At 39.8% G+C, this 57671-nt stretch carries 46 protein-coding genes and 2 pseudogenes; 25 read left to right on the forward strand and 23 right to left on the reverse strand.

From position 1 onward, the window contains the following. The 3 genes and pseudogenes from ACFE93_RS06585 to ACFE93_RS06595 form a co-directional block, all read right to left on the reverse strand. Positions 1–609: pseudogene (locus ACFE93_RS06585) on the reverse strand (hypothetical protein); the annotation flags it as partial. Between the two features lie 32 nt (positions 610–641). Next, the gene (locus ACFE93_RS06590; RefSeq protein ID WP_375472560.1) at positions 642–1865 is read right to left on the reverse strand and encodes a hypothetical protein; all 1224 of its coding nucleotides are present in this window, start codon (positions 1863–1865) and stop codon (positions 642–644) included. Between the two features lie 319 nt (positions 1866–2184). Beyond that, the gene (locus ACFE93_RS06595; RefSeq protein ID WP_375472561.1) at positions 2185–2745 is read right to left on the reverse strand and encodes a HEAT repeat domain-containing protein; all 561 of its coding nucleotides are present in this window, start codon (positions 2743–2745) and stop codon (positions 2185–2187) included. Between the two features lie 295 nt (positions 2746–3040). Between ACFE93_RS06595 and ACFE93_RS06600 the strand changes: the two genes are divergently transcribed. From ACFE93_RS06600 to ACFE93_RS06620, 5 genes are all read left to right on the forward strand, one after another. Beyond that, positions 3041–3253, forward strand: coding sequence for a DUF2997 domain-containing protein (locus ACFE93_RS06600; protein ID WP_375472562.1), 213 nt, complete (start codon positions 3041–3043; stop codon positions 3251–3253). Positions 3254–3264: 11 nt separating this feature from the next. Beyond that, entirely contained in the window at positions 3265–3921 is a 657-nt protein-coding gene (locus ACFE93_RS06605) for a hypothetical protein (protein ID WP_375472563.1), read from the forward strand. A gap of 77 nt (positions 3922–3998) precedes the next feature. Continuing rightward, positions 3999–5558 carry an Hsp70 family protein gene (locus ACFE93_RS06610; RefSeq protein ID WP_375472564.1) on the forward strand — a complete coding sequence of 520 codons (1560 nt, stop codon included), beginning with the start codon at positions 3999–4001 and terminating at the stop codon, positions 5556–5558. 96 nt (positions 5559–5654) lie between these two features. After that, entirely contained in the window at positions 5655–5963 is a 309-nt protein-coding gene (locus tag ACFE93_RS06615; protein ID WP_375472565.1) for a hypothetical protein, read from the forward strand. 84 nt (positions 5964–6047) lie between these two features. After that, positions 6048–6836, forward strand: coding sequence for a GUN4 domain-containing protein (locus tag ACFE93_RS06620; protein ID WP_375472566.1), 789 nt, complete (start codon positions 6048–6050; stop codon positions 6834–6836). Positions 6837–6903: 67 nt separating this feature from the next. Here the strand turns inward: ACFE93_RS06620 and ACFE93_RS06625 are convergent, their stop codons facing one another. From ACFE93_RS06625 to ACFE93_RS06635, 3 genes are all read right to left on the reverse strand, one after another. Further along, positions 6904–7278 (reverse strand): DUF1257 domain-containing protein, encoded by a 375-nt coding sequence (locus ACFE93_RS06625; protein ID WP_375472567.1) that lies wholly within the window; start codon positions 7276–7278, stop codon positions 6904–6906. 75 nt (positions 7279–7353) lie between these two features. Further along, positions 7354–8991: an AAA family ATPase gene (locus ACFE93_RS06630; RefSeq protein ID WP_375472568.1), complete on the reverse strand. Its 1638-nt coding sequence runs from the start codon at positions 8989–8991 to the stop codon at positions 7354–7356. A gap of 850 nt (positions 8992–9841) precedes the next feature. Next, on the reverse strand, positions 9842–9973 hold the full coding sequence (locus ACFE93_RS06635) for a hypothetical protein (RefSeq protein WP_375472569.1): 132 nt from the start codon (positions 9971–9973) through the stop codon (positions 9842–9844). A gap of 272 nt (positions 9974–10245) precedes the next feature. Between ACFE93_RS06635 and ACFE93_RS06640 the strand changes: the two genes are divergently transcribed. Both ACFE93_RS06640 and ACFE93_RS06645 read left to right on the forward strand, forming a co-directional pair. Continuing rightward, positions 10246–11694 carry an MFS transporter gene (locus ACFE93_RS06640; protein WP_375472570.1) on the forward strand — a complete coding sequence of 483 codons (1449 nt, stop codon included), beginning with the start codon at positions 10246–10248 and terminating at the stop codon, positions 11692–11694. Between the two features lie 245 nt (positions 11695–11939). Next, on the forward strand, positions 11940–12743 hold the full coding sequence (locus ACFE93_RS06645; protein ID WP_375472571.1) for a phytanoyl-CoA dioxygenase family protein: 804 nt from the start codon (positions 11940–11942) through the stop codon (positions 12741–12743). Positions 12744–12880: 137 nt separating this feature from the next. Here ACFE93_RS06645 and ACFE93_RS06650 read toward each other — a convergent pair whose 3' ends face one another. Continuing rightward, positions 12881–13792 (reverse strand): beta-1,6-N-acetylglucosaminyltransferase, encoded by a 912-nt coding sequence (locus ACFE93_RS06650; RefSeq protein WP_375472572.1) that lies wholly within the window; start codon positions 13790–13792, stop codon positions 12881–12883. Between the two features lie 162 nt (positions 13793–13954). On the opposite strand from ACFE93_RS06650, the gene ACFE93_RS06655 reads away from it, so the two are divergent. Next, positions 13955–15220: a glycosyltransferase family 4 protein gene (locus ACFE93_RS06655; protein WP_375472573.1), complete on the forward strand. Its 1266-nt coding sequence runs from the start codon at positions 13955–13957 to the stop codon at positions 15218–15220. Positions 15221–15324: 104 nt separating this feature from the next. Here the strand turns inward: ACFE93_RS06655 and ACFE93_RS06660 are convergent, their stop codons facing one another. The 4 genes from ACFE93_RS06660 to ACFE93_RS06675 all read right to left on the reverse strand — a co-directional run bounded on the left by ACFE93_RS06660 (position 15325) and on the right by ACFE93_RS06675 (position 20058). After that, on the reverse strand, positions 15325–16371 hold the full coding sequence (locus ACFE93_RS06660; RefSeq protein WP_375472574.1) for a D-alanine--D-alanine ligase: 1047 nt from the start codon (positions 16369–16371) through the stop codon (positions 15325–15327). A 164-nt stretch (positions 16372–16535) separates the two neighbouring features. Next, positions 16536–17930 carry an ATP-grasp domain-containing protein gene (locus tag ACFE93_RS06665; protein ID WP_375472575.1) on the reverse strand — a complete coding sequence of 465 codons (1395 nt, stop codon included), beginning with the start codon at positions 17928–17930 and terminating at the stop codon, positions 16536–16538. Positions 17931–17990: 60 nt separating this feature from the next. Continuing rightward, entirely contained in the window at positions 17991–18824 is an 834-nt protein-coding gene (locus ACFE93_RS06670; RefSeq protein WP_375472576.1) for an O-methyltransferase, read from the reverse strand. Between the two features lie 4 nt (positions 18825–18828). Continuing rightward, positions 18829–20058 carry a sedoheptulose 7-phosphate cyclase gene (locus ACFE93_RS06675; protein WP_375472577.1) on the reverse strand — a complete coding sequence of 410 codons (1230 nt, stop codon included), beginning with the start codon at positions 20056–20058 and terminating at the stop codon, positions 18829–18831. A 1889-nt stretch (positions 20059–21947) separates the two neighbouring features. On the opposite strand from ACFE93_RS06675, the gene ACFE93_RS06680 reads away from it, so the two are divergent. The 3 genes from ACFE93_RS06680 to ACFE93_RS06690 all read left to right on the forward strand — a co-directional run bounded on the left by ACFE93_RS06680 (position 21948) and on the right by ACFE93_RS06690 (position 25570). Further along, positions 21948–22205: a pentapeptide repeat-containing protein gene (locus ACFE93_RS06680; RefSeq protein ID WP_375472578.1), complete on the forward strand. Its 258-nt coding sequence runs from the start codon at positions 21948–21950 to the stop codon at positions 22203–22205. A gap of 342 nt (positions 22206–22547) precedes the next feature. Then, positions 22548–23039 (forward strand): hypothetical protein, encoded by a 492-nt coding sequence (locus tag ACFE93_RS06685; RefSeq protein ID WP_375472579.1) that lies wholly within the window; start codon positions 22548–22550, stop codon positions 23037–23039. 1403 nt (positions 23040–24442) lie between these two features. Continuing rightward, entirely contained in the window at positions 24443–25570 is a 1128-nt protein-coding gene (locus ACFE93_RS06690) for a response regulator (RefSeq protein WP_375472580.1), read from the forward strand. A gap of 203 nt (positions 25571–25773) precedes the next feature. Here the strand turns inward: ACFE93_RS06690 and ACFE93_RS06695 are convergent, their stop codons facing one another. Beyond that, positions 25774–28359 carry a GAF domain-containing protein gene (locus ACFE93_RS06695; RefSeq protein ID WP_375472581.1) on the reverse strand — a complete coding sequence of 862 codons (2586 nt, stop codon included), beginning with the start codon at positions 28357–28359 and terminating at the stop codon, positions 25774–25776. An 81-nt stretch (positions 28360–28440) separates the two neighbouring features. On the opposite strand from ACFE93_RS06695, the gene ACFE93_RS06700 reads away from it, so the two are divergent. From ACFE93_RS06700 to ACFE93_RS06715, 4 genes are all read left to right on the forward strand, one after another. After that, positions 28441–28572 carry a hypothetical protein gene (locus ACFE93_RS06700; RefSeq protein ID WP_292873282.1) on the forward strand — a complete coding sequence of 44 codons (132 nt, stop codon included), beginning with the start codon at positions 28441–28443 and terminating at the stop codon, positions 28570–28572. A 500-nt stretch (positions 28573–29072) separates the two neighbouring features. After that, a complete protein-coding gene (locus tag ACFE93_RS06705; RefSeq protein WP_375472582.1) occupies positions 29073–29981 on the forward strand; it encodes a hypothetical protein in 909 nt (302 codons plus the stop codon). Further along, a complete protein-coding gene (locus tag ACFE93_RS06710) occupies positions 29978–30955 on the forward strand; it encodes an SDR family NAD(P)-dependent oxidoreductase (RefSeq protein ID WP_375472583.1) in 978 nt (325 codons plus the stop codon). Before ACFE93_RS06705 ends, ACFE93_RS06710 begins: the two co-directional genes overlap by 4 nt. Before the next feature lie 316 nt (positions 30956–31271). After that, positions 31272–33611: a cation:proton antiporter gene (locus ACFE93_RS06715; protein WP_375472584.1), complete on the forward strand. Its 2340-nt coding sequence runs from the start codon at positions 31272–31274 to the stop codon at positions 33609–33611. 3 nt (positions 33612–33614) lie between these two features. Here the strand turns inward: ACFE93_RS06715 and ACFE93_RS06720 are convergent, their stop codons facing one another. Then, a complete protein-coding gene (locus ACFE93_RS06720; RefSeq protein WP_375472585.1) occupies positions 33615–33761 on the reverse strand; it encodes a hypothetical protein in 147 nt (48 codons plus the stop codon). 578 nt (positions 33762–34339) lie between these two features. Between ACFE93_RS06720 and ACFE93_RS06725 the strand changes: the two are divergent. Both ACFE93_RS06725 and ACFE93_RS06730 read left to right on the forward strand, forming a co-directional pair. Beyond that, positions 34340–35500 (forward strand): annotated as a pseudogene (locus ACFE93_RS06725) (GAF domain-containing protein); the annotation flags it as partial. Continuing rightward, on the forward strand, positions 35477–35878 hold the full coding sequence (locus ACFE93_RS06730) for a diguanylate cyclase domain-containing protein (protein WP_375472618.1): 402 nt from the start codon (positions 35477–35479) through the stop codon (positions 35876–35878). The pseudogene ACFE93_RS06725 and the gene ACFE93_RS06730, both read left to right, overlap by 24 nt. A gap of 185 nt (positions 35879–36063) precedes the next feature. On the opposite strand, the gene ACFE93_RS06735 is transcribed toward ACFE93_RS06730, so the two are convergent. Beyond that, positions 36064–36282 (reverse strand): RNA-binding protein hfq, encoded by a 219-nt coding sequence (locus ACFE93_RS06735; protein WP_375472586.1) that lies wholly within the window; start codon positions 36280–36282, stop codon positions 36064–36066. Positions 36283–36351: 69 nt separating this feature from the next. Between ACFE93_RS06735 and dapF the strand changes: the two genes are divergently transcribed. Continuing rightward, positions 36352–37191, forward strand: a complete 840-nt coding sequence (gene dapF, locus ACFE93_RS06740; RefSeq protein ID WP_375472587.1) for a diaminopimelate epimerase — start codon at positions 36352–36354, stop codon at positions 37189–37191. A 123-nt stretch (positions 37192–37314) separates the two neighbouring features. On the opposite strand, the gene ACFE93_RS06745 is transcribed toward dapF, so the two are convergent. The 4 genes from ACFE93_RS06745 to ACFE93_RS06760 all read right to left on the reverse strand — a co-directional run bounded on the left by ACFE93_RS06745 (position 37315) and on the right by ACFE93_RS06760 (position 41193). After that, positions 37315–38313, reverse strand: coding sequence for a DMT family transporter (locus ACFE93_RS06745; protein ID WP_375472588.1), 999 nt, complete (start codon positions 38311–38313; stop codon positions 37315–37317). A 104-nt stretch (positions 38314–38417) separates the two neighbouring features. After that, positions 38418–39053, reverse strand: coding sequence for a DNA-3-methyladenine glycosylase family protein (locus ACFE93_RS06750; RefSeq protein ID WP_375472589.1), 636 nt, complete (start codon positions 39051–39053; stop codon positions 38418–38420). Between the two features lie 34 nt (positions 39054–39087). Beyond that, a complete protein-coding gene (gene ada, locus ACFE93_RS06755) occupies positions 39088–40158 on the reverse strand; it encodes a bifunctional DNA-binding transcriptional regulator/O6-methylguanine-DNA methyltransferase Ada (RefSeq protein ID WP_375472590.1) in 1071 nt (356 codons plus the stop codon). 447 nt (positions 40159–40605) lie between these two features. Further along, a complete protein-coding gene (locus ACFE93_RS06760) occupies positions 40606–41193 on the reverse strand; it encodes a Uma2 family endonuclease (RefSeq protein WP_375472591.1) in 588 nt (195 codons plus the stop codon). Positions 41194–41446: 253 nt separating this feature from the next. Here ACFE93_RS06760 and ACFE93_RS06765 point away from each other — a divergent pair, with 253 nt between their 5' ends. Together ACFE93_RS06765 and ACFE93_RS06770 are read left to right on the forward strand one after the other, a co-directional pair. Next, positions 41447–44074: a PAS domain S-box protein gene (locus tag ACFE93_RS06765; RefSeq protein WP_375472592.1), complete on the forward strand. Its 2628-nt coding sequence runs from the start codon at positions 41447–41449 to the stop codon at positions 44072–44074. Positions 44075–44161: 87 nt separating this feature from the next. Further along, positions 44162–45916 (forward strand): ATP-binding protein, encoded by a 1755-nt coding sequence (locus tag ACFE93_RS06770; RefSeq protein ID WP_375472593.1) that lies wholly within the window; start codon positions 44162–44164, stop codon positions 45914–45916. 129 nt (positions 45917–46045) lie between these two features. Here ACFE93_RS06770 and ACFE93_RS06775 read toward each other — a convergent pair whose 3' ends face one another. Continuing rightward, positions 46046–46615, reverse strand: coding sequence for a Uma2 family endonuclease (locus tag ACFE93_RS06775; protein ID WP_375472594.1), 570 nt, complete (start codon positions 46613–46615; stop codon positions 46046–46048). 117 nt (positions 46616–46732) lie between these two features. Between ACFE93_RS06775 and ureE the strand changes: the two genes are divergently transcribed. The 3 genes from ureE to ureG all read left to right on the forward strand — a co-directional run bounded on the left by ureE (position 46733) and on the right by ureG (position 48550). Then, positions 46733–47179, forward strand: coding sequence for an urease accessory protein UreE (gene ureE, locus ACFE93_RS06780; RefSeq protein ID WP_375472595.1), 447 nt, complete (start codon positions 46733–46735; stop codon positions 47177–47179). Further along, positions 47154–47846: an urease accessory protein UreF gene (locus ACFE93_RS06785; RefSeq protein WP_375472596.1), complete on the forward strand. Its 693-nt coding sequence runs from the start codon at positions 47154–47156 to the stop codon at positions 47844–47846. Before ureE ends, ACFE93_RS06785 begins: the two co-directional genes overlap by 26 nt. A gap of 107 nt (positions 47847–47953) precedes the next feature. Beyond that, a complete protein-coding gene (gene ureG / locus ACFE93_RS06790) occupies positions 47954–48550 on the forward strand; it encodes an urease accessory protein UreG (RefSeq protein ID WP_334826728.1) in 597 nt (198 codons plus the stop codon). 72 nt (positions 48551–48622) lie between these two features. Here ureG and ACFE93_RS06795 read toward each other — a convergent pair whose 3' ends face one another. From ACFE93_RS06795 to ACFE93_RS06810, 4 genes are all read right to left on the reverse strand, one after another. Beyond that, positions 48623–50506 (reverse strand): ABC transporter ATP-binding protein, encoded by a 1884-nt coding sequence (locus tag ACFE93_RS06795; protein WP_375472597.1) that lies wholly within the window; start codon positions 50504–50506, stop codon positions 48623–48625. 362 nt (positions 50507–50868) lie between these two features. Beyond that, complete coding sequence (locus tag ACFE93_RS06800) at positions 50869–51960, reverse strand: hypothetical protein (protein WP_375472598.1); 1092 nt, start codon at positions 51958–51960, stop codon at positions 50869–50871. A 328-nt stretch (positions 51961–52288) separates the two neighbouring features. Then, positions 52289–52864 carry a single-stranded DNA-binding protein gene (locus ACFE93_RS06805; RefSeq protein ID WP_375472599.1) on the reverse strand — a complete coding sequence of 192 codons (576 nt, stop codon included), beginning with the start codon at positions 52862–52864 and terminating at the stop codon, positions 52289–52291. 296 nt (positions 52865–53160) lie between these two features. Further along, a complete protein-coding gene (locus ACFE93_RS06810) occupies positions 53161–54417 on the reverse strand; it encodes an FAD-dependent oxidoreductase (protein ID WP_375472600.1) in 1257 nt (418 codons plus the stop codon). Positions 54418–54656: 239 nt separating this feature from the next. Here ACFE93_RS06810 and ACFE93_RS06815 point away from each other — a divergent pair, with 239 nt between their 5' ends. Both ACFE93_RS06815 and ACFE93_RS06820 read left to right on the forward strand, forming a co-directional pair. Next, entirely contained in the window at positions 54657–55967 is a 1311-nt protein-coding gene (locus tag ACFE93_RS06815; RefSeq protein ID WP_375472601.1) for an ABC transporter ATP-binding protein, read from the forward strand. A gap of 269 nt (positions 55968–56236) precedes the next feature. Next, a complete protein-coding gene (locus ACFE93_RS06820; protein ID WP_375472602.1) occupies positions 56237–57541 on the forward strand; it encodes a hypothetical protein in 1305 nt (434 codons plus the stop codon). Positions 57542–57671: the final 130 nt, after the last annotated feature.

Below are 57671 nucleotides of genomic sequence, written 5' to 3' on the forward strand. Positions count from 1 at the left end.
CATTTTACCAGTTTTAACCTCCGCTTTTTTCTGAGTTTGTGAGAAATTCGGGTCTTCGTGATATATTTGTAACCATCTTTCATCAGGCATCCAACAAGCTAAAGCTTCAACTTCACTGACTTGGATATCATTGAGGAATAATTGAAGAGCATCTAGATTAAAATCTTCAACTACACGAAATCCTCCACGAGGATTTGGCTCCTCACGATAGAGGTTAACATTGTAAGCTGTACTAATTGCAGAAGTGATTCCAATATTTGGATAAAAAGTTTCAAATTGCCAATCTTCTAGCATCGTAAAACATTGCTGAGGATTATGTCTCAATAAAACCTGTTTACCCTTTTGTCCACCTTTATCCCGGAGAAGACGAGCAGCAAACATCTGCACTTTATCTGAAGGGTCTTTCAAGGCTTCAATTACCAATTGAAAACCTTGTTCTTGATAGCGCAAAGCATCAATCAATGCAAATGCTCTTTCTCTAGCTTCAGGGCTTTTAAACCGATTTTTAACTCCTTCAATTCCTCCTAAAACCACACCACTAGCAGGAGGTGCTGATTGTCCCCCAAGTACTGCATCAAATTCTCTCGGTTTATCTGGATCGTTGTTCATTTTGGCTAATCCTAATTGATAGGTAAAAATTTTCATTCGTATAACGTAGAGTAGCGAGAAGCACTACACCCGTCATATATCTTTTCTTGAGAATGAGCAATCAATAAACAATCAATAAGCGATGATTGTTTAATCTCCTGAATAAATTTTTCTGATACGTAATTGTGAGCAATATTGATGGTATGTAAATCAATAATTGCTTGAGATTCAATTAAAGCGTTCAAACCTGTGTCAGTCAAGTTTCCCATTGATAAATTAAGTACTTCAAGAGTCGCAATAATGGGAGATTCAGCCATGAAAGAAGATTGTGCGATCGCATCAGCAATTGCATCAGCATAATCGCTATGCAAACCTAAATAGCTTAAGTTCGGGAATGATTCACTAAAAAGAATTCGTTTTATGCTGTCAATAGTCTCATTACAACTATGTTCAGAAGGTCTACTCATCCATAATTCAAAATAGTCTAACGCTGGTAAATAAAGTGAGCAAAGGCGATAAATGGGTACATCACTAATATTTGCTGTCTCAATAATTAGAGTTTTCAAATTGTTATGTTGTAGTTTTTCACATTCCAGTTCATTGCAGCAACCACGAATATGTAGCACTTCTAGATTAGGATAAGCTTTTAATATTAAAGTTATATCCCCCACACCTATATAATATTTTTTGTAGTAATTATCTCGACAATCACCTATAAACAAAGCTTTAAGATTAGTTAATTGCTGACGCGCTTCAAAGAGAATATCAACATAACTATAAAAATCTTGGCTAACTTCGTAATAACAGTCGTACCCAGATAAATGATAAATTAAAGCTTCAATTTGGCTAACTTGTGAGTCTTGCAATAGTAACTTTAATTGCTCAATATTTACTCTATAGGCTGTCTCAGATGGATTAGTGATACCAGCTTTCGGATTAAAATTTTCCGATGTCCAATCTTTTAAAGTTGCAAAAAATAACCAAGGTTCACAGCTTAAAAGTGCTTGCTTACCTTTCCCTTCTGTTTCTTGCAATAGTTCAACTGCAATTTGGTGAATCTTATGTGAATAATCTTGCAAGGCATCAATCATCAAATTTAAACCTGCATCTCCATAATTTAATGCATCAGCAAGTGCAGCAACCTGTACTTCAAAAATTCCACTTTTTAAGCGATTCTTAACTCCTGCAATTCCTCCTAATACCACACGACTAGCAGGAGGTGTTTCTCCACCAAGCACTGCATCATATTCTCTTGGTTGATTTGGATTGTTGTTCATCTTAGATAATATTGTATTATTTTATGAATTTATTCCCAGAGTGAGTAATAGCGATCGCTAAACTGAGAATCTGCAATTACTCGACATTTCAAATTTGAAAATTGCTCAATTATATTTTTGTGTAAACGATTTCCAGAAACATCGAGAGTATGCAGTTGATTAACTACTGGAGACTTTAAAATTAGACATGATGCCCTTAGTGATAAATTACTCAGAAACAGAACAATAGCGACTGTGAATATAGCTATCGTCTTCTTCCTTTTTCTGATGATTAGCCAAAACTCGCACATCCAAACTAGACAATTTATCAATCATTTCCTCAGACAAAAAGCTTTCTGACACATTGAGAAGGCCATAAACCAAACACTAAAGCTTCTAATTTGTCGGCGTTGGGTTGTTGCACAAGTCTACTAAGTTGATTCGAGAAATTCTCCTCATTATCATCATATTCACATCTAAGAGCGTAAGCATTGTTAATAGGTTCGGCAATACCTACATTTGGATCGAAATCCACAATTTGCCGATTTAAAAATGCGCTAGCATCCATTGGATACTTGTTAAATCTCTCTTCCAAGTTCCAAGATTTATATATCTGCAACGCTTGTAAAACTTGCGGTTCTGTTCTTTGCTTCAATACTCGATAAGCAAAACGCTGCACTAACCTCGATTTATCTTGCAACGCTTGAATCAAAACATCCAACCCTGCATCACCATATTTCAAAGCTTCGCCAAGTGCAGCAATTCGGACATTTGCCACAGGATTTGATAAACAACGTTTAATACCCTCAATTCCTCCGAGAACAAGTCCATCTATAGGAGGTGGCGATTGTCCTCCTAAAACTGCATCATAATCTCTGGGTTGATTTTGATTGTTAGTCATGTTGATTTACCTTTCAAGTCTTAGTTAGGGTTCCCAAAAACTCTGTTCTAATTTAATTACCAGCTTGCTAAAATAACGCCATTTTTACGTAACTATAGTATTATTTTATACACTTATAGCTTTTTTCCGGTTTCTTTCGTGCTTGTGCAATCTTATTCGATATAGTACATTTGTTTTGGTATATTAGCAAAAGCTCTAACGCGCTTATTTGGTAATTGCGGATCGCTGGCAAAAGTGATACAACAGAATAACTGCGTATTGCTTTAAAAACCTTGAAAATATAGAATTTTTACTTATGGCAGAGTATCAAAAAGTTGAGTATCGCATTGGTAAAGATGGAAAAATTACGGAAACGGTAATTGGTGCTTCTGGCGCAAGTTGTACCAGCACAACATCTGGAATTGAAGATGCTTTAGGAGACATAGAAACTCAAGAACTGCTTCCTGATTATTACGAGGGGCAAGAAAACGTGACAGGAACAGAACAACAGTCTCTCAAACAACAATAAGAGAGATATAGATGCTCGCAGACATCATATCAGACATCCAGGGAACCAGTATGTTTTCTGTGGAAAGTATTTTAGCGATCGCAATCGGATTTTTGGCGTTACTTTTGATTATTCCAGCAATTAACGCAGCGATCGCTTCTCAAGCAAACAAGCGAACTGACAAGTTAGGGTTGGCGCAATCTCAAATTAAATTACTAGAAGATGAACTCGAAGTATCTCATCAAAAATACTTAGAATTAGAGCAAAAAATACAGCAACTTATTTCTGAAAAAGCAGCACTGCATCAAGAAGGCGTGCGACTCTATGAAGAGTTGCAACAGCAACGTCTAGAACTAACAGAAGAATTTCGTACTTCCACATTTGAGCAATTGCAGACATTGTTGACAAACTATCCCAGCATCCACCAAATGGTGAGTGTTAAACCAGAATTGCCCGTGAAAAATCTGCTTTCGATGTTTACTTCTCTAGATAATCTCATTAGTAAATGGGGTTACGAACAGATAGGCAAACCTTGGGAACAAGTGCCTTACAATTCCCAATTTTATCAACCAGACAATGCCGATATTACTGAAGGTGAATTAGTTTACATTCGCTTTGTTGGTTATCAGCATCAAGGAAGAATTCTTTGCCCTGCCAAGGTTAGCCGTAGTTTACCGGGGGGGAGATGAGGAGATGCGGGGACACGGGAAATAACCAATGCCCAATGCCCAATGCCCAATGCTCAATGACAAATGACAAATAACTAATGACTACAGTAATAATTGATTTTGGTACGAGCAATACTGTTGTTTGCACTACAGATTTGATTACGCAAAAACCACGGACGTTGCGATTTGATTTGATGTCGCGGCGGTTTGAGGTTGGGGCGGAACAAGTTAGCGTCGTGCCGAGTTTGGTGTTTGTGGAAGGGCAAAATAGCATTTTGTTTGGTGAATCTGTACGCGCCAAACGCTTGGGGTTTGCCCAGCCGGAACGCTGTTTTCGAGCTTTCAAACGCGATTTAGCGGCAGATTTTGTGCCGCCTCCCCGACTGTTGGATGGTAATAGTTACAGTGCTGAGATTGTTTCAGAACTGTTTCTGTTGGAAATTTGGCAACAGGTTGAACAGCAATTACAACCAAGCCACGTTATTTTTACAGTTCCTGTAGGTGCATTTGAGCGGTATCTTGATTGGTTCCGCAACTTGGGGGACAAACTCAATATTCCCGCAGTGCAAATTGTCGATGAATCAACAGCAGCAGCGCTTGGTTATGCTATCAAGCGTCCTGGTACTGTGGTTTTGGTAGTCGATTTTGGTGGCGGAACGTTGGATTTAAGTTTAGTGCGGACTGTCAGCGTTGTTTCCGAACAGCAAGCAGTACGCGCTGAAGTTCTGGCTAAATCTGATGCTTTTATTGGCGGTGTAGATATCGATACTTGGATTGTCGAATATTATCTGCAAAAAATCGGTTTCTCCCGCACTGAAGTAGGAGAAATCGGTTTTATGAATTTATTGGAAGTAGCAGAAAGAGTAAAAATTCAACTTTCGACAACAGATGACGCCAAAGAAGCTTGGTTTGATGACGAAAGTTTTATGTCCCATGAATTGCAGTTACATCTGGACGAGTTAGGCGAAATTTTAGAAAATCAACAACTATTAGAACAATTAAGACAAGCAATAGATGAAGTATTAGCGATCGCACTTTCCAAAGGCATAGCTAAATCTGCCATTGAACAGGTTTTATTAGTCGGCGGTTCTTGTCAAATTCCCGCTATCCAACAACTAGTAATTTCCTATTTTGGCAAACAAAAAGTTAAATTAGATAAACCCTTTGAAGCTGTTGCACATGGCGCATTAGCATTAAGCGAAATGGCAGCAGTTGATGATTACCTACGCCACAGTTATGCTATCCGTCTTTGGGAACCCCACAGCAAAACTTATTCTTATTTTACTTTGATTGCCAAAGGAGCAAAGTATCCAGGGGCGCGTTCTGAACTTTTAACTTTGCAAGTAGCCACCGAAGGACAGCGAGAAATTCGCCTTGATATTGGGGAAGTTGCAGAATTTTCCCAAGCGGAAGTTTCTTACGATGCTCAAGGAAGAATGACTAGTAGTCAATTAGTAAAACAAGATAGCTATCGTTCTTTAGAAACTCATCATCAACAAGTATGTGTCGCTCATCTCGAACCCCCTGGACAAACAGGAATAGACCGAATACAAGCACAATTTGAAGTCAACAAACAACGGGTATTAGTAGTAACAGTAAAAGACTTATTGACGGGAAATATATTAGTGGAGAAGGGAGCGATCGCTAAACTAAAATAATTTTATCTTCGCGTTCTTTGCGCCTTTGCGGTTCGTTTAAAAAAAAACCATAATCACAAATGGGAATACTACTAATAGTAGATTGGTAAAAATGCAATGGCAGAGAATCAGAATCAACCTAAAGAATATGATGCCGTTTTAGGTACTCAAAATTCTGCCCCAATTGGCAGTGTTATTTTAGGCGGACTCGAAGGTGTTAAAAGCCGATTGAGAAGTGTAGATATAGAAGCGCGAATTGCCGCATTAAAAGAGGCACTCAATTACGGAGAAGCAGGTTTAGACTTAGTAATTCAGGCTTGGCAAGATGAATCAGGAAAGTTCAAGTGGGCTATCAGTCCAGATGGGAACACTCTTGTTAGTGGCAGTAGAGATAAAACTATTAAAATATGGGGTGTGAAGTCCTAGAAAAAGTTGCGATCGCACACTTAAATAACAACTGCGATCGCATTTCCTTAATTGGGAATACTGGTATTAGAGTCGAGGAAGAGAATGATGCCAAATAATCCCAATCAACCGCGAGAATATGATGCTGTACTTGGTGGACAAGCACCACCTCCTGTAGATGGGTTAGTTTTAGGCAAAATCGAAGGCGTTAAGCGTCGTCTTGATAGCGCTCATTCGCAGGAAATTAGAATCGCTGCTTTATTAGATGCTCTCAAATATGGTAAAGCAGGTCAAGAGCTTTTGAACCAGATTGTTTTAACTGAAACTGGAGTATTACAGTCGGTGGCTTACGATTTACTATTTGAGTCTTTCAGACAAAATGAAAAACAAAATTTATTACAACATGTTCCTTTAAAGTCAAAAGTAGGGGTAGACTATAGGAGTTTGCGTCATTTATTAGCATCTGGAGAATGGCTGCAAGCTAACTTAGAAACTGGTGAAAAAATTCAGGAAGCTGTAGGGAAGAAATCTCAATCTTATTACGACATAAATGACCTTCATAATCTATCACAAACTGATCTGCGGACAATTGATCAACTCTGGGTGAAATTTAGCAATAATCATTTTGGCTTTAGTGTACAAAAACGTATATTGCTGGAAGAAGGTTGTAAGTTTTATCAAGATAGGGATAATCTTCCCTGTTTTTACAAGTCTAACTCTAGTGATAGTGTTTTTAATATTTACAAGAATTTAGGATGGCTTTCATCAGCATTTGAAACATCTAGATTTACTTTTAAGACAGCGCCTATAGGTTCTCTACCCTGGATTACTGGCAAAGAAATAAGAGGTGGATGGTATTATCAAATTCCGCTAATTTACCGTTCAGACTTGTAAGAATTGTCAGCAGGTTCAAATCCCCGACTTCTTGAAGAAGTCGGGGATCTTGTTTCTCACGATATAATTACACCCAACGCCCTACTAATACCCGCACAGTTCCATCTTCTAAAACTTCTTCTGCCTCCACATTAAAGCCTTGTTCTTGCACCGTTGCCATCAAGGTTTTATGAGCATATTTTTGGCTGATGGAATTAGCAAACTGCTGTTGATTAATTTTTGCTCCCCAAAAGTCTGCAACTATTTCGTAATTTTCACCACTGCGGCGAAAACCTAAATCATAACCATTTTTCTGGCGAATTACATACTCGGCTTGAGTCGTATCGCCTCGATATCCGCGTACATTCGTGTTGCATTCAACTTGATAGTTTAATTCTTGCAAAACTTGATGCAGAATTTCACCGCGTTTGATTTGGACTTTGATCGTTGTGAAATGAGACATAATAACAATTTTTGATTTGAGATTTGGGATTTGGGATTAAAAAATGAGACGCAGGAAACACATAGTTTTTCTATTTTAATCGACTTCTAAAGGGCCTATTCCTTGTTCGGTTGAGTATTGTTTTAATTCCTCTACCAACAACACATCATTGGAGGCAGTTCTTGCACCAGCTTGTGCTGCCCATTGCTTTAATGCTTCAATTTGTTCATGTGCGATCGCAGCTAATGGTACTGTCTGCGCTACAGCCTGCAAAATATCCTCTGTATTAAAGTCTCGGCGCTGTCCCTCAACTCTTGTAGAAAATGCTTGGTGCATCGCATCAACGACTACCTGCTCAATTTCCGCACCGCTAAAATTGAGACTCTGTTTGGCTAACAAAGTTAAGTTAAATTCTCGCAGCCGATTGGGGCGTAACCGTTGCAAATGAACTTTAAAAATCTCTTGGCGTTCGGCTTCTGTAGGTAGATTCAAAAAGAAAATTTCATCAAATCTCCCTTTCCGCAACAACTCGGCTGGTAATATTTTGACGTTATTAGCTGTAGCCACAATAAACACACTCGCGGTTTTCTCTTGCATCCAGGTAATCAAACTGCCAAACACGCGGCGGGATGTCCCGGAATCCCCATCAATGCTACTGGTAATATTGCCAAAGGCTTTATCAATTTCATCAATCCACAAAACGCACGGTGCCATTGCTTCAGTTAACTGAATCATTTGGCGCACGCGGCTTTCGCTTTCGCCGACAATCCCACCAAATAAACGCCCAGAATCTAATCTTAATAAAGGTAAGCGCCATTCATGGGCAATTGTCTTGGCAGAGAGAGATTTACCTGTTCCCTGAATGCCCACAAGTAACATCCCTTTGGGGTTAGGAATACCGTAGCGTCTAGCTTCTTCAGTAAAAGCATCTTGGCGCATTAGTACCCATTGTTTGAGTTGATCTAATCCACCAACTCGTTTAAGTGATTCTTGTGGTGTGAAAAATTCTAGAATTCCAGTTTGGCGGATTGCTTGCTTTTTTTCTTCCAATACGCCGTCAATGTCAGACTCATTTACTTGCTGTTTGGCAGCTAAAGCTTTTGCCAACACTCTCGAAATCCGGGTGCGACTTAAACCTTGGCAGGCTTTCACTAACTGTTCCCGTGCCAAGCCGGAAACATTTAACTTATCTGGTACTACTAACTGTTGAATTAAATTATCTATTTCGCCAACGCTAGGTAAGGGAAAATCCACTACAGTCACTTCTTGCAGTAACTCGTCGGGAAGTTCTAAAGTGTGGCTAGTGGTAACGATCATTTTACGCGATCGCTTTAACTCCCGTGTCAAGTTTCGCAACTCCCGCACAATTGGGGCATTCTTCTCCGTAGTCGGATTTTTCACAAATGGATGCAAATCCCGCAGTACAAACATTGCAGGTGTTTGGGCATCAGCTTTGCCAATTCGCCCTAACGCCGCCATCACCGAACCTTTATCTGCACCATTATCACTCCAACCCCGAACAATATCCCAAAATAAAAGCTGTCGTTTGGGCAGAGAACGCAATGCAACTTGCTGCAACACTTCTTCAACAGGTTCTTCTTCAACGGAAATCACATATAGTAAAGGATACCGCGCCCGAATCATTAAATCAAGTTGTTCTACTAAGCAGGCATATTGCTGATTCTCGCTGCTATGAGTTGCATCTCCTTTTCCGTATTGATGAAAATTGCTCATTTCTCTTGAAAATGGGTATAAGGGTAAAGGAAAAAGAGTTTTTATCATTGCTGATTTGAAGTATGAAATTCCAAAATCAAGTGTTTAAAACTCTTATCTTTGCGGTTTTGCACGAAATAAAATTTATACTTTTAATCAACAACGCCGAATGTTTTATTTTTTTGTAATTAATACACACTCATAAACGTCTTGGCTCTACTCTTGATTAGGCGTTGCTCCCGATTCGTGCTTGGCTGATGCCAAAGTCAACACTAAAGCTAAATACACCTAAAATCAACCATTTTTTAGCCATTTATTTCTAAAAAGTGCGCCTGCCATCATAAATCGGCTGTTACAAACTAGTAATTATTTAGTCTTAGTTAATACTATAATACTTCAATAAATATACTAGTATAAATTTATCAAAAAAATATAAAAATTAAGGGCTTCCAGTAATTAACAGTCTGTACCAGCTTAAAAGAGTTGGCGATCGCTCCTAGAGAAATTCCAGCTATCTACATTTTTCATCTTCTGAGGTTTTATTTGGTTTTGTTTATTTCTAGCCAGTTGTAGAGCGGGAACTGAACTCTGTTGAGCGCTGTATCAATCATGTAGAGCCGTTCTACAGCGCTCATTTGACAACTGGCATAGCACGGGACACCAGAAGCGGAAAGTTTTGCTACATCCCTCGTACAACTTCTTCACTGTCCCGTTGTGTTGATATCTCTATTGAAACTCCAACCCAAAGACATTGGATGCCAAATTGCCAAAATTTTTAAGGGTGTTATCTCTCCTCCATGTTCAGACTCCAAAACACTCAACAATTTCTCTTCCACTGCCCCAAATGCTTCAATACAGCACGAGACTTTGTTTAGTAGCCTTCATACCCATCCATTAGAGGCATTCCTATATCCATGAAAATCCGGTGTGGTTCCCAAGTTTGCCAAAGAGCGATCGCGATCGTCTGACTAACTAACATCCCAATGTTCTGCGATCTTTCCATTTTCCAGGCGGAAGGTATTTATGATTGCACGCCCACGGTTGGATGCGTCGCACTTGGATTCAACATGAAGACAGACATAAGGGATAATATTAGGACTTACGAATTTTACAAAGTTCCCATAATATACATTGACTACTAATGTATACATTTCAGATGCTGACTACAACTCTTATTTAGTCTTTTGGGTGTTAGACACAGCTTAAAAGCCCAAAGTTAGTATAGTACATATGTATGATGCGTAAATCCTAATTACTTTCTTAAATACTAGATTTATGGACTCATCTCAAATTGAAACAGGTGTGCCTCTTTCTATAGAAATTGCTCAAGTTGCCTCACCATCAACAATACTCTCTCCTACTACCTCAACACTCAGCCCTCGTATTTCTAAAGATGGTATTCGCACCAGTTTGAGGGCTTCCACTGTCGATGGTGTTTTCGCAGCAGTTTTCTCTATTGGTACTGGCGGAGTTTTGCTAGCTAATTTCTTGGTGGAGTTGGATGCTAGCCCGATAGTGTTTGGTATGCTGGCTTCTATCCCGATGTTGGCGAATCTTTTTCAGCCAATAGGTGCTTACTTGTCTGAACGCAGCACTAGCCGCTTTCAGTATTCCCTTGGCATTTATGGGATTGCTCGGCTACTGTGGCTGATTTTAGTAATTGGCATTGTTAGCTTTAGTTGGGGAGGACTTAATTCCAACCAATTAGTGATATTGTCGCTTTCGATTCTCGTATGCAGCCATCTTTTAGGAGGACTAGGAACTGCATCGTGGTTCAGTTGGATAGCAATGTTAGTCCCACGGCGATTGCGAGGTAGATATTTCGGGCTACGTAATAGTGTTGCCAACTTAACCGAGTTGGTCGGCTTGCTAATAGCCGGTCTAGCTGTATCACATTGGTACGGAGGGTCTATCCAAGGTTATGGGGTGATTTTGCTCTTAAGCATTATCTTTGGAATTGTCAGCTTGGGATGTCAGTATTTCCAAGTAGATATAAATCCTCAATTACAAAATACTTATTATGCTAACTCATCTCAAACTAGTGAGATTCAGTCAAACTCGGCATCAAATGAACCTGGTGAGATATCTGAACCAATCTCTCTATCTCAAATGCCAGCTACCCAAAACCAGATAGATAGCAGCATTTGGAAAAACTCTAATTTTTTGGTGTTTCTGCTTTATTTCGGCTCATGGACGTTTGCTGTTAATCTTAGTGCCCCGTTTTTTAACCTCTACTTGCTAGATACGCTGAACTTAGATGTGAGTTGGGTCACTTTCTATAACAGTCTGCGAGCAGGAGCACACATGCTAATGCTCATAGTGTGGGGTAGATTAGCAGATAAAATAGGTAATCGTCCGATTCTAATTTCTACTGGAATTCTAATTGCAGTTATACCTTTGCTGTGGCTAAAGATAGGTTCTAGTCCTCTCGATCTTTGGCTATGGTTGCCGCTGTTACACATTTTTATTGGAGCTAATTGGGGAGGAGTTGACTTGTGTAACAACAATCTTCAGATAGAGATTGCACCAGTAAAAAATCAGTCTATTTATTTTGCAACAGCAGCAGCTGTTGCTGGAGCAAGTGGTGCTTTAGGAGCAACTATCGGTGGCTTCATCGCTCAATTTGCTGGTTCTTTTGGCATAGCAGAAGTATTTATTGTATCTGGTATATTACGACTAGCATCGCTTGTGCCACTTATTGTTAAAAAAGATTTGGGTAGTTAGGGTGAAATTTGTTTGTTAAGGATGTGGACAAAGAATATTGCACTCAAACTGGAGATTTCTACACCTACAGGAAGACCTGCTAACATACATACTTACTCTATAGTGAAAAAGATTTGTGACATAATACCAAAGTTGATATCAGTTAGTTGATAGCTGGTCATAATTTCGGTTGAAATATGCTATTTGAATGTCAATTAGCTGATATGACTCAAATTAGTTAAGTTTCAAAATTCGAAAAAGTTACGATGCTCAAGGTAGACACATCAAAAATCACCATCCAACAAGTTGAAGCTTTCGAACGAGACGGTGTTATCTGCGTCAAAAATGTTTTGGATGACATCTGGGTAGAACGGATGCGAACAGCCATTGAAAAGAATTTATTAATCCCAGGTCCTCTGGAGGTGAAGGACACCGACAAAGCAGAAGGTAATGTAGAGCATAGCAATAGCTTATGGCTAGTTGATAGTGATTTCCGTGCTTTGGCTTTTGAATCTCCGCTGGCGACGCTCGCTGCTCAAGTCTTGAAATCGAAAAAGCTTAACTTTTTGGGTGACGGTTTCTTTGTTAAAAAGCCGAAAGCAGACAGCCATGTCGGCTGGCATAACGACAAATCTTACTGGCCCATACAAGGCGAACAGTGTTGTAAAATTTGGCTGGCTTTAGATAGTGTCAACCAAGAGAATGGTAAATTAGAGTACATCAAAACCTCTCATCTATGGGGCAAGGAGTTACGTGAAGGATCTGACCCTTCATGGTTTGTAGAGCCAGAGCCTCATGAAATTTTATCTTGGGATATGGAACCTGGAGATTGCTTAGTTCATCATTTTATGACAATTCATCATTCAGCAAAAAATACATCCTCCACACGACGACGCGCAGTGGTGATTAATTGGACTGGCGATGATGTTACTTACGATCGCCGCCCCAATGCTTGGCCTTTCAGACCTGTTGAAGAAATTGATATCCCAGAATTTGAGTCACTCAAAGCCAAAAAATCTGGGGAGCCAATAGACTGCGATATTTTTCCGAGAGTTGAAGTGCATCGCTAGTCCGAAATTTATAGGCAGGTTGCTGCTATTGTTAAGGATGCGATCGCTATACAAAATCTTATGGAGATTGTCCTCAACTCAGTAGCAACCATAGCTGGAATTTATTTAGCTAAGTTTATCAAAATGTTAAGTGACTACTAGGATGTAATTTTGTCAAGTTCGTCAAGAATATTGCTATCTATATTGATGTCAAATTTTCGAGCAAAATGAGCAGATGATGCAAGCAGATTAGGCAAATCTTCTCTTAGCAATATTTTGGGATGAGGGCCTCCAGTTGACCAATCAATATATCGCCGACAGTCGTTTTTTAGCCGAAGGTGAGGTGCATTAGCAAGTATACTTTGAAAATACGCCTCATCTGTATACTTAAGCTTACTGTAGTACAAAGTTAACACATTTCTCTGCCCGTGGAAATCGATAATGTACTCAGCAGCTTTGCGATTAGCACAAAACCATTGACTTCCGCTGAAACAAGCAAGTTTCTTTGAAAAAGGAAGAAAAGCTTTTGTTAATAAGGGATGTTCCAAACGTATTTCTATATTCAGTTGAGCAAAGTATTTTTTTAAGTAATGAAAAGAAAATGTCTTTGTACAGTATCGTTGATACGAATTTTTCAGCCATAACATATCAGGTATTAAATCTTGTTTATAAGTCTTATATGTGATTTGCTCATACTCAATATAAGCATCATATGGACTTGAAGCAAGATCATCCAATATATGCCTTGCAGTTTTAATGGGATAGTCTGCTCCACTGAGTAATACAAACCAATCCGGTGTATCTGGAACTTCGTACATCAGTCGAAGTGCTTGTACTGTTGCTTCTACTAAAGTAAAGCCTGCCCATTCCGTTTGGATGTGAGGGCGTACTAGTAAAACATTTTTTGACAGAGTATCTACAGATAAATCACATTTTGAAAAATCATGATGACACACAATTACAGGATAATTGAACATCGTGTTTAACTGATTTATCAACCTGTAAATTTGTAAAGGTTTTGAATGTGTTAATAAAATAAAACCTATTGATTGGTTGGTGCGCTCGTGCATTTGTTCAAGTTGTAAATATATTGATATTATGTTGCATTTTCCGAGATTACTTTTAAGATAACTGTAAAATCTGGTAATAAATTTTCTTAGCTCTACTACAATATTATGCTAAAATCTGGCAAAAGGAAACTTTATATTAATGAATAAACAGTTAAATCAACAATGATTAAGCCTCTATTAGTTAACGCTTACGATCCCAAGGGAGGAGCGGGAGCTGCTCGTGCTGCTTATCGGCTACATCAGGAATTACTGAGGTTAGAAATTGATTCTCGGATGCTAATTCAAGATAAAAGAATAGTTGACTCTACAGTGGTCAGTTATCCTAATAAAGTAGCTCAACTAATCTGGAAAGCTCGTCCGATTTTAAATGATTTACCACTAAAACTTTATAGAAATAGACAACGTAAGCCTACATTTTTCCGGCTACAATGGCTTCCTAATACAGTTGCATCGCAAATTGCTGGACTTGAACCAGATATTATTAACCTGCATTGGATATGTGACGGATTTATACCAATTGAAGCACTGGCAAAATTCAATAAGCCTATTGTTTGGACATTTCATGATACGTGGGCATTCACAGGTGGATGCTGCTATTCTTTAGGGTGCGATCGCTATACAAAATCTTGTGGAAATTGCCCTCAACTCGGTAGCAAGCGTAGCTGGGATTTATCTCGCTGGGTTTGGCAGCGTAAAATTAAAGCCTGGCAAAATCTCAAGCTTACTATTGTCAGTCCTAGTAATTGGCTTGCTGAATGTGCTAAATCCAGTTCACTATTTTCAAATAGCGACATCAGAGTTATTCCTAACGGGTTAAATCTCAGCATCTATAAACCAACTGAGCGTCAAATAGCCAGAAACTTACTGAACCTCCCACAAAATAAGCAACTACTTCTATTCGGAGCAATCAACGGAACTAGCAACCCCAGAAAAGGATTTCATCTATTGCAATCAGCGTTGCAAAAATTGAGCCAGTCGGAGTGGAAAGATAAAATTGAACTGATTGTTTTTGGTTCATCTCAACCTCAAGATTCAGTTGATTTAGGTTTTAAGGTACACTACTTAGGCAAAGTTGATGATGAGAATAAACTGGCGCTTCTCTACTCATCTGCGGATGTGATGATTGTGCCATCGACTGAAGATAATTTGCCACTGACTGCTTGTGAATCCCTGTCCTGCGGCACACCTGTGGTTTCTTTTGATTCAACGGGACTCAAAGATATAGTTGAACATCAAAAAAATGGATATCGAGCGCAATGTTTCAGTTATGATGACTTAGCAAATGGTATTATTTGGGTAATAGAGAACAAAGAGCGGCATCAAAAACTTTGCGATCGCGCTCGTGAAAAAGCAGAACAGGAATTTGCGATCGAGCTACAAGCACATCGTTACTTATCCCTCTTTGAGGAAATGAGTAAGCCCTCGTAGAAAAGCTTCTCGTAAACAAGCGATCGCAGTCTCAACCGACTCTTAATTAGCGATCGCTCACCCATACACTACAAGCAGAAAAACCTATACTAAGAAATTCACTATCAATTTTGCAACGCTTTTTTATTACTGCCTAACGTTTCATTAATAGCCATGATTAATAACTCATTTAGAGGGATTCCCACTGCTTTAGCCATAGAAGAAATCACGCTTTTTGGGGCAAAAGAACAATATAAGCCGGCTTCCAAGAACCAAGGTTCTCCCTTTGGGTCGATCCGAAAGTCAAATAAACTGTAGTGGCGACAGCCTAAAGCCTGATGACACTTCTTAGCCACTTGCTGAACTTTCTGAGTGATTGGGTCGTTCGGGTCTACAATCCAAGACTTCTTATTATCTTTAGCAGCGAAACCCAAGTTACCATCGTCTGTTTGTTGGAGTTTATCAGCATGCCTGCGGATGGGTTTGGAGTGGGGGTCTAACAGATACTCTTCAAGGGGTAAACCCACTAGCTCTCCGTCTTTGACAATGATGCCGCATCTGACTTCTCGACCGAGTTCGATAAATTCTTCTACAATCACCTCATCTGAATATTCAAAGGCTTTCTTCAGAGCAGCGTCATAGTCAGTAGCATCTTTGACTAAGGCCATCCCTAAAGAGTTATCGGAACTTACGGGTTTGACGATCGCTGGAGGTGTAATTGTTGGCGTATCTCCTTGACGAAGCAGTTCTCCACGAGGCACTTTCACCCCTGCTGCTTCGACAATTGCTTTGGTTCTGGCTTTGTGCGCCGTTATTGCCATGATATCTGGAGTATTGCCGATGTAAGGGATTTTCAGCAAGTCGAATAAAGCGCGGTATTCAGTCATTCCAGGGATACAAAACATTTGTGGTAACATGATGTCAATGTTTTGTGCTGCTAGAAACTGTATGGCATCAGACAGAGTCATCGGTTTGGTGTCAGCAATATCTTCAGGGCTGAGGGAAGCAGGAAATCGCCACTGGCGATCGGGTGTGATGTATGCAATCTGAAAGTCATAGTGCGATCGATCTACTGTTGCTGCTAGACAGTCTTGGGCGTAAAGCCGTGACAAATCACAGTAAAAATCATTGTATGCAGACCCAACTAAATGAAGGATACGAAGTACTGGCATGATTCATCTTCCTTATGTATTGTTAGAATTTATACAGCTTTTTTCGTCCTTTGTGAGGTACAAGAACTAAACCCCCAAGCCCCTCCCCGCAAGCGAAGGAGGGGACTATGATGTACTGAATTCTTCTTTAATTACGAATTACGAATTACGAATTACGAATTATTTTAATCGCCACCTAATTCCACTAGTTTGCCAATGTTAAAGTCTATTTTTACCCATCCTTTAAGTTGTTGGAGATTTTTCAGCAAAAGTAAGGGAATCTGCCAATGATGCAAAGTCAAAAATGGTATTGGGTCATCAAGACTATAAATGGCATCAGTTCCTCGCATTAAAGTGTTAACTGATGTTTGCAATTGTTTCCAGGAACGGATACCACTTAGTCGCCAGATTTCGTGATATATGAAGTAAGTGGGCTTGCTACTTGCTAGAGGTTCCAGAGGTGCAGCTAGGGGAGTTTTACCAAGATAGGCGTCTGCAACACCGGGGTGATTGTAGAACATTGTAATTGCCGAATGGGTACGGGGATTGCATTCAATGGCGTAAACTGTACCGTCTTCGGCTTGGATAAAGTCGAAAGAAACTTGCCCAGTCAGTGCCAAACTCTTGACGAAGTGTTGCACCCATTCACGGATTTGGGGATTTTCGACGTTTTCATAGTTGATTTGAAAAGCAGAAGAGTCTGAACAGCAATGCAATCTTAATTCTCCATCCCGCACTGTACTATGTGTGCATAATTCCTTACCAGGAATAAACTCTTGCATAATCCAAGGTCTTTCTGGACTGATGGGTAAACTATTGACAAAGGCTGCTGTCTCTTCTGGAGTGTCGCAGGGAAGTTTGGTTAAATTTAAGCGACGAACGGAGTCGTAATCAATACTTTTAAGAATATATTTGCGAGTTTCTTGACTAAAATCGAAATTGATAACTTGTTGAGGATCCGTGATTTTAAAAGATTTGGGGACAGATAAACCAACCGATCGCGCCCGATCGGTAAGGGCAAATTTATCATCCAACATCTTGGTTATATCTGGATCAAAGTGGAAAACTTCGCAGTATTCTGATAATGCAGCCTTTGCTAAAGATTCATAGTAGCTAGATACAGGACTGGATACAGGTACAAAAACGTCAACCTTTTCCTTTTTAACGATTTCTACTAGCGCCTGGATATAGCTTTCTGGGTCTGATTGCGGAGCCGGAACTGTATAAAAACGACTCACCGCTTTTGAAAATCTATGACCAGACAACCAGTATTTGTGACCTTCAATCAAAATAACTCTGTGCCCTGCAGCATGGAAAGAGCGGGCAAGTTGCAATGCTTTAGTCATCTTGGCTCCACTCACCAAGATCGTTTGAGGATGAGCAGCTACGACATTTTTCGTAAACGGCGAACGCACAATGCCCCACAACAGAGATATCAACACTATCAAAGCATTGAACGGCAAGGCTATTAGTAATAATGTCAGAGTACCGAGAGTCTTGAATAAAGCTATTACCTTTATCTTAATACCCGTTGATGACGTTGGGGATTGAGGCAGAGATAAAGAAATTGATTGTCCCATAATGTCTTTCCTTTACATTTATTGTAGAGACGTTACATTGCAACGTCTCTACAAACTTCATTACACCACGCGTCTAATTAGAGTTATACCATCTCGGATGGGTAACAGAACTTGCTCGACACGAGGATCGGCAGCGACAACACGATTGAACTGAGCGATCGCTTCACCGTTGGCAGTGCGGTGTTCGGGTGGTAGGTAAACTTGTCCTTGTAACAAAGTGTTATCCACACAAATTAAACCGTCGGGAGTCAGTAAGTTACTATCTAAAATCGTTTGGAAGTACTCTACATACTCTTTTTTATCTGCATCAATGAAGATCAGATCGAATACTTCTTTTCTGCCAGCTAGTTTGTGGAGTGTCTCTAGGGCAGGTGCTACTTCTACAACGATTTTCTTGCCGTGGGGAGACTCACTAAAGCAAGCTTGAGCAAATTCAGCAACATAAGGATCTACTTCGCAACCTATAAGTTGCCCATCACTTGGTAATGCTTCTGCCATTGCTAAGGCTGAATACCCTGTGAACATTCCTACTTCTAGAATGCGCTTTGCCTTGGTGATATGAACAAACATTTTCAATGTCTGTCCTTCCAGATGTCCTGAGAGCATTTCCTGCTCTAGTTGACGCACTGTTTCGCCATCGCTGAAGCGTTTGCTCCAGTCTTCAATACTAGTTTTTTGCGCTAATGCCGTCAATGCGCTCGATTCGGGGGTGGTGTAATCATCTAAGTAGGGATCTAAACCCGCTGCTAATTGAACTCCCTGCCGCAAAGAATCTAATATCTCTACAGGAATGTTGTTCTCTTCTGCCAATTTGAGGGTTTGCTGTAGCTGGGCTACTAAGATGCTATGTGGCGTTATCGGTCTAGCTGTTTCTCGTCCTACAACAGTGGTCATATCTTCAGACCCCTACTAGCTTGGCTTCTTGACTTTCAATGTATGCATCAACCCCTTCTCCGCCACGAGGATATTTAGCACAAAGACGTTTGTGTTCAGCTAAGGCAGCATCAAGTTCTTCACGAGTCAGATCGTTGACAAAGAAGCACTCACCAATTGGACGAGGCATAGCTGCGCGTTGTTTGCCATCTCGTGTCAAGCTTATAGATCGGGTAGCATACCAGAGTAAATCCCCATCTAATAGAGGATGATCGAGTGATAAACCTATACGACTCATCAAGTCTAGGATGCGATCGCGCTCTCCTGTGGAAATATAACCCCGTTGTGCTGCAATGGTTGCAGACAAAGCCATATCTATATTGACTGCATGACCGTGATATAGGGGTATCTGAGGTGCTAATTCTAGGGTAGGACTCCAAGTGTGACCGTAGGCAATGACGCGATCAAGGTCTATTTCATGCAAGTTAGGAGTCTCTAACTCCAACATGGTTTTGATTGCCTCGTAGTTGACTTTATGGGCAATCTCTTTAATTTCTGGTGTTGCATTCACATATCCAAAGTGAGTGGAAAGCAGTTCTTCACCATATTCATATAGCAGTTCAAAGACTTCAGAGTTAGAAACTACCGCAATCTTCACTAACTCTGCCATCCCATTGCGAACTTGAGCGGTTGGCAAGGTTTTCAAGAATGAGAAATCTAAGATTACTTTCAAAGGTGCATGATATGCTCCCAAGCGATTTTTTTCCTTACGATGATTAACTGCAACCTTAATTGCTACACCTGCATCAATTAAACCAATCAACGTGGTAGGAATGCGAATGTAGTTACTCTTGCGACGGTAAGAAGCGCAAGCAAACCCAGCCACATCAGTAATTAGACCACCACCGACGACTAAGACTGGTTCCTTACGAACTAAGCCAAAGTCCGAAAAAGCGTCAATAATTTTTTCAAAAGTTGCTAGGGTTTTAGCTGGCTCTGTAATAATGATTGGAAATAACGTCAGTTCAATGTCATAGTGTCTAAAATATGACTTGATCTGATCGCCATAAAGTTCATGGACATTGGCATCAATTACAGTCAGACAGCGACCAAATTTTGCATAGCTATCTGCGATTTCTCTGTTTTGAATATCAAATGCACCGTTCACATAGACAAGACTAAAATCGATTTTTTCGTAACCTTGCACGTGAAACGCAGCTTCTGTAGCTTCAAATGATGCTTGAACTTTATTCATGTGTGTTGACCTGATTCCAATTAAAAAGTTGTGAGATTTCGGTAATAATTGCGATTTACCCTAATGTATGCCAGCAAACAACTATGCTCTTTATCCTTTTAGATAAAAGACAGGACAAAATTAGCTTTCAAGAAAAAGCTAACGCTTATTACTGACTTGCTATGTTTTTAAACAACACCATTCATTTGAGTAAATTCTGTAGATGGGTTAACCTTTAATTCGGCATAACCTCAAACAAGTCAACTAGCTCCACTAGCAATATATTGGCATCATACTTGCCTGCTTCTTCTGTGGATTGTTGACTTTAAATTTGGGAAATTCATCTGAATTCAGATTTATTCCACTACGTTTAAATATAGTGGCTTTCCAACTGTACGATTCCGCAAAAATTCTAGCCTAGACAACTGATTATACCGTTGATCTCCAAGCTTGAATTTGAGATTAGAACCCTGATTAATCGTTACTTTGCTGTTTATTAGCATTAGTTTCAAACCTTTTATTACTAAACTTGCTACATTCTGTTTGCTTCAGAGTAACAGTGGACATTTAAGAAGTTTACCTGAATTTTTATTAACTCCACTATATTTGTCTCTAGCAACTTGCCGATTGCTAGGCTTTGCAAAACTCATATCTTAGTAAACTACTCATATTGTTTATCATTGTCTATCTCTAGGCTGACATTTGATATTACAGAAATGATTAATTCTCATCTCGCTGTATTTTTTTGCATTAGTCTCAAACCATAAAATGGCTAAAAACAAAGATGACTCACTGCATTCTATTCAAAATATCAGTAAAATACCTCTTTTACTAAGTTAATTTAGTGCTCAGTAATCAACATACTTAATCTCAGCAACTCCTGAAAATTCTGAATTTAAATGTATCTGAGTTCCTTGTAACAAAAATTTAACTTTTTTAAGGAATGCTTGTGTATATTAAAGGTTTCTAAGTTTGCTTGAATTGCCTTCTTAGTCCTAAAGTAAGCCTTTTCAGCTTAAAACAGCAAATAATTTACTAGTTGGTAACTGAAAAGTACAACACAAATCATAACATTACAACAATGCAAATCATAACATCTGTAAATATCTTTAAGTCAATCCACCATGCGAAGTGTACTGGATAATTAAACATATACAAAAAAGTATGTCTCAAGGTAGATGTTTTATACAACAATATATCTTACTTAGAAGCTACATCTAATATTGTGTCTGACTAAAGACTTATCTTTAGATCACAGGGAGCAGGGGGAAAGAGGCTTTTGGGATTTTTGCACAGATGCGGTAATCATAAGTAATTAAACGGACTTGATATAACAGACATCTGGTGAATTTAATTATGCGTTACGTTACGTTGCCCGAAATTCGTCGCTTTTGTCAGTTATAGATGCATTTACATACAATGTTTCACTTTTGCAGGCAGATTCGCGGGTAAAAGATCGCAATTTACCGGATGTAACTCAACACTACACTAATTCACATAGATAGCAAAATATTGCCACGATATGCGATCGCAAATGGCGTAGTTTAAGACATCATGGAACACAAACTGTTTTTATATCATATCTGCGTTGAAAACTGACAATATTACTGTTGTGCTAAATAGCTGATAGCTGCCAAAGGGGGGAATCTGTGAGTGCGATCGCTTAGTTACTTTACAATATAAAAAGTTGAGTATTTATAAATAATGGGATTGAATTCATAATTAAAGGGCAACCTAACATACAATTGGTGTACTATCTTAAATCTGCATAATCTAGGTTAGTTATGGATGCTAAAGAATTGCTCAAGCGTTATGCTGCTGGAGAAAGAGACTTTAGTGGGATGAATTTGCAAGAGGCTGACTAGAGTGGAGCTAATCTGAGTGGGGCTAACTTAAGTCGAGCTAATCTATTGGCAGCTAATTTGAGTGAGGCTAATTTGAGTCGGGCTAATCTCAGTTATGCCAGATTGAGCCTGGTTAGGTTCATTGGTACTAATTTGGAGGGTGCTAATGTGACTGATGCTGACATAATTGGCGCCATATTTGAAAATGCCAATCTTAAAAGGTCTTACCTTAGTGATTTCGGTTATATTAACAATGCGTTGTTCCAAAATACTATTGTGGGTGATAGTAGGATTATCGTCGGGCCAGAGATAATTCATGAATGAATATTCTTGGTTACTCTATCAGCCGATAGGAAGCTAATCAAATAAGAATTTTTATACAGCAGTTTTCAAGTAGATGAGGTACAAAATAACTGAAGTGTCTGCTTCAACATTCGATATTGCTTGATAAGTTAATTTCGATAGAAAAAATGGAGTATTTCTAACAGACAAAATCTATTTAAATTACTTTTTATAAAATCTTAAAATTTCTTAACTTAGTTTAAAAAATCTTGGTATTGACTTCAGAATGTAGGAGCGATCGCTATTGTAAAGGTTAGTTGATATTAGTTGTCAAATCGCTGGTGAAGTTAGAAACTAAAGAAATACAACACACGCAATTATTTTATGACTGCTATTTCTAACCTTGAATTCAAACGCCCAATTTGGCAAACTGCGATCGTATTGACCTTGGGCTTTTGGCTCAGTGCTAGTCTAGTTTTAGACTGGGTAATTATGCCTAGCCTTTATCTTTCGGGGATGATGAGCCAAGCTGGTTTTACGACAGCAGGCTATACGATTTTTTGGAACTTCAATCGGATGGAATTATTATCAGCTGCTGTAGTCTTGACTGGGGCACTAGCTTTGAGCAAAACCCGATATCACTGGAGTATTGGCAGTATTGTTTTATCTGTGCTGCTGCTAACTATCGCTGTGCTTGATACCTATTTCTTAACTCCGCAGATGTGCGCTATAGGAGTTCAACTCAACCTATTTGAAGCTGCTGCTGCTATTCCATCGACAATGAATTTACTGCACGGTAGCTATTGGCTACTGGAAGTAGTGAAGCTGGTAGCTGGTGCGACACTTTTAAGCTGGTGCTGGCGGGAGCAATTTTAAGTAGATGGAGAAGTATAACGGTGAGAATCTCCATTTATAAATCTCACGCCAAAGACGCAAAGAATTTCTTTGCGTCTTTTCGTTACATATATCTTATGGATTAATAAATGTGATGTTTACAACAGGCTACGCCTACGCATAAAATTTTGTATTTATATTTGTGATTTTTCAAACTTGGGATTTTTCGGGTAAATTGCCACCATAAAATGATTCAGTTTTTTACAAGTGTAATTCAATAAGCAGACATAATTATCTTTTACTATGCATTTTCAGCTTTCCCGGATATCTAAACAAATAAATATTTATAACAATTTTCTGGAAGATGATATTAATTAGTTTTCATGTTTACTTTACTGATTTCTCATGAAGTTTATATATTTCTGGTAACTTTTTTTGAAAATTATAGTAATCTAAGTTTTAGTGAGTATGTTACTTGTTATCTACCATCTAGCTGAAAACAGCTATTTTGCAGGTATCTACTACTAATCAAGGATTTTCCTTTAAGTTCTTGAATTTGTCACTCCAATTTATGCAGGGTGACTATTTAGCCCCACACAACATTAGAACCCCGTTTCCAGTACTTATGAAGAGATTCCCTTCTGCTGATTTAGTCGCCTGTGCATCTCACCACACACCATCATGGCGGCAATTATCAGCAAACTCATTCTTGACCGGAGATTTTTCATTATTGTTGTGCAAGTGATAATTTTGCTAAATCCCAAGATTAAGAGTTGCTCTACAATCACAAACTTAAGTAAGATATTGAGCTTTTGGAATGCTTAGTTTTTAATAATACTTTTTCTCTGGTGAAGTTATACTCAAGAATAAACTTCTTGAAAAAGTAGCTGACGACTTTCTTCACGGATATAAAAACATACTTTGTCAGCGCGGACTTAATGCCTATAAGCCTTGATGGAGAAACATTTACGTTTACATTACAGTAGATTTTAGTTGCTCCAGACTTTAGGATTAGGTACAAAAAACTTTTGCAAGAGAACTAAAGTATTTATAATTTTAAGCTGCAAAATACGGATAACAATGATACTTTTGTGACTGATGGGCGAGAGCCAATAGTCTTTGTGTGCCACTTGAGTTACTGTTAGATTGGCTAGATTAGCTAAAGATACAGAAAACCAATCTAATTTTTGAAATACTATATCCTGGCAACTAGTCAGGCAATTTTGCTATTGGTCAGTAGCATGAATTGGTTTAGTTGTAACTTGTGGATTATAGCTGAACAGAGATTGGTGAATTAAGAGTTGGGGGGTGTGGAATCTCTGTACTAACTCAAATATGACCGTTATATTTATCTGACAGTGCTTCCAACAAAGTCACGGTGAATTCCGAAAAGGTAATTCACTAATTTTACCTGCAAATATTAATTTTATTCCAGAGCTATCCCAATGAAGACACTTCCGATTAGTAGATACAGATTTTTCCAAAAACTCCAGCCCCTAACTTTGTTGAAAAAAATCACTGGTAAGTCGGTTACTGGTTGTTTACAGGTGTTTAGTACATCAGGTTCTTGGTCAATATATGTAGATGAGGGGAAATTAATTTATGCCTGTTACTCAGAGAAAATGTTTGAGCCGCTTTACAGAAATTTGCAATGCTTGAGTCAGCAAATTTCTACTCTCCCTGACGGAATTAAAGACCAGTTACGGGCGATATTTGAAACTGGTATTGAAAATCAGGCAATACCGAACCCAGATTATCTGGCTATTTGTTGGTTAGTAAATCAGAAATATATCAGTTCCTCTCAAGCTGCAATGCTAATAGAGCAATTGGCGCTAGAAGTTATAGAGTCATTTCTGAACTTAGAAGAGGGGAGTTATGAATTTATTCCTGAGAGCTTTCTGGATGATATGCCAAAGTTTTGTCATCTAAATCTCCGTTTATTAGTTGAACAATGTTTAACGCCCCAAAACGTTGATGTTCGCGTTAGCGTCTTTGAAAGAGAAGCCTCTCATAGAGAAGGGGTTTATCGTCAAACATTGCCAAGTTATCAATCGCATACCTCACAATTTTTTCAAAAAAATGAGCTACAACCTAAAGTCAAAACTACGCCAAAGTTGCCTAAAATAAACGGCTATAAAGCAGCAGCCTACTCTATTAATACTAATGAAAACAGGGATCAGCAAATCATCCAACCGTCTGCTGACAGAAAAATCTACACAATCTTGTGTATTGATGACAGTCCTACAGTATTGAATGCTATTAAAAGTTATTTAGATGAGCAAACCTTTTCTGTTATCGGAGTCACTGATTCTTTAAAAGCTTTAATGCAGATTATCCGTATAAAACCTGACATAATTTTGTTGGATATATTAATGCCTAATCTAGATGGATATGAACTCTGCTCTTTGCTGCGTAAACACTCATATTTTAAAAATACACCTGTGATTATGGTGTCAGAAAAAGTAGGATTTTTAGATAGAGCTAAAGCGAAGATGGTCAGAGCATCAGGCTATTTAACTAAGCCTTTTAAACAAGGAGATTTACTAAAAGTTATTTTTCAACATATTGTTTAATTTATTAATATAGGGAGTCCCTTTATTTAAACAGCCTATTATTTGGGAGATTTAAGGTTGAATATTATTTAGTGCGCTATCATTTTAGTTATCAAAGATTGTTTGAGTAAGTTAAAATTAATTAGTTATATTCTAAATCAAAATTGACATAAGTAATCAGAAAAATCTAATGTCTTAAAAAGAAAATAAAAATTTTGACTAGTTTATTTCTCCTGAAATGTCCAAACTCCTTCATCCCAATCTGATTCTGTTGGGGGTGATTGTAACCAATGCTGACAACGCAACAGATGCAACATAGCAGCTTTGTCCTGGCTGTCTGCTGCCAACACATTAGCAAACTCAGCCCTGGCACGAGAAAACTGCCGCTTGAGGTAATACTCACGCCCTTTATGATAGTGCTCAATCACTTGTAATTTTTCGCTTTCAATCGGATTGGAACGCAAACCTAGCAATTCGTATATGGCTACTGGTTCATTTCTACCCTTGACACGAATGTAATCTAGTTCCCTAGCCCAAATATTATCTTGGCATGGTTTAAAGGTGTTATGGCTAATTATAATATCGCAACCATACTGTTTACTAACACTTTCTAATCGAGAGCCAAGATTAACGCCATCGCCAATCGCAGTAAATTCCATCCGCTTACTAGAACCAATATTTCCACTAATCACGGTATCAGAATTGATGCCAATGCCGATTTTAATTCTGGGCTTATCATCTACACAGCGACGTTGATTAAATTCGTGCAAGCGATCGCGCATTTCTAAAGATGTTTGCACTGCCATCCAAGCGTGTTCTTCTAATGGTAGAGGAGAACCAAATACAGCCATGATGGCATCACCGATATATTTATCAAGAGTGCCTTTGTGTTTAAAGACTGCCTCCACCATTGATTCAAAATATTCATTGAGCATACTCACCACTTCTTCTGCTTCTAAGTTTTCCGTCAAAGTGGTGTAGCCGCGAATATCAGAAAATAAAATCGAAACTTCTTTGCGATCGCCTCCGAGTTTAGCGTCATCTAATTTCAGCAATTCTTCGGCTAATTCCTGAGTCATGTAGCGGTACATCGTACTCTTGAGCCGCTTTTCATCACTAATATCTTCCATCACTACCAGCGCCCCACGGACTTGCTCTTGGTCGCTAGCATCGGCAATTGTGTTAATCGATAAATTAATACTGTGCTGTTCTGTATCAGTGGTTATGAGTGTGCGATCGGGGTAATATTGCTGGCGGCCTTTTAAGTCAACTGCGTGTAAAGCATCCTGATACCACTTGCTAAAGTCGCCTTCTTTGATGCCAATGACATCATTAACTAATTTACCTTCTAAACGGTCATCTACTCCTAGTCCTAGCAAACGCTTGGCGCTTTCATTGGCGGCGATAATTAACCCAGTTTTATCAGTGGAAACAACTCCATTGGAAAGACTACGCAGAATATCCCGTTGCATTTGTTCTTGTTGCTTGACTGTGGCAAACAACTGGGCATTTTGCAGCGCTACTCCTGCTTGAATATTAAAAGCTTCCATGAACTCTTCATCGTTGCGGTCAAAGCTAGCTTGGAAGCAGTCGGGAGCTTTGGGCCAATCAGCTGGATTATAAGGGGGAAAATCCCCGGATTTCTTTTTATTTACGAGTTGGGTAACGCCTATCAGTTGTTGATCGGCATTAAATACTGGCATACAAAGCAAGCTACAGGTGCGATAGCCATTTTGCTGGTCTAGTTTTTGAGCTGTCTCTGAGTCAGGATCGTAGTACAAATCAAAGCCAATATTTAGCTTCTTGCCAGAAGCCGCTACTATGCCAGCAAAGCCCTTACCTATCGGGACTCGCAACTCTTTGGTTGAACCATCATCCTGAGTAATTTTCGTCCACAATTCATGGCGATCGCGGTCTATTAACCATAGTGTACTGCGATCAGCATTCATCAATTCTTTGGCTTCATCCATCACCCGTTTGAGGGTATCTTCTAAGTCGAGGCTGCTTTGAGAGAGGGACTTGATTGCCTTCATTAGTGCCGCCACTGCTCTTTGTTTTTGGGTGGCTACATAAAAAGAGCGCGAAGACTCTAAAATCAAGCGAATCGAAGGGGCAAATTCTTGAAATAATTGTTCGTCAGCACTAGTAAAACCTTTGGTATCAATTCGTTCTGCAAATGGAGCATCGTGATTATTCCCAGATTTTAATTTATTCAGTAATTGTACTACTGCAACTAATTGCCCATGTTCATTTAACAACGGCAAAGCTAGCATGGTGTAGGTACGATAGCCAGTTCTTTTTTCTTGTTCTTGGGCAAAATGCGATCGCGGATCGTTATAAAAATCAAAGGGAATATTAATAACTTCTTTAAAAGTGGCGACTTCACCAGCAATGCCTTTATCAGCGGGGATGCGAATTTCTAAAGAGCGACCGCCCTCACCCTCAGCTAAAATTGACCAAAGTTCTTGTTTTTGTTCGTCTAATAAAAATATTGTCGTCCGATCTGCCCCCAGTAATTCCCCGGTTTTTAAGGTAATCGAATGCAACATTTCTTGCAGAAGAGTTTCAAACCCATGAGAATCAAGCATTGATAGGGTTTGATGAACAATCTGTAATTTTTGCTCTACATCCTTAACGACCTGTTTAAAAGTATCCTGAGTCAAGGGAGCAAGAAACGTAGAAAAAGTTCCTTGTCTTGTGGCAAGAGCACCCACAGGAGCAGAATTTGCTGGTAATTCGAGGTTTTCTTGGTTGTGAACACCAATAATCAAATCGGTGGTCTCCCCACAACTTCCTTGATAGGCTGACATAACTGGTATTTTATATAACAAGATGAGGTTTTAGATTTGACAATGAGATTAAATTTATGTAAGTGGTGTTAAAAGCAACAATTGCTTGACATTATCCATAGTTTAATCGCTTGTTTAGCCAGCGTCATCCTGTCAATAAACGCTCAAGCTGATTACCAACAAGCATGGCTTGACCAAAACCCCTTCCCAGTGGTGGATAGAGATGATAAATAGAGGGTTAGACCCCTCATTTAATTGATAAAACAATGTTTTCCGCAGGCGATCAATTGTTAGTTTTGCCTCGTAAGGTTTTGCAAGGACACACTAATGAGCATTGCTGTATCGGTAGAGTACAGTCGATTTATCTAAAATTAGCAGCAATTATAAGTAATTATACGTAAAAAAATTGAGATCGACTGCGATCGCTTCCTGTTGCAGATATGTCAGTCTGAAAAAGAAAGTGCTTGGCAGACTAATAGATATGTAGCAATCCTATTTAATTTGTGAGAATTGAACCCACAGATACCCGACTTCTTTGAGAAGTCGGGTATCTTGTTGATCGCGAATGATTTAGGATTGCTATAGATATTAATTTTTATACAGAAAAAGTTAATTAAAAATATTAAGCACAATAGCATTTCAGCCAAACATAAATATAAAATCAGATTCAATCTTTGGGTTTAACCCAGGATGTGATATTTCCCCTATTGTTATAAATTCACAGGATTATTTTAATGAAAAAATTAAAGACTCAAGTATTTTTAGGCTTGACAGGTACATTTTTGGCAGTTGGATATTCCAGTTTGCTAGCTAGAGAAATTCCCATACAGAGTACATCAAACCTCAGAAAGGATTTATTAGCGCAATCAGAAAACAACCCAAACGTCAATGAGTATCTGGATAAAAATAAACCCGAAAGTTATCAAGCTCTGAAAAGGCAGTTAGATATAGCGATTGAGGATGCAAAAAGACCGAGTGAAGATAAAGTAGTAAAAAATCTTTGGTCATTGTCAAAAACTAATCCTCAAGTAAAGTGGAGAGAAAATAACGGCAAAATTGAATATTTGATGGCAAGTTGGAAATATGTTAAAAATCCAAATGAAGATTGGAAAATAGGTACAAAAAAAAGTATAGATGCACGCACTTGGTTAACAGCCGTTCCTCAAGTTAAAGAATTTTGTCAAAATTGTAAGGGTATCGGTATAAATATTCCCGGTAATATCATGCTTTCTCTGAGGTTACAGCAGTATTTAGGCTTAATTTTAAATAGAAATTCAAATAAGACGCATTTTGTCGAAATGTGGGTGAAAGCTGAAGACTTAAGTAGACCATGTGTCGATCCAGAAATTAATGATTCTAGTTGTAATGTTTTTGATATACCAATTCCTGCTAGTTATCCGATTTTGCAAGAGATATATACAACTTCTTATGCAGTTGCTAGTCAAGAACATTATCCTTGGACAGGTTTAGGTTACACCTATGATTGGGGAAATCCGAAAAAACCTCGTGAAGGAGCTAGTGAGTTTCTGCTTGACGGAACTAAAGAAAAACCGATCGAAGTAGAAGTTGTTTCAGTCACAGCGACGAAAGAATATTGTAATAATCAATATTTAACGGTAAAGATTAGAAATGAGCGCTCATGAAACACCTTGAAGGTAAAGTGGCTTTGGTAACAGGTGCTACGCGGGGAATTGGTAGGGGAATTGCCATTGGCCTTGGTGAAGCCGGCGCAACTGTATACATCACGGGTCGCAGCCTCAACAACTCTTCCAGTGATGGGGTTTCAGGAAGTCTTAGTGAAACAAAATCAGCCATTGAAGAAGTCGGTGGTGTATGCATTCCCGTCCAAGTAGACCACAGCGACGATCGGCAGGTGCGTTTGCTTTTCGATCGCATTCAAGATGAACAGGATGGACAACTAGACTTACTGGTAAATAATGCTTACTCAGGAGTTCAGGCAGTAAAAGACTCTCAGGGGCAGCCCTTTTGGGATTCTGAACCAAGTCTTTGGGATGCTAGCAACAACGTTGGTCTTCGCAGCCACTATGTTGCGAGTGTTTTTGCGGCTCGGATGATGACTAAGCGTAACTCTGGACTAATTTGCACGATTTCCTCGTGGGGTAGTATGTTTTATATCTTTGATATAGCTTATGGTGTTGGCAAAGCAGCTTGCGATCGCCTAGCTGCTAATATGGCTGTTGAGTTAAAACCCCATAACGTCACTTCTGTTTCAATTTGGCCGGGTATTGTTGATACTGAGCTTTTTTCCCGTTTTGCTTCTGAAATAAATCAAACCAATGCTACTGAAAAGAATTACTCATTCTTAAGCGATCGCTACAATTGGGAAACTCCCTTATTAACTGGACGAGCGATCGCTGCACTTGCTAGTGAGCCAAATCTGATCAGCCGTACAGGACGCGTGCAGATTGTTGCCGAACTGGCTAAGAAATATAATCTTGTAGATGAAAATGGCGATCGGCCTGCATCGTTACGCTCTCTGCGTTTTGTACTACCTGCTGCGTTGCCTGTATTGAGAAAGTACTCATGGCTTATACCTGATATTAAAGTGCCGTGGTCGCTGCTATTATTGAATGCCCTCAGTTCGCCTAAAATTTAATGAGCATTAGGTATGGAGCCAGAAGAGATGCGTCATTAAATAATGCGACAATAAGTCTTTGATACTCGTGCATGAGTGTTTAAACTGGATGAATCCACCTTTGAACTCCGTTGACGAGTATTTGAACTGGATGAATCCACCTTTGATACTCGTGAATCAAAATACCTTCAAAAATCTTGATGTATCCTTCCTGCTCACCTACTACCTACTCCCTTCAAAATAAGCAAATTTTGTCACCCCTTCACGAAACAAGCTGTTTGAGACCGTAAAACTTTGTATCCTGAATTAATAGGTCTTAAGAGTTTTTTTAAAACTGGTGCAAGAAGATTTTCGGTTAATTGTTGATTTAGTTTTAGTTCTAGGCGTTGCAGCCTGTGGTGGACTATTCGCGGCACTTTTGCAACAACCCGTGCTGCTGGGGTATCTCATTGGCGGGATAGTCGTTGGGCCAACGGGACTGGGATTGATTAAAGAACTGATTCAAGTAGAGACTCTGGCACAGTTTGGAGTCGCCTTTTTGTTATTCGCCTTGGGTGTGGAATTTTCCTTTACAGAACTCAAGAAGGTAAAAGCGATCGCTCTTGGTGGAGGTGGACTCCAGATTGCTTTGACGATTTTGGTCACGGTTTTAGTATGCGGGTTAAGCGGAGCTTGGGGAGCCTTACCTGCGAAGGGGATGTTTTTGGGGTGTATTCTGTCCCTGTCTTCCACGGCGGTTGTCCTCAAATGCTTGATGGAGCGCAACGAAACAGAAACGCCCCACGGGCAAGTGATGCTAGGGATTTTGGTAGTCCAGGACTTGGCACTGGGACTAATGTTAGCAGTCTTACCAGCCCTCAACCAACCAGCAGAAACTATTGGCATCGCCGTCCTCACAGCGCTAGCTTCCATTGGTTTATTTGCAGCTGGGGCGGTAGCTGCGGGGATTTGGCTGATACCGCCTTTGTTGCAACTGCTAGCCCGTACTGAAAGTAAAGAACTATTTTTATTAGGGGTTGTAGCCCTGTGTTTGGGCATTGCTCTGTTGACAGAGCATTTGGGGCTATCCATTGAGATGGGCGCATTTGTCGCGGGTTTGATGATTTCTGAGGTGGAGTACGCCGATCAAACCCTGACTTATGTCGAACCACTGCGAGATATCTTTGCCAGTTTGTTTTTTGCCGCTATTGGGATGTTAATTGACCCAGTGTTTTTGTGGAACAACCTAGAATTGATTTTGGGGTTGGTGGCAATAGTTTTCGTCGGTAAATTTTTGATTATCACGCCCTTAGTGAAACTGTTCCGGTATCCTTTGAAAACAGCCATAATCGCCGGTTTGGGATTGGCGCAAATTGGGGAATTTTCCTTTGTTCTCGCTAGTGAAGGGCAGTCTTTAGGGCTAGTATCCCGACAAATATACTTATTAATTTTGGGAACCACCGCAGTCACTCTCATGCTGACTCCTTTTGTCCTGCGGTTAGTGCCATTTTTATTTAACTTTGCTGAATCAATGCCCTGGTTGAAACCGTATTTAGAAGAACAAGAGGCGCGGGATGTGTCGGAAGATTTGCCCTTCAAAGACCATGTGGTAGTTTGTGGCTATGGGCAAGTCGGCAAAAATTTAGTAAAGTTGTTGCTGCAACACGACCTACCTGTGGTGGTAATCGACCAATCGGAGAGTAGAATTCAGCAGTTACGTGAGGCTGGGGTGTCTTATGTCTATGGCAATTGCGTGAGTTTACACGTTCTGGAAACTGCTGGGGTGAATCATGCTAAAAAAATGGCGATCGCACTCCCAGACCCCATGAGTAGCCGTCTTTGTTTGAAACGCGCTTTGGAATTGTGCCCAGAGTTAGATTTGGTTGTCCGTGCTAACCAGGATAAAAATATTGAGGTGCTGTATCAATTGGGAGCGAGGGAAGTTGTGCAACCAGAGTTTGAAACCAGCTTAGAAATGGCAACTCATTTATTAACTGGCTTAGGTTTGTTGTCGTCAGCTGTGGTACAACGAGAAATGCAGCAAATCCGCAACGATCATTATTTAGATTTGCGGCCAGAGCGTTCTGCAACTGAAGTTGCTCGTGATTTGCGCCAAGCAACCCGCGATTTAAATCAGCGCTGGTATCCTTTACCATCTAATTCGCCCTTAATTGGCATGAGCTTAGAAGAAGCGGATATGCGCTATTTAACAGGAGTGAGTTTGATGGCAATTCGCCGCGCTGAAGGAGATGAAATCGATTATCCTAATAATCAAACCAAATTGGCAGAAGGCGATCGCTTGCTGGTGGTGGGAGCAGATGAAGAACTAGCGGCTTTAGCAGAATTAGCTAAAGGACAAGCTGTTGTTCCTGGAGAAAATAGTGCTTGCCAGTGGGTTACAGTTAATGCAGATGCGCCAACACTAGGTAAAACTCTTAAAGATTTAGAGATCGGTAAGCAGTATGGAGTACAGGTACAGGCGATCCGGCGTGATGGTAAATTTATTCGCTATCCCGATGGCGGCATGGACTTGCGAATCGGCGACCAAGTATTATTATGTGGTGGCTTGACAGGTTTGAGTCAACTAGAACAGTTATTTGCGATCGCTAGTTCAGTACCCCTTTCGATCCCAATGGCGAAAGCTGGTGAGGCAGAAGCGCTCAAAGAGTTTTTACCTGCGGATAGTGTGACTGATTAAACTTTAAGACTCCCCTAGTTGATAATCGACTGGCACAAGTAAGTGGCTCAATAAGACGCGATCGCGCCTTTGGGATGGTAGTGACTTGGCTATCTGGAGTGCTTTATCATATTCTTCTAGGATAATGTTACTGATAATACCAAGTTCCAAGATGTTGTCTCTGATGCGAACATCATCAATCGATTGAGCAATTTGCAGCCTAACAGCCCATCCGCGATATCTTAAGGTAATTCTATTGTCAAGTTGGTGCGGGAAAATGGGCTAAATCAATCTTGGATACTGGCGATCTCTTGACTTTAACAACTCTAAAATTTTGATTCTCTTTTACAGAAAGTACTTGATGGGGTCATCTGCTTGATCTTTTTCAATCGCAGAAGTTTTCGGTCTACTGAATTTGATTATCTTGTTTGATAACTGAATTTATCTAAGAATTGAGCTTTACTTTTTACAAATTTATTCTGTCTTTACAATACTTTTTTATCTTCTATTTTAAGTTATTAGATACTTTGGCGATAATGAGAATTACTGTACTGTATAATACTGTGCTTTATCCAAAATACCTTGTGATGTGAGCAAGCTTTTTAAGACTTAACGGCAAAAGTCAGATGGAGAGAAGCGACCACGAAACTTCTTTGCGCGATAATGGCTATAAACTACGAAAAATTAGGTTTTACAGGCGTTGTAGCTGTCTATTTTCATCTCTAAATATTACTGAAACTATACTTACAATGTTGTACACAAGTTTACGTATTATTACGAAAGTATCTGCTAATCTACTCTGTAAGCTTTTAGGACAGCCTAGTGTTAGTAATTTAGAAGCTCAACTGCATGATAAACAAGTTCAAATTCAGCAGCTAGCAGAGCAAGAAAGGGCGCTTTACCGAGTTATTAGCAAAATCCGAGCTTCTTTTGAGTTAGAAACAATTTTTCGTACAACCACTAAGGAAACTTGCAAGTTACTCCGCGTCGAGCGGATTGCTGTTTATCGTTTCTATGAAAACTGGGGTGGAGAATTTGTCAGCGACTTTGAGTTTGCAGAGACTGGATGGGATGATGTAGAGACATTAGGAAAAAATACAGTTTGGAATGACTCTTATTTACAACAACATCAAGGAGGACGGTATCGTAATAATGAAACTTTAGTTGTTTCAGATGTCTATGCAGCAGGCTTGTCTCAATGCCATTTAGAAATTTTAGAACAGTTCCATATTCGAGCTTATGCAACTGCATCAATTTTTGTTGGAAAAAAACTATGGGGAGTGCTTGCTGCTTATCAGCACTCACAGCCACATGAATGGAAAAAATTAGAAATTCAGTTTCTATCTCAGATTGCAACACAGTTAGGATTTGCAGTTAAACAAGCAGAATTTTTAGCTCAAGCAGAACAAAAAGCAGCAGAACTGTATAAAGCGAATCAGCAACAGGATATTCTGTTTAATTTAGTTGCTGAAATTCGTGAATCTCTGAATTTAGACACCTTGTTTAAGACTACTGTACGAGAAATTCGTAAGGCTCTCCGTAGCGATCGCGTCAGTATCTTTCGATTTCACCCGGAATCGAACTATACCTGTGGGGAATTTGTCTCTGAGAATGTATTGCCTGACTTCGATTCTACGATCGCCATCAAGGTAAAGGATGATTGTTTTGGTGAAAAATATGCAGTTGCTTATCACCAAGGGCGTATACAGGTAGTATCAGATATTTATCAAGCTGGGCTAAAGGATTGCCACATTCACCTGTTAGAGCAATTTCAAATCAAGGCACAAATTGTTGCACCTCTAATGAAAGGAAAAACTTAATGGGGATTACTATGTGTTCATCAGTGCGATTGTTCACGCCAGTGGAAAAAGTCGGAAATTCAATTTATCTATCAGTTAGCTGCTCAGTTTAATGTCGCTTTAGAACATTCTGAATTATTAGAGCAATTCCGCTCTCAAGCTAATCAACTTGCTCAAGCAAACCATGCTTTAGAACTAGCAAATTCTCAGCTAGAAAAACTTAGTAAGCTAGATGCTCTAACCCAAATCGCCAACCGTCATTGTTTCGATCAGGTTTTAGACCAGGAATGGAATCGACTAAGACTAAATGGAAATTATTTATCTTTAATTATATTTGATATTGACTATTTCAAGGATTATAACGATTCTTATGGACATCTAGCTGGGGATGAATGCTTAATACAAGTTGCTCATGCAGCACAATCTGTATTAAAGCGTCCTACCGATCTACTAGCTCGTTATGGTGGTGAAGAATTTATAGTCTATTGACAAAACAATTCAAAATCTCAAATTAAAAATTAAATAGATAACTTTAGTTGTGGGCTTGTATCTCACAATAAATAAAGAATTGCTCTGAAATGTGAGGCGTCTTTATTCCAAACCCACAGCTTAAGCCGTGGGCTTGAATTTTTAATTCGAGTGAAGCGATCGCTTGTGATGTTTCTGCCTCACTTTTAACTCACTTTCGGCTTGATGTAGGCGATCGCTTGTTTCCAAACGGTGATTTGCTGACTGTTTTCATCAGCAATACAGATACACTGTGGATCTTGCCATAAAACCCTTCCTGTGAGTACATCACCAGTCAGCAGCTTTAATTCTACTGGCGTTGTTTGTTTAATTAGGTTTTGGACTTGTCTAATACTGGGTAAAGTGGTGTCAAATTCGGTAAGCATTTTTAGTAAAGATGAACCTACAAGGCAAAATAAAGAGTAACTAATCCTTGATAATTCATCCTTGAAGAAATGGCAATCGAATTTACTAAGTATCATGGTCTAGGCAACGACTTTATTTTGATTGACAATCGCTCGTCATCATTGCCTGTAGTGACTCCAGAGCAAGCCATCGAGTTGTGCGATCGCCACTTTGGTATCGGTGCTGATGGTGTAATTTTTGCCCTTCCTGGAGAAAATGACACTGACTACACCATGCGAATTTTTAATTCCGATGGTTCTGAACCAGAAATGTGTGGCAATGGTATTCGCTGTTTAGCTGGCTTTTTAGCAGACTTAGAAGGGGAATCCCGGAATCAAGACTCATATCGCATTCATACTTTGGGTGGTGTAATGACTCCCCAACTCTTATCTAATGGTCAAGTTAAAGTAGACATGGGTTTACCCAGGTTACTCGCTAGCGAAATTCCGACTAATCTTGCACCCGTCCAAGAAAAAGTCATTTCTCAGCCTTTAGAGGTAGCGGGGAAAACTTGGGATGTCACCTGTGTAAATATGGGAAATCCTCACTGCATTACCTTTGTGGAAGATGTCGCAGCAATTGAACTAGAAACCATCGGCCCAAAATTTGAGCATCACCCAGTTTTCCCTCAACGCATAAATACCGAATTTATTCAAGTAGTGCGCCGTGACTATTTGAAAATGCGGGTATGGGAACGGGGTGCTGGGATTACATTAGCTTGTGGTACTGGTGCTTGTGCTTCCTTGGTAGCTGGTGTACTAACTGGGAAATGCGATCGCACTGCGACTGTAGAATTACCTGGTGGCCCCTTGCAAATTGAATGGTCAGAAGTAGACCAACGGGTTTACATGACAGGCCCGGCTCAAAGGGTTTTTACGGGTAAACTGTAACCGACTTACCATTGGCATTACTCAAGTAGTAGTGCCATAAAAGACTACAGACTTATTTTAAGAGTTTGTAGTAAGCACTTTAGTGCTGAGAAAATCAGAGCTAAAGTCCTGACTACGAACTCGTTAAGATTCACTTTCTGCTGGAGATTGGATATGGGTATTAACTTTAGATTGCACAGATTCTTTATTAGAAATTGCTAGATATATACCCGCTAAAATTAGAACCAAACCTAACAAGTTAAAAATACTCAATTTTTCCGAGAAAAGTATCCAAGCAAGAATAGCAACAATCACTGGATTGAGTAGTAAGAATAAAGAGATAAATCCTGATGAAAAATTTTTCAGGCTGTATATAATTAGCCCATGACCCAAGGCTTCGCAAATAGCAGCTAGCGCAAATACTACTAACCACCCCGACAAAGTAACTGGAAAAACTTGTTTTTCAAAGATTAGCACAACTGGTATCATCAATGAAGTTGCAATTACACAACGCCACAGGAGTATGGTGATAACTGAAAACTTATTGCGGATCTGCTCAATAAGTAAAAAGTTTGCTGCATAAAATATCGATGATATGAGGGCAACAGCATCACCTGTAATATTATTATTAGAATGCAATAAATCTTCAAATCCGACAGCGATCGCACCGATTATGGCTAAGATTAGACCGATGATAAATTTGCGCCCAAAAATTTGATTAAAAAATAGCCATCCTCCTAAAGTAGTAAATAGCGGATTGAGGCAACCTAAGGCATTAGCATTAGCAGTACTAGTCTGAGTTAGCGACCAAGTCCAAGATAATCGCCCTAATACATGAACTAAACCCACTGCGATTAAAAACGCGATCTCTTTGATTGGGTAAGGCTGCTGTGGTAATACAGGTTCATCATCTGTAATTTTAGTCCGTGCTTGGTTAATTCCACTCCATAAACCAAAGATAATAGCCGCTATCCATAAACGATTAAAGAATGTCGCAACAGCGCTCATTTCTCTAACAGCAATTTTAATAAATATTGCTGTTGAAGATAAAGCAAATAATGCAACTATTACTATGATTATCGGCAGTATATTTGAAGTTTTTCCCGACTTTTCTGGTATTAAGTTTAATTGATTTTCTGCCATTTAGTTTATATTTCTGATCCGAGCCGCCCTTCGGGTTCACCAGTCGCCTACGGCGGGAAACCCGCCTACAGCGCTGGTTCACCAAGTGCGCCAAGAAAGAGTAATTATTTGGGATTACTTAGGTAATAATGCCATAAAAGTCTTGCCGCAACTGCTCGCCACGGTCGCCAGTGCTGTGTCATTTCTTCTAGTTGCACTGGTGTTGGACGCGTTGCCAAGTTTTTGAGTTTTTGTAAAGCGATCGCGATCGCTAAATCGCCTTTAGGAAAGACATCAGGACGTTGCAGCGCCATGAGCAAGTAAATATCAACTGTCCAGTCTCCGATCCCTTTGAGACGCTTTAACTCAGTTCTGATAGTAGTTTCGTCCATTGTTTGAAGTTTGCTGAGGTCAAGCTGACCAGTTGCGATCGCCTGAGCCAATCCACGACAGTATAGAATCTTTTGCCGACTGAATCCAATTCCTCTTAATTGAACATCATCCAATATCAAAAAGTTTTCTGGCGTCAGAGTTACAACCTCACATAGACGTTTAAATACAGCCCTTGCAGCTGCTACGGAAACTTGCTGTTCCAGAATTATGCACAACAGTGTTGCAAAACCCGCTTCTCTTGACCATATTGGTGGAGGCCCTAGTGTCTCTACAATCCGAGCCAAATCGCTATCAAGGTTGGCAAGCATCATTAAACCACGGGTCAAACTTTCTTCAGTCAACGATTCTAGTTCAGGTGTTTGAGTCATCTTTGGAAAAAGGATTGGCGAGTAAGGAAGAATTCTAATCCCGCGCGGTGCGTTCTGATTCTTGTGTAAGCAGTTTTTGTTTGCGCTCAATTCCCCAGTGATAACCACCAAGACTGCCATCACTCCGCAGCACTCGATGACATGGTACAATCAGCGCGATCGGATTAGCGCCACAAGCATTACCTACAGCTCGGACTGCTTGGGGTTTGGCAATATTACGGGCAATATCAGTGTAAGTGCAAGTTTCGCCATAAGGAATTTTTTGTAATGCTTGCCAAACCTGTTTCTGAAATGCTGTCCCACGGATATCAAGTGGTAAATCAAGATGTGTTTCGCCTCCTGCAATCAAGTCGAGGATTGCTTGTATCCAGTCTTTGTGTGTGCGATCGTCATGCACGATCTGCGCTTGGTGAAATTCTTGTTTCAAAATGTGTTCGAGCTTGTCTGCTTCATCACCTAATTTTACGGCGCAGATACCCTTCTCTGTTGTTGCCACAAGCAAATATCCTAATGGACATGGAGCGATCGCATAGACAATGCTGATTGTTTTTCCAGCTTGTTGGTAAGTCTTTGGTGTCATTCCCAGTTGTTTAGGTGCTTTCTCATAGAGTTGACTACTTGAACCGTACCCCGTATCGTAAACTGCATCAGCAATTTCTTCCCCCGACTGAAGACGCTGTTTCAATCGCTGGCTACGCAGTGCATCTGCATATTGAAAAGGCGATACACCAATTATTTGCTTGAATATTCTTTGTAGATAACTGGGACTCATTTCTACCTGAGAGCATAATTCCGAGAGGGTTGGGATGTGGTCAACTTGTGCTTCAATATATCGACATACTGCTAAGATTTTGGCTGTATTTGGAACCGTTTCAGATTGTGGCTGACAGCGCTTACAAGGTCGAAAACCTGCAATTTCAGCCTCTTGTACCGACTGTAAAAAACAAACTTGATTGCGATTCGGTCTGCGACTAGGGCAAATAGGTCGGCAATAAATGCCTGTAGAGCGAACACCATAGAAAAACTTGCCTTCAAAAGTGTAATCTCGATTGAGAACTGCTTCCCATTGTGTTTCTTCTAAAAGTTGTGTCTGTTGTAATTGCATTCATGTCTCCTAGAATTTATTGCAAAGCATCTCACTTTCAAGTGCCCATTATTAGTTTTTGCCTTTAGGTAAAACTAGATTAGATGTATCGATAAACTATTTTCTATCTTATTGTTGCGATCAAAGTTGATTACCTCAATTTTTTAATGTACCAACTCGCTGAATGGGTGTTCACTACTCGATGAAATCAAGAACCTTAAATTAGGTCAACACAACGGAGTTTTTATGAGTGGTGGTATTTACTTGATTCAGGATAATTGCCAATTAGTTGAGTTCTCAAACAGTTTTTGGAATTACTGATCTGGGGTATTCGTGAAATTAAATTATCATAATTTTGTAGTCTACTAATCCTATTTTGTTTGTGATAATTGCAAGCCGCAGCTCCCCGGCTTCGTAAAATTTGTCGGGTTTCTTGTTTATTACGAATGATTCAGGGTAGGCAATTACTCACCAAATTTCTGCCAAATCTAAAACAAATCCTGGCAAAACATCTTCTCCCAATAGAGTTTTAGGACTTTGTAAAATCTCAACTTCTCGATTAAAACAAGAAATTTCTACCTGTTGCTCTCTTCTATTAATTAACCAGCCTAATCTGGCGCCATTCTCGATATATTCCCTCATTTTGGCTCGCGTTTTTTCTAAAGAATCACTTGGAGACATTAACTCAACCACAAAATCGGGACACAAAGGAGCAAATCTTTCTTTTTCTGCTTCACTTAAAGCATTCCACCGTTCCATTTTCACCCAGGAAGCATCTGGAGAACGTTCTGCACCGTTAGGAAGTTTGAAACCACCAGAAGAGTCAAAAGATTTACCTAGCTTATTTTGACGACTCCAAACTCTTAATTGATAAGTTAAATCGGCATTACGATCGCTAGTACTACTCCCCGTAGGTGGCATAATAATTAATTCCCCTGAAGCTGTCCGCTCAAACTTTAAGTCTCGATTATTTTGACAAAGCTGAAAAAATTGCTCGTCAGTCAAGTCGATATTTAATTCGAGGGTTGGAGGTAAACTGACGGTGGTAATATTCATGCGATCAGTTTAACTGGAAGTAATATATCTATTTTAGTAGTCTGTCAAGTCAAATATCCTAAGTAAATAAACTTGTAGTAAAAACTAAAGTGCTGAACTGATTGCCTCTTTGACATCTTTGACAAATGGTTCACCCGATTGGGTGAATGCGATCGCAGCATCCGGAACTACTCTGAAAGTAGAGCCATTTTTTTGTTGTTAGCGATGTCTACGACGGGCTACGCCTACGCGCTGAGAGCTAAAAACTTTTACAATGGCTATGATTACCTTGAATATTATGCCAATTGCTTATATATCAAAGGGTCTAAGAGTGGATGAAATTGTAAAATCACTGCAAAAACCAGATTTTCCACCAGAGAAAATCACTCTGTTGGAAACAATTGCTGCCAATTTACCGGGGATGATTTTCCAAATTCTGCAACGACAGGATGGTTCTGTACTTATCCCTTATATTAGTTCTGGTTGTAAATATTTGTATGAATTAGAACCAGAGGCTGTACAGGCAGACTTTCAGGTGTTATGCAAACTGATTCATCCACAGGATATAAAAGCTTTTACAGAATCTATTACTGTTTGTCGTAATACTCTTACACCTTGGCATTGGGAAAGTCGGATTGTTACGCCTAGTGGCAAACTTAAATGGATTCAAGGTACTTTGCAACCCGAATTACAAGCAGCAGGTGATTTTCTTTGGCATGGCTTGGTTATAGATATTACAGACCGAAAACAAGCCCAAGAAAAATTGCAAGAAAGTGAGGCACGGTATAAAGCAATTTTAGATGCTATCCCCGATTTGATGTTTCGCATCAGCCGCGATGGCGAGTATCTAGATTTGAAAAGTGAGGGAGCAAATATCACTTTATTGAGAGAAGAAATAGTTGGAAAAAATTTGCAAGAGTTATTGCCGAGTGATGTTGCGGCCATTAGCCAAGTAGCGATCGCTAAAACTTTAGATTCTGGAATTTTGCAAACTTGTGAATATCAACTACCAACATCTTTGGGAATGAGAGATTATGAGGCGCGGTTGGTAGTTAGTGGTACAGATGAGGTACTAGCAATTGTTCGAGATATCACAGAGCGTAAACAAGGAGAAATCGCCTTACAAAATCTTGCTCAAAAATTTGCGAAAGCTTTTAGTTGCAGCCCCGATTCAATTACGATTAGCACGCTGCAAGAAGGACGCTTTATCGAAGTTAATGACAGTTTTGTGAATCTTTCAGGTTATGGGCGAGATGAGGCAATTGGTAAAACTTCTTTTGAGTTAAATCTTTGGGTAGACGATCGCGATCGCTTAAACTTAGTGCAAGAGTTACAAAGCACGGGAGTCGCTCGTAACTTGGAAGTTGAATTTCGGCAAAAATCTGGCGAGATAACTACAACCTTGCTGTCAGCCGAAGTCATTGATTTGGATGGTATTCCTGCCATTTTAGCAGTGCATCACGACATCACAGAACGCAAACAAGTAGAAGCACAATTACGCTTTTGTGCCCAACGCGATCGCTTGTTGGCAGAAACCCTAGTGCGAATTCGGTCTTCGCTTAACTTAGAGCAAATTCTCCAAACCACCGTGACGGAAGTTAGGCAATTTCTCCAAGCAGATCGAGTTTTCATTGGTTTAAATAATGCCAATTTAGGAGTCAGAACTATTGCCGAATCAGTAGATCCCAAATATCCATCAGTCTCAGGTTGGTCTACGAATGATGAAGCTTATTTACAAGAATTACGAAATTTACTAAAAGATAATCTTGTGCGTGTCGTTGAAGACATAACTCAAATAGAAGTATCTCCCAAAGTAAAAGCACATTATCGAAAATTCCAAACGAAGGCGACTTTGGCTGTACCAATTATGCTAAATAACGAATTATTTGGCGCATTAATTGCCAATCAATGCTCAGGTTCGCGTCATTGGCAGCCAGTAGAAATTGATTTGTTACAGCAGATGTCAGAACAGGTAGCGATCGCTATTCAACAAAGCCAGATATGCCAAAAGCTAGCAGAACTCAACACTAATTTAGAACACCAAGTCCAAGAACGGACAGCACAGTTGCAGCAGAAAATGCAAGAAGTTGAAAATTTGCATCGTGTCAAAGATGTTGTTTTGCATACAGTTGCCCACGATTTACGAACTTCAGTGATGGGTAACTTGATGGTATTAAAGAATTTGTTAAATCAAGGGCAGGGGAGCAGGGGAGCAGGAGAGCAGGGGAGTAGAGAGGAAATTACAGCAAGTCTTTCCCCTCTGCCTCTTTCCCATGCCCCATGCCCCATGCCCCATGCTCAATCCCCAATCCCAATATCTCGCTCAATCATCGAACGGATGATTCAGGGCAACGATCGCCAGTTGGCAATGATTAACTCATTGCTAGAAATTAATTCCGCTGAAAAAGAGGGTCTAGTAATTAAACCCGAACCCGTGCAATTTAGCAATCTCCTGAAAGAAATATTCGCTTCCTTACAGCCTATACTGACACAAAACCAAGCGACTCAGAAGAACTTGGTTCCCGCCGATTTACCGTTAGTAATGGCGGATGGGACTTGCTTACAGAAAGTTTTGGCACATTTGATCGCACATAGCTTGCACAATAATCCGCCAGGATTAAATTTTACCCTGAGTGCCACCGTTGAGGGAGAAATGATTCGTACTCAGATTCAAGATGACGGTGTGGGAATGAGTAAAGTAGAGTGCGATCGCCTTTTCGATCTCCATGTCCGCGATCCTCAAGATTGCTGCTCTACAAGCATTGGCTTAAAAATGTATCTTTGTCGGAAAGTCATTAAGGCGCATGGCGGCGAAATTGGGGTTATGAGTAACCGCAAGCGTGGATTAACTTTCTGGTTTACACTACCTTTAGCAACTTCATCCGCAACAAATCGCCCATAAATCACCAAAAAATGAGAGGGTGTTATTTATAGCAATGTTGAGTAAGGGAAACACCCTCAAGGTATGGGCAAAGTTGCTCGGATGCTAATGGCTACTCCATTTACAACAGTGCAAAGCTGGTGGAGAAAAACCTTTTCTGCACCAACAACAGATGAAATCACTACTCTTTACAGAGCTTGGCGTAATCGTTTCTTGTGGCAGAGATTACGTTTATGGTTATGGCTGGCGCTGATTTGTCTATTGTCTTTTACTTTACGAGACATTTACAGCTTGTTTTTTCCTTTTGCAGAGTTGCAGCAACTACCAGAAGTACTGAGAACTCAGCGCTTAGTAATTAATGTTACAATGCTTGCAACATTAATTATTTGCTTTGCCTTACATAAAACTAAATTAGGTCGTCATCGTCCAGATTTGTTATTTTTAGGATCTTCTTGGTCAATTAGTTTAGCATCGCAGTTGTTTGCAACTCTTAGTGGTTTCGCGCTACCCGATACCATTGGTTGGTCGCTGTTGTTCTTGAGCCAAGCTGTGCTGATGCCTGTTTGCTGGATTCTTCACTTGCTGACTCAAGTGAGTGTGCTGATTTACTATTTTGGCGTGAATACAGTACTTGGGCTAAAAACACCAATCCCCGACCACCCAGGAATATATAATGTAACGTTCATTTTATACATTTTCTGGTTTTGTACTATATGTGACATCGGTGTTTATCTGTATGATCGCCTACAACGTTCTGAATTTTTCGCCCGTCAAGAACTGGAATCTGCCTACCAAAAACTCAAGGTTGCCGAAGTTAAATATCGCAGCATTTTTGAAAACGCCGTTGAAGGGATTTTTCAAAGCAGTCCCGATGGACATTACATTACGGCAAATCCTGCTTTAGCCAGGATTTATGGCTACTCTTTAGTAGACGAGGTGACAGCAAATTTCACTGATATTGAACAATTGTACGTCGATCCGAACCGTCGGGCAGAATTTGTGCGCCTGATGGAAAAATATGGCAGCGTTTCCGAGTTCGAGTCCCAAATTTATCGCCGAGATGGGAGTATTGTCTGGATTTCAGAAAAAGCCTACGCAGTCCGCGACGAACAGGGAAAATTGCTTTACTACGAAGGTTTGATTGAAGACATTACCCAGCGCAAGCAAACTGAAGAAGAACTACGAGTATTTTTCCATGCAGTTTCCCACGACTTACGCAACCCAGTGCTGGGTACTTTAATGGTGCTGAAGAATTTGCTTGCCCGTCCAGAGGAAAATATTTCAATTTCCCGCTCAATTTTAGAGCGGATGATTCAAAGTAGCGATCGCCAACTGAACTTAATTAATTCGTTGATGGAAACTCATGTCAGTGAGGTGCAAGGTGTTGTTTTACAAGGTCAAACCGTACAATTACTGACAGTTATTGAAGCTGCGATCGTTGATTTAGAGCCATTGCTGACACAAAATCAAGCAACCTTGACAAATCTGGTGTCCGCAGACTTGCCATTAGTGAATGCCGAACCCACGCAACTATGGCGAGTTTTTTCTAACTTAATTGTTAATGCCCTCAAACATAATCCCCCTGGATTGGTCTTGACAATCAACGCTACTCGTGAGGATGACAAAATTTGTTGTACTGTTAATGACAACGGCGTGGGAATTAGTCAACAACAAAGCGATCGGCTTTTTGACCTTTATTTTCGGGGTGCAAGTATCGGCAATTCTGTAAGTTTGGGATTGGGATTGTATTTGTGTAAGCAAATCATCAATGCTCACGGCGGCGAAATTGGTGTGAACAGTGCATTGAATGCAGGGGCAACTTTTTGGTTTACCTTACCAATTAGTAGCCCATTTACAGAGTGAAGTTGTTAATTAAACCTTTTTGTTACCAAAAGCATTTTTTTACGAATTAGAAAGACAAGTCCCAATACAATATTTGTAAGTATCTATAATCTAGCGGTTAGGTTTCCAGAAATTTTCTCGAATTTGCGATTATTCAGGAAAAAATAAACTGATAGAACAACAAAATCCGGGTAAAAGTGGGGATGTTATTTCATCATCACTTAACAAAGTAGCAACTAAAACCAACTGCGCTTTTTCTCGCCGATAAACTTCGATTTGTTTATTAAAGCGATCGACAATCCAATACTCACGCACGCCTTGAACTGAATATAGTTTTAATTTTGCTTCCTTGTCTCGAAGTTCGTTTTGTTTACCAGGAGATAAAACCTCTACTACTAACTCTGGTGCGCCTGTCAAATGTCCCGCTTCATCTTCAATTTGCGCCAGTCGTTCTCGACTTACCCAAACTACATCCGGTATAACGCTATCTGCTTGCGAAAAAATCACTCCTGGAGCCACAATTGTTTCCCCTAAACCACTTGAATCTGACCAAACATCGAGTTGTCGAGCAATTTTCACACAAACTTGTTGATGACGGCGATGAGGAGTGCGAGTCACAAAGAGTTCTCCATTAATAATTTCATAGCGCGTCCACTCATTTTCGGGTAGAACTTCTAAATCGTGAATTGTCCAACGTACTCCCTCAATGGCTTGGTTCATGATTGTCCCCGTTTGGCTCGTTGCCTTTCTTTGTTTGATTTTATCTTTCCTTCGGGCAAGGCAGCTATGCTGTTTTAATTAGAACCATAATGAAAAGCGGAAAATCAGGCAAAATGTATGCTGACATTTACCCAATTTAAACCACCTAACCCTGATACCGCAGTCACTTTTACTCTGACGCTGACAGCAGAAGAACGCACCCGTACTCGTCATCGCTTTGAAACGGAAGATGGTAAGGTTGTATTTTTACATTTACCCAGAGGAACTGTATTACACGATGGCGATATTCTACAAGAACAAACCCATAGCAGTTTAATCAGAATTACTGCCAAACCAGAACTCGTGCTGACTGCCTTTGCCCAAACACCACTTTTATTATTACGGGCGGCATACCATCTGGGAAATCGCCATGTACCTGTAGAAATTACTCCGACTTATTTACGCTTGTCCTCAGACTCGGTTTTACGCCAGATGTTGGAACAATTGGGGTTAGAAGTTAAAGAGGAAATTTTACCGTTTCAGCCAGAATTAGGAGCTTATGGACAACATCATCATGCTCACTAATAGCCATCTTTTGAGTATTTTGCAGCTGGCTAGCCCCGCTTTACCTGTGGGAGCATATAGTTATTCTGAAGGTTTGGAAATGCTGGTGGAAAATGGTACGATCGCTAACCAGTTACATCTCAAAGATTGGCTAAAAGCAGAGTTACTCTACGGGGCAATTCGCTTGGAGGCGGCGGTGATGGTACGAGCGCAGCAATCTGCAAAAATAGGTGATATTGAGTCTCTATGCCGTTGGAATCTGTGGTTATCCGCAGCTAGGGAAACAGAAGAGTTACGCGCCTCTAGTTGGCAGATGGGGCGATCGCTGATCCAATTACTTGGTAAACTAGAACCGCAGATTGTGCCGATTGCCAATGCTGTAGGTAATCCGTGCAATTATGCGATCGCTTTTGGTATTGCCGTTGCCCATTGGCAAATCAGCATCAAAGCCGCATTACTGGGATATCTGCACATTTGGGCAAGTAATTTGATTACTGCTGGCGTAAAACTTATCCCCCTTGGACAAACAGCAGGACAGCAGTTATTGCTAGATTTGCAACCATTACTCAGTGCTGCGGCATTAGAAATTCTCACGTTGGAGGACGATCAACTCGCCTGTTGTAGTTGGGGTTTGTCACTGGCGAGTATGCAGCATGAAACGCAGTATACAAGGTTGTTTAGGAATTAGTCATTGGGTATTGGGCATTGGGCATTGGGCATAAACTAAGTCCCGATAACCATGTACCAAGAAAAAATGACAAAGGACAAAGGACAAAGGACAAATAACAAATGACAATGAATGCATTTCGAGTAGGGGTTGCTGGGCCAGTAGGTTCGGGAAAGACGGCTTTAGTGGATGCTTTGTGTAAGGGGTTGCGCGAGCAGTATCAGATTGCGGTGGTGACGAATGATATTTATACTCAGGAGGATGCTCAGTTTTTAGTGCGTTCTCAGGCGTTGGCTAGCGATCGCATTTTGGGTGTAGAGACTGGCGGTTGTCCTCACACTGCCATCCGCGAAGATGCTTCGATGAATTTGGCGGCAATTGAACAATTAGAAGAACGTTTTATCGATTTGAATTTAGTATTTTTGGAAAGTGGCGGTGATAATTTGGCTGCTACTTTTAGTCCAGAATTGGTGGATTTAACGATTTACGTAATCGATGTTGCGGCTGGTGATAAAATTCCTCGCAAAGGTGGCCCCGGTATTACCAAGTCTGATTTGTTGGTAATTAACAAAACAGATTTAGCACCTTATGTTGGTGCAGATTTAAGCGTGATGGAACGAGACGCTAAAAAAATGCGTGGCGATAAACCTTTTATTTTTACTAATTTGAAAACTCAGTCTGGACTTGCAGATGTAATTAACTTTGTTTGCACAAATATTTGTTGAAAATAATTTTTTAACCCACAGAGGTGGGTTTTGCTTCGTGTAGACGTGGTTTCCAACCGCTTTTTTAACTTTCTATAAAGCCTTCAGATGACGATTTCGCACCCGTTCAGCACTACCAGTCGGAATCGCAGCAATTAATTTTTGGGTGTATTCTTCTTTGGGTTCCAGGTAAATGCTTTCAGATGTTCCTTCTTCAACAATTTGACCGCGATTCATGACTAAAATGCGATCGCTCATAAATTTCACTACACTTAAATCGTGAGAAATAAAAATATAGGTAAGCTGAAAGTCTTCTTGTAATTCTTTGAGAAGATTTAATACCTGCGCCTGTACGGAAACATCCAGTGCTGAAACTGATTCATCGCAGATGATAAACTTAGGATTTAACGCCAAAGAACGGGCTATGCAAATTCGCTGGCGTTGACCGCCAGAAAACTGATGAGGATAGCGGTTAATTGCATCTGCACTCAACCCCACCCTTTCTAAGAGTTCGACTACTCGCTGGCGTCGTTGTTGTTTTGTCTTACCCACAGCGTGAATTAACAACGGTTCCATCACCGCGTCCCCAACCTTCATTCGTGGATCGAGGGAACTAAAAGGATTTTGGAAGACTATTTGCATTTCCCGCCGCAGTTTTTGCAACCGTTCTCCTTTGAGACTAGTAATATCTTGTTTCTCAAAGATAATCTGACCACTCATCGGTTCAATTAAGCGCAGCAAGGTTCTGCCAAGGGTAGTTTTACCGCAACCAGATTCTCCCACCAAACCTACTGTTTCCCCTGGTTTGACATCAAAAGAAACGCCATTAACTGCCATATTGTAACGTTTTGTCCCACCAAAGACCCCGCGCACTGGAAAACCAACTTTCAGGTTGCGGATTTGCAGCAGGGGTTCCAATTCATTGAAGTTTGCCAATCTTGCAGCAATCTCTTCTGTAGTGACTTCTGTGGGTTGTATGGGTTCTTTTGGCTGAATTACTACTTGTCCCGTTGATGTCTCCTCTGCACTCATGTAGTCAGAAACGGTGAGTAATTTTTGGGGACGGCGGTTGAGTGTGGGGCGACAAGCTATCAAGCCTTTAGTATATGGATGCTGGGGATTGCTGAAAATTTGCTCAGAAGTACCAGATTCGACAACTTTGCCTTTATACATTACCGCTACTTGGTCAGCAATTTCTGAAATTAGTCCCAAGTCGTGGGTGATGAAAATCATTGCCATGTCACGGCTTTGCTGCAATTCCCGCATTAACTCCAAAATAGTCGCTTGCACCGTCACATCCAAGGCTGTGGTTGGTTCATCAGCAATTAAGATTAATGGGTTGCAAGAAATTGCCATTGCAATCATCACTCGTTGCAACTGACCCCCAGAAAGTTCATGAGGGTAGCGTTCCAGCATCGCTTCTTTGTGTTCTTTAACCAACTTTGCCAACTTTGATGGTTCTGGTTTCGATGAATTGCTGTTGGTTTGATGCCAATCGATATACTGCTGCTGTATCTCTTCATCGCTAGGTAGAAGTTTTACCTCTTGCAGACCTGCGATCGCAATTTGTCGTGCTTGGGTTGCTGACACATTTTGATGCCGCATAATCGCTTCTGTTAGCTGAAACCCGATGTTATAAACCGGATTGAGCGAACTCATCGGTTCTTGAAAAATCATGGCGATGTCGCCACCTCGGTGTAGCTGCATTTGCTCAGGAGGCAATTTTACCAAATCGATGGGGTTGCCATTCTCCTGCGGACGAAACCAGATTTCACCGCCAGTAACTATACCAGGAGTTTGCAACAAACCCATCACAGCTAGGGCTGTCACTGATTTACCACTCCCCGATTCTCCTACTATTCCTAGAGTTTCACCTCGATGCAGCCCAAAGGAAATACCATCCAAAGCTCTGACGTTATTGCCATCACCGGGAAATTCAACTTGGAGATTGCGAACCTCTAGGACAGTTTCTCTCATAGGAGTTGGGTAGGAATTCTAACTTAAAATTATTTGGATTTTAACAATAGTTTTGATGTATGTGTCGGTAAATTTAGTTTTTACATTCCTTGGCAGTTTTTCACTGCTTAGACCTTAACCACAATTGACATCACATAGTTCCACAATATACACGCATTTGCGATGTAGAACCGCCTGTGATTTCTGCAAATCGTCATTAGCTCATAGTATCCACGCAAAAATGTTGCGACGCCGAATAGCCCGCACTTCTCTACGAAACGCTGCGCGTAGCTTGCTTCTCCGTAGGAGTACGACAAGGCTACTTCATGAAAGCTAAATCTTTATACCACTTTTATTTTAACTTTAAGTACACTAAATTTGAATCAGCGTGTTAGATAAGCGAATATATAACTTGATAATATATTTATCGTATAACTACCAATAACTGAAAATATAAAATTTCTCCATTGAGCTTTTAACTTTAAAAGTCTACTTTCCCTATAGGCAACGTCTTTATTAGTAAATAGAAAAAAACTTGGCTTAATATTATTTGCATTACTTGCAATTACAATTATTACAATAATTGATGCAAAAAAAGAAAATAGTAAGAATATTCCTACTAAGAAATAAAATTTAGTTGTTTCACCATTTACAATATATTCCGCTAAAATGTTAATTTTATTACCTAATTCTTTAGTATTATTTAAAATGTTTTTTATTTTGAACAATATACTATTTATAAATATGTTTGTTACTATGTATGTACCTATGAACGAAAGTATAAAGAACAATATACCAGAGATAAATCCAATCCAGGCATTATACTTTCTAATAAACTTTTTTAATCCTTGTTCTGGTTTTAAAAGAATCTTTATTTGATTATAAAGTAAAGATTCTATATCCAATCCCCACGACCTAGCAGTATGTTTTATAGCAAATTCAATATAACTTTCATCTTCTGAATCTCCAATAATTATTCGAGTATCCTCGTTACTTTTATTAGTATATCTACGTGTTTTAACACCTTTATCTGTCCATAATCGTATATCGATACTTTGTTTTTCAGGAGATTGTTTATTATTAAATTGAATTAAATAATCCCAACTAAGGTCAATAGCTACTGTAACTAGTGGTCTTACTTCCTTATAAGTAATTAATTCAGGATAAGAATTTAGTTCAATTACAGAGTTATCATGAAAATAAATTCTTGATTGAAAATTTATTAGTTGAGCCTTGTTTTGTTGAATTATTCTTTGATTTATTAAATCGTTAAAATTAGTAATATCCGACCACTCAATTTCAAATCGACCATATATTCTTTTTTCAATACTTTGTGGTCTACCTAGTAAATTAATTATAAATTCATTAAATTGGTCTGGTGGTACAGGTAAAGTAATATAGCCTCCTGTAGACGGATTAGCACTAGAATAAACGATTGGATTATTTTGATTCTGTTGTGGTTGATTGTTAGTCATAACTTTTTCTAGCAATAATTATCAAAAATTAATCGTAGTTTAACTTTTACTAAGCTGAAAAACATCTAATTTGCATAACCGAATTAAACATAACTCTTGTGAGGGGAGCATCTTGCCCGCCCTAATTATGCAAGTTAAATGTGGAACAGCTTAGTATTCTAAGTCTTCATTATACTCAGGATACTATCTTTGGCAACTTGGTATAAAGCGTCAACACAGACAAAAAAAAATAGCACATCCTTTAGGATGGCTATTTCTAGAAATTGTCTAATCGTAATACTTTTTGCTAACTATATGAGCAAATTGAATACACGCTCAACTACCAACTTTAGAACGGAATATCATCTGGATCTGGTTCTTCCTCTTTCACTGCTGGATAAGTGGTTCGCTCATAATTTGTGGGTTGGGGTACGGGTTCGTAAGTTTTCGTTTGGGGAGCAACGCCAACAGGATTTGTCGCTGGGGTAGGCGCTGGACGTGGTGACTCGTAACTGGGAACGTCTTTCTGTGGAGGACGAGATGCTGAAGATGGTTGTCGGGGAGCAGTTTCAGTGAATGATGGAGTTACAGTTGCTGACGGTAATGGATCGGTATTAAAACTACCTCCAACAGATTGAATTTGTTGCACTGTCAATTCAGCACGTTTTTCTTTAAAACCTTCTTGACGATCAACAGTATTCATAGTTAAACGTCCTACCAGGATGACGCGATCGCCTTGGTGGTAGTTTTGCTGAATTTCTGTCGCTAAATTCCCCCAGCCAACAACTTTTAGCGTGGCTGGCGGATCTTCTGGTTTCTGGGAATTGGGAAACTGCACCAGCATTTCCGTGACTCCCAGATTATCCGCTGTATAGCGGAGTTGCGGCTCGTTAATAATTTCCGCCATCAAAACGCAGCTGTTCATTAAAATTACTCCTGACTGCAAAAAGTACTGATTGAAAAAGAGGGGGTTTTTCTATGTAGTGTCAATTAATATCTAGATATGTTTAATTGTTTGCATTTTTTAATAATGTTTGAACAAATTTTCTACATCCACTCTCTGTTTTTAGTCCTTTCTAGCATAAAAGCCAAGCGATCGCTTTGAACAGCATTGAGTATACTGTTCGCCACCTTCGCTTGACTAAATTGAGCATTCAATTCTGCATAGAGTAGTATAATTGTACCATTTATTCATGAAATAGAAAAAATTCTTGGCAAAAATTAAGCCTTGACGTGAACTGGAAAAACACCCAAGGCGATCAACCTGGCTGGAAGGTCGCGCAAGATGGGTAAGCGCAAAAACGCAGGTGGTACAAAGGTGCGATTTGAGGTGAGAACTGGGGCTAATACCCGCTTTTGGATAAAAGTTTGAAACGCCTGAATGATACGTGTAGGTAACTCGCGTTGACGCTGTACTTTTGCTAAGTCGCTAAGTTGTACTTCTCGGTTTTTGAGCGGTTTGCTAAGTACATTCGCCGCAACTACAGCATCTTGAATCGCGTAATTAATGCCAACTCCACCAACGGGGGACATTATATGAGCTGCATCACCGATGAGTAACAGTCCTGGACGATACCAGCGTTTGACACGGCTGGACTCGACTGAGAGAAAAGCTATTTGTGACCAATCATGTAAATTTTGGATGCGTTGCTGAAATTCTGGAACTACTTCGCCAACAGATTTTTTTAATTCCTCCAAACCCTCAGCCCGCAGTTGTTGATAGCCTCCTTTAGGAATGATATATGCAAGTTGCCACTCATCACCACGGTCAAGCATGGCGATTAGCTTACCTTGACCAAAGCGCCCCATTCCCCCTTCAGCGTCTTCTGGCTGACGCAGTAGGCGAAACCAGAGGACATCCATTGGTGGCGAAGTTTCGATGGATTCAAACTCACCCAGGTGGCGTAAACGTGAGTGGCGACCGTCTGCACCCACTGTCAGTATTGCCCGAATTTCATGCCAACCACCGCCTCCTCGATAGCGGACACCTTGAATCACGTTATTTTCGGTTATTAATTCCTGCACATTCGCACCCATCACCAGATGGAAACTAGGATATTTTTGTGCTTCTTGGGTGATGAACTCTAGGAATTTTACCTGGGGAAGCATTGTAATGTAGGGATAATGGGTTTTCAGATGGCTAAAATCTGCGAATGTGACAGTATCTTGAGGAGTTTGAATACTAATTTGGCGCATTTTGGTATGGGGAAGTTTTAGCAAGCGATCGCTAAGTCCCAATTCCTCCATAATTTCCATCACCGATGGATGAATCGTATCGCCACGAAAATCGCGATCCAAGTCTTTGTGTGCTTCCAGCAGCATCACAGAAATGCCTTGACGCGCTAACAACAGCGCCAATACTGCTCCTGCTGGCCCCCCACCCACAATGCAACAATCTGTAGTTTGTACGTCTACAATGTCATGGACAGGGTTAATGCTTGGGTCTTGGGAAAGATTTTTAGGTACATCGGTAGTCATAACAACACCTTTTGACAGCCCTAAAATTTAGAATAGTTTGCTTTTTATGGTTAAAGCTATTTTTTTAACTTTTCGTATTTACCCTGAACGTATATTATGATGGGCGCTAAACTGTCATTGGTCATTAATCATTAGTCATATTGTCCAATGACGCCAGTTGCTTCAACGGAGGGAACCTCCGCAACGCACTGGCTCCCCAATGCCCAATGCCCCATGCCCAATGACAATAATTAACAATTGTGTCCCAAGTTATTTTAGAAAACGTTTATAAAAGTTTTTCCTCACGTAAAGGGGAAAGTGTTACCTCACAAACCCAATCTCCTCTCACACTTGCGGAAAAAACTGATGTAGCGCCACGTGCGGAAAGTGTCAATGTCTTGCGACGGATTAACCTGACGATCGCAGATGGCGAGTTTATGGTGCTGGTAGGCCCTTCTGGTTGTGGTAAAAGCACCCTAATGCGGTTAATCGCCGGGTTAGAAGTGATGACTGGCGGTAATATCTGGGTAGGCGATCGCTTGATCAATGACCTACCACCCAAGGAACGCGACATTGCAATGGTGTTTCAAAATTACGCCCTCTATCCCCACATGACGGTGTATGACAACATTGCCTTTGGGTTACGCCGCACGGGAAGCAGGGGAGCAGAGGAGCAGAGGAGCAGCAAAGAAAATACTCCTTATTTTCGGACGTGGGCAGAAAATCTTTTTGTGGGGGCGACCAGAAAGTTACCTAAAGGACTGCGCTATATTTCTGACAAAGAACGCGCGGTGAATGAACAGGTGCGTAGTGTTGCTCAACTGTTGCAAATCGAAACATTGCTGAATCGCTTACCCAAACAGCTATCTGGGGGACAAAGACAACGGGTTGCATTGGGACGGGCGATCGCGCGTGACCCCCAAGTATTCTTAATGGATGAACCGCTTTCTAATTTAGATGCCAAATTGCGGGCAGAAACCCGCGCCCAAATTGTGAAATTGCAGCGCCAACTGGGGACAACGACAATTTACGTTACCCACGATCAAACAGAAGCGATGACAATGGGCGATCGCATTGCGATTATGTCTGAGGGTAAAATTCAGCAAGTTGCTTCTCCCCTAGAACTTTACAACCGCCCTGCCAATCTTTTTGTAGCAGAGTTCATTGGTTCACCACCGATGAATTTTATTTCTGTAGAATTTCATGCCCCGCAGTTGATTACTCATTCCCAGTTTCGTTTCACTCTGCCAGAGGTTTGGGGAAAAGCTTTACAAAAATATGATGGGAAAACTCTAATTTTAGGTATTCGTCCAGAACACTTAAACTTGAGTATGCCTGCCACCAAAAATCTACCTGTGCAAGTAGATTTGGTAGAGAATCTCGGCAACGATTCCTTTCTCGCTGTTAAGATTGCCAAACCGGGATCTAAACCTGCTACTACAGCCAATTACCTACAAGTACGAATCCCACCAGACCGATTTGTACAAGTTGGTGAGCAACTTTGGTTATCTCTAACTCTAGATAAAATTCACTTTTTTGACCCGGAAACTGAGTTGGCAATATTTCCTTAAAACTATCCGCGTCTAATTGGTAGAATACGCACTCTGGATTGGGTTTGATCAACAGTGACCAATGCGCCTGTCTCTAGTGAAGACTCATATCATGTCTGGTTGGAGTAAAAAATTTCATAACTTATGCCTTGAGTTAGTCAGTTAAACTTAGGGTTATTGCTTATATCATAAAAGTATTGGCTTTAATTTACACTTCAGTTAAAGTCTAATTCAAATCAGTGTATACTACTTTTTTTATACATATTCGGAAGTAATTTTTTCATATATATATGGATTTATTTACACCTATTGTTCCTCCAGAGAAGCGACATAAGCATTTTCTCTACATTACAGAACCAGGATTTTGCGAACCTGAGATTGAAGTTATTAAAAGTTGGGCTGATGGATTTATAGATCGGAATGGACAGCTTGTAGAAGAATTTCAAACAAATTTTAATTCTGCTTTTTGGGAAATATATTTATTTGCCTGTTTCAAAGAACTTGGATGTAGCGTAGATACTTCACATGAAACTCCAGATTTTCTAGTAAGTTCACACTATGGTGATTTTATTGCTGAAGCCGCAATAACAAGCCATCCTGAAGGATTTAGACCAGAATGGGAAAAAGATTACGATTTATTAGAAAAAACTAGTACAAAGGACATACTAAGATTATCAGCCATTAGGCTTGAATTCTCTATAAATAAAAAGTTTAAAAAATACCGTAATTTATACTCCAAGCTTCCTCATGTTAAAAATAAACCATTTGTAATATGTATTGCTCCCTTCGATCAACCATTTTTTTTCTTGCAAGATTCTCTAGCAATTGTCAGAGTACTTTACGGATATGAGGAAGTTATTTCGATAAGAAATTCAAATGGAAACTTTACTATAATTGGAGAATATTTTAACTATCGAGTTCAAAAAAAACCAGGTTTTAATATTAATGTTGGACTATTCACTAATGCTAAATTAAAGCAAGTAAGTGCAGTAATCTTTAACAATAGAGCCACCTTCTGTAAGGTACGTGCTTTAACCCCAAATGGTAAATACCCAGTATTTTTTCACGGCTGTCGAGCAATTCAATCGGACAATGAAGCCGGACTTTATCCATTCCTAAAATTAAGACCAGACTATAAAGAAACTGTTATAGATGGTTTACATATACTTGTAAATCCTTTTGCAGAAAATCCCTTTGATCTAAGAATTTTTGAGAATAGAGAAATTGCTATACATAATTATGATAGAAAAACAGGTGATTATATTTCCTATCTTCCTAATAATTTCTTGCTTCAAAGAACTTGTCGAAGTATTACTTCTGAAGATTATTTACAAAAATTAAAAAAATCTTTAAACCAACAAAATTATAAAAAATTAGAGCCTGAAGAGTGGGAAGAAGATGAGTTAATAGAGTTTGGAGGAAATATTGGGCATATCTATAATAACCATATGGCGCATTATAAAGGATGGACTATCATAGTTTCCCTTGACTCAATTGATAAAGATTGGAGTTCTATAGCACTGCAAAAATTTTGCTATAGTATTTCAGATTTTATAAAAGAGAATAGCAAGGAAATTATAATTCAATTCTTTTAGGAGAATTTTTCTCAACTAAAGAAGAGGCTTATAATACTATAAAAAGGAAACTAAATGAATTTCAAGCTATATAGCACATGAAAAAAATGTAAATACTCTATCCATTAATATTTTGCTCTTTAAAACAGTG

Origin of the sequence: uncultured Nostoc sp. (assembly GCF_964247315.1) — a bacterium.
Classification (GTDB): domain Bacteria; phylum Cyanobacteriota; class Cyanobacteriia; order Cyanobacteriales; family Nostocaceae; genus Nostoc.

Bases quoted from the DNA above. Each gene is read 5' to 3' on its own strand.
- ACFE93_RS06590 (WP_375472560.1), bottom strand. From the start codon at position 1,865: ATGAACAACAATCCAAATCAACCAAGAGAATATGATGCAGTGCTTGGT.
- ACFE93_RS06595 (WP_375472561.1), bottom strand. From the start codon at position 2,745: ATGACTAACAATCAAAATCAACCCAGAGATTATGATGCAGTTTTAGGA.
- ACFE93_RS06600 (WP_375472562.1), top strand. From the start codon at position 3,041: ATGGCAGAGTATCAAAAAGTTGAGTATCGCATTGGTAAAGATGGAAAA.
- ACFE93_RS06605 (WP_375472563.1), top strand. From the start codon at position 3,265: ATGCTCGCAGACATCATATCAGACATCCAGGGAACCAGTATGTTTTCT.
- ACFE93_RS06610 (WP_375472564.1), top strand. From the start codon at position 3,999: ATGACTACAGTAATAATTGATTTTGGTACGAGCAATACTGTTGTTTGC.
- ACFE93_RS06615 (WP_375472565.1), top strand. From the start codon at position 5,655: ATGGCAGAGAATCAGAATCAACCTAAAGAATATGATGCCGTTTTAGGT.
- ACFE93_RS06620 (WP_375472566.1), top strand. From the start codon at position 6,048: ATGATGCCAAATAATCCCAATCAACCGCGAGAATATGATGCTGTACTT.
- ACFE93_RS06625 (WP_375472567.1), bottom strand. From the start codon at position 7,278: ATGTCTCATTTCACAACGATCAAAGTCCAAATCAAACGCGGTGAAATT.
- ACFE93_RS06630 (WP_375472568.1), bottom strand. From the start codon at position 8,991: ATGAGCAATTTTCATCAATACGGAAAAGGAGATGCAACTCATAGCAGC.
- ACFE93_RS06635 (WP_375472569.1), bottom strand. From the start codon at position 9,973: ATGGAAAGATCGCAGAACATTGGGATGTTAGTTAGTCAGACGATCGCG.
- ACFE93_RS06640 (WP_375472570.1), top strand. From the start codon at position 10,246: ATGGACTCATCTCAAATTGAAACAGGTGTGCCTCTTTCTATAGAAATT.
- ACFE93_RS06645 (WP_375472571.1), top strand. From the start codon at position 11,940: ATGCTCAAGGTAGACACATCAAAAATCACCATCCAACAAGTTGAAGCT.
- ACFE93_RS06650 (WP_375472572.1), bottom strand. From the start codon at position 13,792: ATGCACGAGCGCACCAACCAATCAATAGGTTTTATTTTATTAACACAT.
- ACFE93_RS06655 (WP_375472573.1), top strand. From the start codon at position 13,955: ATGATTAAGCCTCTATTAGTTAACGCTTACGATCCCAAGGGAGGAGCG.
- ACFE93_RS06660 (WP_375472574.1), bottom strand. From the start codon at position 16,371: ATGCCAGTACTTCGTATCCTTCATTTAGTTGGGTCTGCATACAATGAT.
- ACFE93_RS06665 (WP_375472575.1), bottom strand. From the start codon at position 17,930: ATGGGACAATCAATTTCTTTATCTCTGCCTCAATCCCCAACGTCATCA.
- ACFE93_RS06670 (WP_375472576.1), bottom strand. From the start codon at position 18,824: ATGACCACTGTTGTAGGACGAGAAACAGCTAGACCGATAACGCCACAT.
- ACFE93_RS06675 (WP_375472577.1), bottom strand. From the start codon at position 20,058: ATGAATAAAGTTCAAGCATCATTTGAAGCTACAGAAGCTGCGTTTCAC.
- ACFE93_RS06685 (WP_375472579.1), top strand. From the start codon at position 22,548: ATGACTGCTATTTCTAACCTTGAATTCAAACGCCCAATTTGGCAAACT.
- ACFE93_RS06690 (WP_375472580.1), top strand. From the start codon at position 24,443: ATGAAGACACTTCCGATTAGTAGATACAGATTTTTCCAAAAACTCCAG.
- ACFE93_RS06695 (WP_375472581.1), bottom strand. From the start codon at position 28,359: ATGTCAGCCTATCAAGGAAGTTGTGGGGAGACCACCGATTTGATTATT.
- ACFE93_RS06705 (WP_375472582.1), top strand. From the start codon at position 29,073: ATGAAAAAATTAAAGACTCAAGTATTTTTAGGCTTGACAGGTACATTT.
- ACFE93_RS06710 (WP_375472583.1), top strand. From the start codon at position 29,978: ATGAAACACCTTGAAGGTAAAGTGGCTTTGGTAACAGGTGCTACGCGG.
- ACFE93_RS06735 (WP_375472586.1), bottom strand. From the start codon at position 36,282: ATGCTTACCGAATTTGACACCACTTTACCCAGTATTAGACAAGTCCAA.
- dapF (WP_375472587.1), top strand. From the start codon at position 36,352: ATGGCAATCGAATTTACTAAGTATCATGGTCTAGGCAACGACTTTATT.
- ACFE93_RS06745 (WP_375472588.1), bottom strand. From the start codon at position 38,313: ATGGCAGAAAATCAATTAAACTTAATACCAGAAAAGTCGGGAAAAACT.
- ACFE93_RS06750 (WP_375472589.1), bottom strand. From the start codon at position 39,053: ATGACTCAAACACCTGAACTAGAATCGTTGACTGAAGAAAGTTTGACC.
- ada (WP_375472590.1), bottom strand. From the start codon at position 40,158: ATGCAATTACAACAGACACAACTTTTAGAAGAAACACAATGGGAAGCA.
- ACFE93_RS06760 (WP_375472591.1), bottom strand. From the start codon at position 41,193: ATGAATATTACCACCGTCAGTTTACCTCCAACCCTCGAATTAAATATC.
- ACFE93_RS06765 (WP_375472592.1), top strand. From the start codon at position 41,447: ATGGCTATGATTACCTTGAATATTATGCCAATTGCTTATATATCAAAG.
- ACFE93_RS06770 (WP_375472593.1), top strand. From the start codon at position 44,162: ATGGCTACTCCATTTACAACAGTGCAAAGCTGGTGGAGAAAAACCTTT.
- ACFE93_RS06775 (WP_375472594.1), bottom strand. From the start codon at position 46,615: ATGAACCAAGCCATTGAGGGAGTACGTTGGACAATTCACGATTTAGAA.
- ureE (WP_375472595.1), top strand. From the start codon at position 46,733: ATGCTGACATTTACCCAATTTAAACCACCTAACCCTGATACCGCAGTC.
- ACFE93_RS06785 (WP_375472596.1), top strand. From the start codon at position 47,154: ATGGACAACATCATCATGCTCACTAATAGCCATCTTTTGAGTATTTTG.
- ureG (WP_334826728.1), top strand. From the start codon at position 47,954: ATGAATGCATTTCGAGTAGGGGTTGCTGGGCCAGTAGGTTCGGGAAAG.
- ACFE93_RS06795 (WP_375472597.1), bottom strand. From the start codon at position 50,506: ATGAGAGAAACTGTCCTAGAGGTTCGCAATCTCCAAGTTGAATTTCCC.
- ACFE93_RS06800 (WP_375472598.1), bottom strand. From the start codon at position 51,960: ATGACTAACAATCAACCACAACAGAATCAAAATAATCCAATCGTTTAT.
- ACFE93_RS06805 (WP_375472599.1), bottom strand. From the start codon at position 52,864: ATGAACAGCTGCGTTTTGATGGCGGAAATTATTAACGAGCCGCAACTC.
- ACFE93_RS06810 (WP_375472600.1), bottom strand. From the start codon at position 54,417: ATGACTACCGATGTACCTAAAAATCTTTCCCAAGACCCAAGCATTAAC.
- ACFE93_RS06820 (WP_375472602.1), top strand. From the start codon at position 56,237: ATGGATTTATTTACACCTATTGTTCCTCCAGAGAAGCGACATAAGCAT.